The 55833-nt window shown below is 63.4% G+C and carries 55 protein-coding genes and 2 pseudogenes (1 of these 57 only partly in view); 34 read left to right on the top strand and 23 right to left on the bottom strand.

Features of this window, described 5'->3' with window-relative positions:
- From AC1D2G_RS14155 to AC1D2G_RS14135, 5 genes are all read left to right on the top strand, one after another.
- Window positions 1-428, top strand: partial view of a hypothetical protein gene (locus AC1D2G_RS14155; RefSeq protein WP_477414680.1) — the 3' portion only. The gene continues 253 nt to the left of window position 1, outside the view; 428 of the gene's 681 nt are visible here — the last part of the coding sequence; the start codon falls outside the window, past its left edge; it ends in the stop codon at window positions 426-428.
- 230 nt (window positions 429-658) lie between these two features.
- Window positions 659-1303: an alpha/beta hydrolase family protein gene (locus AC1D2G_RS14150; RefSeq protein ID WP_477414678.1), complete on the top strand. Its 645-nt coding sequence runs from the start codon at window positions 659-661 to the stop codon at window positions 1301-1303.
- A 4-nt stretch (window positions 1304-1307) separates the two neighbouring features.
- Window positions 1308-2084: an exodeoxyribonuclease III gene (locus tag AC1D2G_RS14145; protein ID WP_477414676.1), complete on the top strand. Its 777-nt coding sequence runs from the start codon at window positions 1308-1310 to the stop codon at window positions 2082-2084.
- A 121-nt stretch (window positions 2085-2205) separates the two neighbouring features.
- Window positions 2206-3813, top strand: a complete 1608-nt coding sequence (locus AC1D2G_RS14140) for a WD40 repeat domain-containing protein (RefSeq protein WP_477414674.1) — start codon at window positions 2206-2208, stop codon at window positions 3811-3813.
- 42 nt (window positions 3814-3855) lie between these two features.
- Window positions 3856-4407 carry an isochorismatase family protein gene (locus tag AC1D2G_RS14135; protein WP_477414672.1) on the top strand — a complete coding sequence of 184 codons (552 nt, stop codon included), beginning with the start codon at window positions 3856-3858 and terminating at the stop codon, window positions 4405-4407.
- Window positions 4408-4787: 380 nt separating this feature from the next.
- Here AC1D2G_RS14135 and AC1D2G_RS14130 read toward each other — a convergent pair whose 3' ends face one another.
- Complete coding sequence (locus AC1D2G_RS14130) at window positions 4788-4994, bottom strand: hypothetical protein (RefSeq protein WP_095091761.1); 207 nt, start codon at window positions 4992-4994, stop codon at window positions 4788-4790.
- 871 nt (window positions 4995-5865) lie between these two features.
- Between AC1D2G_RS14130 and AC1D2G_RS14125 the strand changes: the two genes are divergently transcribed.
- The gene (locus tag AC1D2G_RS14125; RefSeq protein WP_457152161.1) at window positions 5866-6168 is read left to right on the top strand and encodes a DUF1236 domain-containing protein; all 303 of its coding nucleotides are present in this window, start codon (window positions 5866-5868) and stop codon (window positions 6166-6168) included.
- A 122-nt stretch (window positions 6169-6290) separates the two neighbouring features.
- Here AC1D2G_RS14125 and yghU read toward each other — a convergent pair whose 3' ends face one another.
- Window positions 6291-7157, bottom strand: a complete 867-nt coding sequence (gene yghU, locus AC1D2G_RS14120) for a glutathione-dependent disulfide-bond oxidoreductase (protein WP_477414670.1) — start codon at window positions 7155-7157, stop codon at window positions 6291-6293.
- A 241-nt stretch (window positions 7158-7398) separates the two neighbouring features.
- Between yghU and AC1D2G_RS14115 the strand changes: the two genes are divergently transcribed.
- Window positions 7399-8304 (top strand): S1C family serine protease, encoded by a 906-nt coding sequence (locus tag AC1D2G_RS14115; RefSeq protein WP_477414668.1) that lies wholly within the window; start codon window positions 7399-7401, stop codon window positions 8302-8304.
- Window positions 8305-8342: 38 nt separating this feature from the next.
- Here AC1D2G_RS14115 and AC1D2G_RS14110 read toward each other — a convergent pair whose 3' ends face one another.
- Window positions 8343-8804, bottom strand: a complete 462-nt coding sequence (locus AC1D2G_RS14110; protein ID WP_477414666.1) for a MarR family winged helix-turn-helix transcriptional regulator — start codon at window positions 8802-8804, stop codon at window positions 8343-8345.
- A gap of 65 nt (window positions 8805-8869) precedes the next feature.
- Between AC1D2G_RS14110 and AC1D2G_RS14105 the strand changes: the two genes are divergently transcribed.
- Window positions 8870-9343: a cupin domain-containing protein gene (locus tag AC1D2G_RS14105; protein WP_477414664.1), complete on the top strand. Its 474-nt coding sequence runs from the start codon at window positions 8870-8872 to the stop codon at window positions 9341-9343.
- A 21-nt stretch (window positions 9344-9364) separates the two neighbouring features.
- On the opposite strand, the gene AC1D2G_RS14100 is transcribed toward AC1D2G_RS14105, so the two are convergent.
- The 4 genes and pseudogenes from AC1D2G_RS14100 to AC1D2G_RS14085 form a co-directional block, all read right to left on the bottom strand.
- Window positions 9365-9976, bottom strand: coding sequence for a hypothetical protein (locus AC1D2G_RS14100; protein WP_477414662.1), 612 nt, complete (start codon window positions 9974-9976; stop codon window positions 9365-9367).
- Between the two features lie 91 nt (window positions 9977-10067).
- On the bottom strand, window positions 10068-10412 hold the full coding sequence (locus AC1D2G_RS14095) for a VOC family protein (RefSeq protein WP_477414660.1): 345 nt from the start codon (window positions 10410-10412) through the stop codon (window positions 10068-10070).
- Window positions 10413-10521: 109 nt separating this feature from the next.
- Window positions 10522-10896 (bottom strand): Imm8 family immunity protein, encoded by a 375-nt coding sequence (locus AC1D2G_RS14090; RefSeq protein WP_477414658.1) that lies wholly within the window; start codon window positions 10894-10896, stop codon window positions 10522-10524.
- A pseudogene (locus tag AC1D2G_RS14085) lies at window positions 10893-11064 on the bottom strand (IS1 family transposase); the annotation flags it as partial. The pseudogene AC1D2G_RS14085 and the gene AC1D2G_RS14090, both read right to left, overlap by 4 nt.
- A 127-nt stretch (window positions 11065-11191) precedes the next feature.
- On the opposite strand from AC1D2G_RS14085, the gene AC1D2G_RS14080 reads away from it, so the two are divergent.
- The 4 genes from AC1D2G_RS14080 to AC1D2G_RS14065 all read left to right on the top strand — a co-directional run bounded on the left by AC1D2G_RS14080 (window position 11192) and on the right by AC1D2G_RS14065 (window position 13923).
- Window positions 11192-11791, top strand: coding sequence for a YdeI/OmpD-associated family protein (locus tag AC1D2G_RS14080; RefSeq protein ID WP_477415127.1), 600 nt, complete (start codon window positions 11192-11194; stop codon window positions 11789-11791).
- A 350-nt stretch (window positions 11792-12141) separates the two neighbouring features.
- Window positions 12142-12621: a carboxymuconolactone decarboxylase family protein gene (locus AC1D2G_RS14075; protein WP_457152168.1), complete on the top strand. Its 480-nt coding sequence runs from the start codon at window positions 12142-12144 to the stop codon at window positions 12619-12621.
- A 67-nt stretch (window positions 12622-12688) separates the two neighbouring features.
- A complete protein-coding gene (locus tag AC1D2G_RS14070; protein ID WP_477414656.1) occupies window positions 12689-13441 on the top strand; it encodes an SDR family oxidoreductase in 753 nt (250 codons plus the stop codon).
- Window positions 13442-13503: 62 nt separating this feature from the next.
- Window positions 13504-13923: a cupin domain-containing protein gene (locus tag AC1D2G_RS14065; RefSeq protein WP_477414654.1), complete on the top strand. Its 420-nt coding sequence runs from the start codon at window positions 13504-13506 to the stop codon at window positions 13921-13923.
- 205 nt (window positions 13924-14128) lie between these two features.
- Here the strand turns inward: AC1D2G_RS14065 and AC1D2G_RS14060 are convergent, their stop codons facing one another.
- Together AC1D2G_RS14060 and AC1D2G_RS14055 are read right to left on the bottom strand one after the other, a co-directional pair.
- Window positions 14129-14617: an RrF2 family transcriptional regulator gene (locus AC1D2G_RS14060; protein WP_477399190.1), complete on the bottom strand. Its 489-nt coding sequence runs from the start codon at window positions 14615-14617 to the stop codon at window positions 14129-14131.
- A 140-nt stretch (window positions 14618-14757) separates the two neighbouring features.
- Complete coding sequence (locus tag AC1D2G_RS14055; protein WP_477414652.1) at window positions 14758-15387, bottom strand: glutathione S-transferase family protein; 630 nt, start codon at window positions 15385-15387, stop codon at window positions 14758-14760.
- 161 nt (window positions 15388-15548) lie between these two features.
- Here AC1D2G_RS14055 and AC1D2G_RS14050 point away from each other — a divergent pair, with 161 nt between their 5' ends.
- On the top strand, window positions 15549-16247 hold the full coding sequence (locus AC1D2G_RS14050) for an SDR family NAD(P)-dependent oxidoreductase (protein WP_477414650.1): 699 nt from the start codon (window positions 15549-15551) through the stop codon (window positions 16245-16247).
- Between the two features lie 277 nt (window positions 16248-16524).
- On the opposite strand, the gene AC1D2G_RS14045 is transcribed toward AC1D2G_RS14050, so the two are convergent.
- Complete coding sequence (locus AC1D2G_RS14045) at window positions 16525-16824, bottom strand: hypothetical protein (RefSeq protein WP_477414648.1); 300 nt, start codon at window positions 16822-16824, stop codon at window positions 16525-16527.
- Window positions 16825-17079: 255 nt separating this feature from the next.
- Here AC1D2G_RS14045 and AC1D2G_RS14040 point away from each other — a divergent pair, with 255 nt between their 5' ends.
- Window positions 17080-18702 (top strand): ABC-F family ATP-binding cassette domain-containing protein, encoded by a 1623-nt coding sequence (locus tag AC1D2G_RS14040; RefSeq protein ID WP_477414646.1) that lies wholly within the window; start codon window positions 17080-17082, stop codon window positions 18700-18702.
- A 13-nt stretch (window positions 18703-18715) separates the two neighbouring features.
- Here the strand turns inward: AC1D2G_RS14040 and AC1D2G_RS14035 are convergent, their stop codons facing one another.
- Complete coding sequence (locus AC1D2G_RS14035) at window positions 18716-21256, bottom strand: bifunctional diguanylate cyclase/phosphodiesterase (RefSeq protein WP_477415125.1); 2541 nt, start codon at window positions 21254-21256, stop codon at window positions 18716-18718.
- Here AC1D2G_RS14035 and AC1D2G_RS14030 point away from each other — a divergent pair.
- Window positions 21255-21497, top strand: a complete 243-nt coding sequence (locus AC1D2G_RS14030) for a hypothetical protein (RefSeq protein WP_477414644.1) — start codon at window positions 21255-21257, stop codon at window positions 21495-21497. The two genes, AC1D2G_RS14035 and AC1D2G_RS14030, sit on opposite strands and share 2 nt — an antisense overlap.
- Window positions 21498-21532: 35 nt before the next feature.
- On the opposite strand, the gene AC1D2G_RS14025 is transcribed toward AC1D2G_RS14030, so the two are convergent.
- A complete protein-coding gene (locus AC1D2G_RS14025) occupies window positions 21533-22426 on the bottom strand; it encodes a LysR family transcriptional regulator (RefSeq protein WP_477414642.1) in 894 nt (297 codons plus the stop codon).
- A 103-nt stretch (window positions 22427-22529) separates the two neighbouring features.
- Here AC1D2G_RS14025 and AC1D2G_RS14020 point away from each other — a divergent pair, with 103 nt between their 5' ends.
- Genes AC1D2G_RS14020 through AC1D2G_RS14010 form a run of 3 tightly spaced genes read left to right on the top strand, consistent with a single transcriptional unit; the run spans window position 22530 to window position 24436 of the window.
- Window positions 22530-23288, top strand: coding sequence for an SDR family oxidoreductase (locus tag AC1D2G_RS14020; protein ID WP_477414640.1), 759 nt, complete (start codon window positions 22530-22532; stop codon window positions 23286-23288).
- Between the two features lie 7 nt (window positions 23289-23295).
- Window positions 23296-24192, top strand: coding sequence for an SDR family oxidoreductase (locus AC1D2G_RS14015; protein ID WP_477415123.1), 897 nt, complete (start codon window positions 23296-23298; stop codon window positions 24190-24192).
- Window positions 24193-24223: 31 nt separating this feature from the next.
- On the top strand, window positions 24224-24436 hold the full coding sequence (locus AC1D2G_RS14010) for a tautomerase family protein (RefSeq protein ID WP_127263805.1): 213 nt from the start codon (window positions 24224-24226) through the stop codon (window positions 24434-24436).
- A gap of 113 nt (window positions 24437-24549) precedes the next feature.
- Here the strand turns inward: AC1D2G_RS14010 and AC1D2G_RS14005 are convergent, their stop codons facing one another.
- The 4 genes from AC1D2G_RS14005 to AC1D2G_RS13990 form a co-directional block, all read right to left on the bottom strand.
- On the bottom strand, window positions 24550-25443 hold the full coding sequence (locus tag AC1D2G_RS14005) for a hypothetical protein (protein WP_477414638.1): 894 nt from the start codon (window positions 25441-25443) through the stop codon (window positions 24550-24552).
- Window positions 25444-25624: 181 nt separating this feature from the next.
- Complete coding sequence (locus AC1D2G_RS14000; protein WP_477414636.1) at window positions 25625-27283, bottom strand: acyl-CoA synthetase; 1659 nt, start codon at window positions 27281-27283, stop codon at window positions 25625-25627.
- 193 nt (window positions 27284-27476) lie between these two features.
- The gene (locus AC1D2G_RS13995) at window positions 27477-28619 is read right to left on the bottom strand and encodes an NAD(P)/FAD-dependent oxidoreductase (protein ID WP_477414634.1); all 1143 of its coding nucleotides are present in this window, start codon (window positions 28617-28619) and stop codon (window positions 27477-27479) included.
- 115 nt (window positions 28620-28734) lie between these two features.
- The gene (locus AC1D2G_RS13990; protein ID WP_477414632.1) at window positions 28735-29400 is read right to left on the bottom strand and encodes a peroxiredoxin; all 666 of its coding nucleotides are present in this window, start codon (window positions 29398-29400) and stop codon (window positions 28735-28737) included.
- Window positions 29401-29534: 134 nt separating this feature from the next.
- Here AC1D2G_RS13990 and AC1D2G_RS13985 point away from each other — a divergent pair, with 134 nt between their 5' ends.
- Both AC1D2G_RS13985 and AC1D2G_RS13980 read left to right on the top strand, forming a co-directional pair.
- Window positions 29535-31238, top strand: a complete 1704-nt coding sequence (locus AC1D2G_RS13985; protein ID WP_477414630.1) for a BTAD domain-containing putative transcriptional regulator — start codon at window positions 29535-29537, stop codon at window positions 31236-31238.
- A gap of 105 nt (window positions 31239-31343) precedes the next feature.
- On the top strand, window positions 31344-32915 hold the full coding sequence (locus AC1D2G_RS13980) for a serine hydrolase (RefSeq protein ID WP_477414628.1): 1572 nt from the start codon (window positions 31344-31346) through the stop codon (window positions 32913-32915).
- A 29-nt stretch (window positions 32916-32944) separates the two neighbouring features.
- On the opposite strand, the gene AC1D2G_RS13975 is transcribed toward AC1D2G_RS13980, so the two are convergent.
- Window positions 32945-33880 carry a hypothetical protein gene (locus AC1D2G_RS13975; RefSeq protein ID WP_477415121.1) on the bottom strand — a complete coding sequence of 312 codons (936 nt, stop codon included), beginning with the start codon at window positions 33878-33880 and terminating at the stop codon, window positions 32945-32947.
- 151 nt (window positions 33881-34031) lie between these two features.
- Here AC1D2G_RS13975 and AC1D2G_RS13970 point away from each other — a divergent pair, with 151 nt between their 5' ends.
- The 8 genes from AC1D2G_RS13970 (at window position 34032) to AC1D2G_RS13935 (ending at window position 39472) form a co-directional block, all read left to right on the top strand.
- The gene (locus AC1D2G_RS13970) at window positions 34032-35153 is read left to right on the top strand and encodes a KamA family radical SAM protein (protein ID WP_477414626.1); all 1122 of its coding nucleotides are present in this window, start codon (window positions 34032-34034) and stop codon (window positions 35151-35153) included.
- Window positions 35154-35475: 322 nt separating this feature from the next.
- A complete protein-coding gene (locus AC1D2G_RS13965) occupies window positions 35476-35718 on the top strand; it encodes a DUF680 domain-containing protein (protein ID WP_477414624.1) in 243 nt (80 codons plus the stop codon).
- 113 nt (window positions 35719-35831) lie between these two features.
- Window positions 35832-36803, top strand: a complete 972-nt coding sequence (locus AC1D2G_RS13960) for an MBL fold metallo-hydrolase (protein ID WP_477414622.1) — start codon at window positions 35832-35834, stop codon at window positions 36801-36803.
- Window positions 36804-36978: 175 nt separating this feature from the next.
- Window positions 36979-37458 carry a tetratricopeptide repeat protein gene (locus tag AC1D2G_RS13955; RefSeq protein ID WP_477414620.1) on the top strand — a complete coding sequence of 160 codons (480 nt, stop codon included), beginning with the start codon at window positions 36979-36981 and terminating at the stop codon, window positions 37456-37458.
- Between the two features lie 255 nt (window positions 37459-37713).
- Complete coding sequence (locus AC1D2G_RS13950) at window positions 37714-38232, top strand: DoxX family protein (protein ID WP_477414618.1); 519 nt, start codon at window positions 37714-37716, stop codon at window positions 38230-38232.
- Between the two features lie 305 nt (window positions 38233-38537).
- Window positions 38538-38807, top strand: a complete 270-nt coding sequence (locus AC1D2G_RS13945) for a hypothetical protein (protein WP_477414616.1) — start codon at window positions 38538-38540, stop codon at window positions 38805-38807.
- A gap of 183 nt (window positions 38808-38990) precedes the next feature.
- The gene (locus AC1D2G_RS13940) at window positions 38991-39308 is read left to right on the top strand and encodes a DUF2934 domain-containing protein (RefSeq protein WP_477414614.1); all 318 of its coding nucleotides are present in this window, start codon (window positions 38991-38993) and stop codon (window positions 39306-39308) included.
- A gap of 14 nt (window positions 39309-39322) precedes the next feature.
- Window positions 39323-39472: a hypothetical protein gene (locus AC1D2G_RS13935; protein ID WP_023677295.1), complete on the top strand. Its 150-nt coding sequence runs from the start codon at window positions 39323-39325 to the stop codon at window positions 39470-39472.
- Window positions 39473-39520: 48 nt separating this feature from the next.
- Here AC1D2G_RS13935 and AC1D2G_RS13930 read toward each other — a convergent pair whose 3' ends face one another.
- From AC1D2G_RS13930 to AC1D2G_RS13920, 3 genes are read right to left on the bottom strand one after another with little or no spacing between them, the layout of a single operon-like run.
- Window positions 39521-40183, bottom strand: coding sequence for a 4'-phosphopantetheinyl transferase family protein (locus AC1D2G_RS13930; RefSeq protein WP_477414612.1), 663 nt, complete (start codon window positions 40181-40183; stop codon window positions 39521-39523).
- Window positions 40180-40641: a GNAT family N-acetyltransferase gene (locus tag AC1D2G_RS13925; protein WP_477414610.1), complete on the bottom strand. Its 462-nt coding sequence runs from the start codon at window positions 40639-40641 to the stop codon at window positions 40180-40182. The genes AC1D2G_RS13930 and AC1D2G_RS13925 overlap by 4 nt, the downstream gene beginning before the upstream one ends.
- Window positions 40638-44756: a Pls/PosA family non-ribosomal peptide synthetase gene (locus AC1D2G_RS13920; protein WP_477414608.1), complete on the bottom strand. Its 4119-nt coding sequence runs from the start codon at window positions 44754-44756 to the stop codon at window positions 40638-40640. Before AC1D2G_RS13920 ends, AC1D2G_RS13925 begins: the two co-directional genes overlap by 4 nt.
- Window positions 44757-45447: 691 nt before the next feature.
- On the opposite strand from AC1D2G_RS13920, the gene AC1D2G_RS13915 reads away from it, so the two are divergent.
- Window positions 45448-45873, top strand: a complete 426-nt coding sequence (locus tag AC1D2G_RS13915; RefSeq protein ID WP_477414606.1) for a globin family protein — start codon at window positions 45448-45450, stop codon at window positions 45871-45873.
- Window positions 45874-46016: 143 nt separating this feature from the next.
- Here the strand turns inward: AC1D2G_RS13915 and AC1D2G_RS13910 are convergent, their stop codons facing one another.
- Window positions 46017-47885, bottom strand: coding sequence for a CHASE2 domain-containing protein (locus AC1D2G_RS13910; RefSeq protein ID WP_477414604.1), 1869 nt, complete (start codon window positions 47883-47885; stop codon window positions 46017-46019).
- A gap of 6 nt (window positions 47886-47891) precedes the next feature.
- On the bottom strand, window positions 47892-48422 hold the full coding sequence (locus tag AC1D2G_RS13905; RefSeq protein ID WP_477414602.1) for a FecR domain-containing protein: 531 nt from the start codon (window positions 48420-48422) through the stop codon (window positions 47892-47894).
- 560 nt (window positions 48423-48982) lie between these two features.
- Here AC1D2G_RS13905 and AC1D2G_RS13900 point away from each other — a divergent pair.
- Entirely contained in the window at window positions 48983-49642 is a 660-nt protein-coding gene (locus AC1D2G_RS13900; protein WP_477414600.1) for a L,D-transpeptidase, read from the top strand.
- Between the two features lie 10 nt (window positions 49643-49652).
- Complete coding sequence (locus tag AC1D2G_RS13895; RefSeq protein WP_477414598.1) at window positions 49653-50165, top strand: OmpA family protein; 513 nt, start codon at window positions 49653-49655, stop codon at window positions 50163-50165.
- A gap of 155 nt (window positions 50166-50320) precedes the next feature.
- Here the strand turns inward: AC1D2G_RS13895 and AC1D2G_RS13890 are convergent, their stop codons facing one another.
- Window positions 50321-51067 (bottom strand): bestrophin-like domain, encoded by a 747-nt coding sequence (locus tag AC1D2G_RS13890; RefSeq protein ID WP_477414596.1) that lies wholly within the window; start codon window positions 51065-51067, stop codon window positions 50321-50323.
- A gap of 950 nt (window positions 51068-52017) precedes the next feature.
- Between AC1D2G_RS13890 and AC1D2G_RS13885 the strand changes: the two genes are divergently transcribed.
- The 3 genes and pseudogenes from AC1D2G_RS13885 to AC1D2G_RS13875 all read left to right on the top strand — a co-directional run.
- A complete protein-coding gene (locus AC1D2G_RS13885; protein ID WP_477414594.1) occupies window positions 52018-52905 on the top strand; it encodes a transglutaminase family protein in 888 nt (295 codons plus the stop codon).
- 442 nt (window positions 52906-53347) lie between these two features.
- The gene (locus tag AC1D2G_RS13880) at window positions 53348-55171 is read left to right on the top strand and encodes an SLC13 family permease (protein WP_477414592.1); all 1824 of its coding nucleotides are present in this window, start codon (window positions 53348-53350) and stop codon (window positions 55169-55171) included.
- Between the two features lie 498 nt (window positions 55172-55669).
- Window positions 55670-55833, top strand: a pseudogene (locus AC1D2G_RS13875) (IS110 family transposase); the annotation flags it as partial.

Here is a 55833-nt window from a genome sequence, read left to right as displayed (position 1 = left end):
AGGATCCAAGTTCGGCCCAGTTCAAAACCCAAAGCGCTCGGCGATCGAGCAAATCATTTCTCAGGGTAGGGCTCGATGCCATTGACGGCGATTTCGTCAGAGGTCGTGGGCCGTTCTGGGTGGCAAATGAAGGTGATCTCGGTGGATTCATAACCCAATGCGTCACCGACCTCGACGGCAAGGTCGGTGAATGGATCAGGAGATGGTTCACCTGGCCTTCGGCGCTGGAGGTGATGAACGGCAATAAGCAGTTGTGTGGATCATGGCGCGACACAGCCTATTTCTGCTTGCTGGAGCAGGTTCATGGGCGCGAAGCCGCATGCACATGGATTGGCGGTATTGATGCCGCCGGCTGGCCCGGATTTCTGGCCGCGCAGGTGGAGTATTTGCAGTCGCAGGTTTGCAGTGGAGTCTCCAGGCAATCATAGCGATTGCCCGAACAAAGGATCGCCATGCTGGCGCTTGAACACCCCCCTCTGTCCTGCCGGACATCTCCCCCGCAAGGGGGGAGATTGGATGTCGCCACCGCTTTCCCCAATCGCCAACGTTGGACATTGAGCGGAACGATAAAGCTGCCAATCTCCCCCCTTGCGGGGGAGATGTCCGGCAGGACAGAGGGGGGTGGGACGGAACACGACCTCTCGGGGAAGGCCGCCCTATGACCACCTTCCTCTTCGACGGCCCCGAGACCGCCCCCGTCACCATCCTGCTCGCGCATGGCGCCGGCGCGTCGATGGATTCTCCCTCGATGACGGCCACCGCCAAGTCGCTGGCGGCGACTGGGTTCCAGGTTGCGCGCTTCGAATTCCACTACATGGCAGCCCGCCGCTACGGGCATCGCAAGCCGCCGCCGCGGGCCGAGACGGTGAACCCGGAATATGTCAAGGCGATCGCCGACCTCAGGGCGAAGGGAGTGACCGGCCCGCTCATCATCGGCGGCAAGTCGATGGGCGGGCGCGTCGCCTCGATGGTCGCCGACGAGATGTTTGCCAAGGGCGAGATATCGGGCCTGCTGTGCCTCGGCTATCCCTTTCATCCGCCGGCCAAGCCCGAGCAATTGCGGACCAAACATCTCGCCAACCTGAAGACGCCGACGCTGATCTTCCAGGGCACACGTGACGAGTTCGGGACGCAAGACGAGGTCGCGACTTACGCGCTTTCCGACCAGATCGAAATCGTCTGGCTGGAGGATGGCGACCATGATCTCAAACCGCGCAAGAGCATCTCCGGTTTCTCCACCGCCGATCATTTGAAGACGCTGGCCGAGGCTGTGAAGGCGTGGACGGGCCGGATCGTTTCCTGAGCCGATGAAAATCGCCTCCTTCAACATCAACAACGTCAACAGCCGGCTGGAGAACCTGCTGGCATGGCTGGCGACGGCAAAGCCTGATGTTGTGTGCCTGCAGGAACTGAAGGCGCGCGACACGCAGTTTCCGCGTTCGGCATTGGCCGCGGCGGGCTATGGCGCGGTGTGGAAGGGCGAGCCGACCTGGAACGGCGTCGCCATCCTGGCGCGGGGCTCGGAACCGGTGCCGACCCGCGATGCGCTGCCCGGCGACGATACCGATAAGCAGAGCCGCTACATCGAGGCGGCGGTGGACGGCATCGTCATCGCTTGCCTCTATGCGCCGAACGGCAACCCCCAGCCTGGCCCGAAATTCGCCTACAAGCTCGCCTGGCACGAACGGCTGGAGGCACACGCCGAGCAGTTGTTGGACACCGGCCTACCGGTGGTGCTGGCCGGCGACTACAACATCGTGCCCGAGCCGCGCGACATCTACGCCACCCGCTCCTATGACGACAACGCGCTGGTGCAGCGGGAAAGCCGCGCGTCCTTCGCCCGCCTGATCGAGCAGGGCTGGACGGATGCCGTGCGCAAGAAGCACCCGAAGGAGACGCTCTATACGTTCTGGGATTATCGCCGCAACCGCTGGCCGCGCGACGCGGGACTCAGGCTCGACCATATCCTGCTGTCGAAGACACTGTCGCGGCGCCTGACCGCCGCCGGCATCGACCGCGAGGTGCGCGGGCAAGACGGCGCCAGCGACCATGCGCCGGTCTGGGTGGAGCTCAGGTCAGCTTGATGGGAACCTCGACGCCGCCGCTTTCGCATGCGCCATTTTGCGAACACCTTTTCCACTGGTAATCTCGTGAACTGAACTTTGCGGCGTGGGGCGAAGCCTGCGATGGCGCCGAGGGGGGCCGATGAACAGAGTCGTCGACAGGCTGATTGCAATCATCCTGCTGGTGGTGGCCGTGGCTTGCGTCTGGCGCGGCTGGCCGGTGCTTGGCGATGCCGTCATCTGGCGCGGTGTCTCGCCTTCCGCCGGGGCTTCCGCCTCCATCCGGTTGGCCGCATTGGTGGTGGCGGCACTCGCTTGCCTGATTGGCGCTCTGCTGTTCTGGGCAGGTCGTCTGCCGGGGCGCCCGAACCATCAGGCCGGCGCGCCGCTGTTCGGCCGTGCGGCGGAAGTGCAGGACACCGGCAGGCCCGGCCTGCGCAAGGTGTTTCTCGCCCTGCCATTGGTTGTGCTCGCGGTGCTGGCCGTCGACCGGTTCGGCCCCTGGCATGATCGCGGTGGCGAAATTGCCAGCCAGCCCGGCGAACCCAAGCCCAACGAACCCAAGCAGAATGAACCCAAGCCTGCCGAGCCGAAGGGGCAGGACGTCGCCAGTGCGCCGCCGGTCCAGGAACCGGCAGTTCCACCCGCAGCCACGCCGCCGGCGCCATCTCCGCCCGCCCCACCACCGGAAGCGGTCAACCCGCCCGCGGCCCTAGAGCCGCCGACTCCGCCCGCGCTCGCGCCGCCAACGCCGCCTACGCCCGTTCCGGCACCGCCGGAGGTCGCTGCGATCCCGCCACCGACCGTCGCGCCTCTGCCCCCGCCTCCGCCACCGCTGCCGACCGAGCCCGAGGGTCATCGCGACGCTGTCGTCTGGCTGGCCGTGGCGCCCGACGGGCACACGATCATGAGCGCCAGCACCGACCACACGATCAAGCTCTGGGACATCGCCGGCAAGCATCTGATCCGCAACCTCGGCGTCCACAAGGATATGGTGCGCACCGCGCTGTTCATGCCGGATGGCGTCAGCGCGCTGACCGCCGGCGACGACGGCGAGATGGTGCAGCGGAAACTTTCCGACGGCGCTGTGCTGCATGTCTTTTCGGCGGGCGAGAATGGCGGTGTGAACAAGCTAGCGATCAGCCCGGACGGCAAACGTGCCGTGACCGGCCACGAGACCGGCAACGTCATCGTCTGGGACCTGGAAAAGGGCACCGTGCTGCATGTGATGAGCGGGCACGACTGGTCGGTCAGCGCTGTCGCCGTCTCGCCCGACGGCACTCGAGCCATCTCAGGCAGCATCGATGGCACGCTGAAACTCTGGGACATCGACAGCGGCAAGCAGCTGCGCAGCTGGCATGGGCATGAGCAAGGCACCTATGGCGCCGTGTTCACCGCCGACGGCCATCATCTGATCACCGGCAGCGGCGACTATACGATCAAGCTCTGGGATCTCGACAGCGGCCGCGAAGTGCGCCGCTTCGAGGGCCATGAGGGCACCGTCTACACGTTGGCGCTGTCGGCCGACGGCAAGCGCCTGGTCTCCGGTTCGCTCGACGGCACGGCGCGCCTGTGGGACATGGAAACGGGCAATCAGGTCGCCATGTTCGACAGCCAGACCGGCCCGATCTATTCGGTGGCCTTCGCCGCCGACGGCACGGTGCTGACCGGCGGCTACGACCGTACCATCCGCGACTGGCCGGCCGCAGGCGGCGACGGCGTGGTGCTGTTTGCAGGGGCGCCGGGGTGAATGGAATCTTGATCACCTTGCCCGTCGTGCTATGTAAAATCCATGTCAGCATCCAGCCTCGCGGACACAGCGCCGCTCATCGTGATCGACCTTCAGACCGGCATGTTCGACGGCGTGCACGAGCCGCCGATCCATGAGGCGTCAGCCATTGCCGAGCGTGCCCGGGCGGTGATCGACTGGGCGCGGCGCGGCGGGCGCAAGGTCGCCTTTGTCAGGCATGACGGACCGGCGGGCGATCCGCTGGCGCCGGGTGAACCGGGTTGGCCGGTGTGGCCCGCACTCGGCCAGGCCGTGGACGAGCCGACTTTCGCCAAGTGCGTCGGCAATGCCTTCAGCAATGCAGCCCTTGGCGAATGGGTCGCAGGGCAGGGCGCCGGTGCTGTCGTGCTGCTGGGCGCGCAGACCGATTTTTGCGTGGCTGCGACCATCAAGGGCGCGATGGCCAGAGGGCTCGGCGTCACCGTGGTCTCCGATGCGCACAGCACATTGGACAGCGCCAGTGAGAGCGCCCTCCAGATCATCACCCGCCACAATGATGAATTCGCCGAGGCCGGCGTCAATCTGGTGACGACCAAGGCACTGGTCGGCGGCTGAAGCTGTAAGGAATTTGGCGGCAGGCTGATCGTCACTTCGCGCGACAACTTGTCCAGCACTGCGGATCGGACGAGACCGTCAAGCGCCTGCCGTGGTCGACGCGGACGGGGGGGCGCATTGTTGGGATGGCTCGGGCGCCCGCGTCAACCAGGGCGGCTCGTACCGCCGCATTGACACCATTGCACATCGCCGGCCGGCCGACACTTCCGCGAAAGCGGAATAGGCCGGGACTAAAGTGCAGATTCGGCGTCCTGGTCATCACGGCGCGAAACAGTTTCTCTTTCTTGCCGCATCGGACGATTTTCCTCAACCCAAACTGGCCGGCGGGTCGCTGTCGATTCGAAAAGGCGGCTGGATGTTCCGCCGAGCGCGCAGCCCGATCAGTTTGCCGCGCTGCGATCGGTCGCCTGAATCGATCGGGCGGGAAGGGACGACAGCGCACGTTGATCCGACGGCTGCTCGTTGAGGTAGAGCGCGCCGCCCAGGACCAGAAACACCATTCCCACCGCCATCAATCCCACCATCAGCACGGCAATCGCCGTGACCGGGCCGTTGCCTGTTTTGACGACGGTGGATCGATGCGGCATCGTTCTGTCCTCCCGATATGGATCCGGCGGCGCCGGCGATATCGCGACAAACGACAGCCAAAGCGAGATGTTCCCTTCTCCGAACGTCAATCCGGGCCACATCGGCCGTTTGCGTTTTCGCCTAGGACCAAGGTCTTAGGTGCCGGCCGCAAAGGTCCGAGGGGCCCTGTTCGGTTCCGGCAATGTGCATTGGACGTTCCGGTATTTTAGTCAAACGCGATATAATGACGCGGTCGTTTCGCGTGGTCGGGATCGGGAAAAAACTTAGCCGGCCAAGCGTCTTCGCCGCAATCGCGGCACCAAAAATGGCCCCCGCTGGGCAGCCCTGACACCACAGGCACAGCGCGGCAACGACCGCCACCACCGCCGCCACGGGGGCGCAGTATGCCAAGGCCGGAACCAACCGCCGGCGCTTCGCGTTTTGAGTGTGACCTGTGAGGACTGCCACCTCCGGCCACACCGTCTAAGGCCCGCTTTTCCCAGCAAGGCGGGCCTCTTTCGTGTCGGAGCTTTCGGCGAAAACAAGAAAGGCGGCTGGAACGACACGGTGCGCTCTACGTTGGCTAGGCAATGAAAATATTTGAGTCCGATCCAGCGCCGCTGGCGACGACCTTTGAAGCCCATGCCAGGGGGCGTTCTCCCGTGACCCGTGTAGCTGTTGGCAGTTCTGTGCGCGATTCAGCACCGATCTGCATAATTTATCTACGAACTCCGGAAGCTTTTGTGCCTCTTAGACCGATAGCTGGATCAACAAGCGTTAATATCAGGGCGATTTCGTGATGCTTTCAATTCGGGAATTGAAATGGAACCTCACGGTGGCGGCGGAGTTTTCATCCAGGGCGGAGTTCCGATGAATACAATGGAGGCTATGATGAAACATTATCTTTCGAGTGCTGCGGCCGCGATCGTCCTGATGGGCGGCATTGGCGTGGCGATGGCGGAAAACGTCGTCGTCGTCCAGCCGGAGCAGGAGACTGTCGTCCGCCAATACATCAAGAAGGAGCCGCTCGCGTCGGTAAACCTGCTGGGCGTCGAACTCAAACTTGGCTCGTCGGTGCCCGACACGGTCGAATTGCGTCAGGTGCCCGACGTCAAATATCGCGTCGCCGTGATCAATGACCAGACCGTTCTGGTCGATCCAGAGACACGCCAGATCGTCCAAGTCCTGCACTGAGTGAGGCCCGACGCATAGGCCGACACACCGGGATTGCCCGCGTTGGGTTGTCTTGGGAGGAGCCCGTCACCAGACATTCGCGTCGGTGGCGGGCTTTCCTTTGAGGCATGCTTTGCCGTGGTCTATTCGGCGGCCAGCTTGTCCTGCGTGTTCGTCTCAAAATCGCGGGCGTCGTGGCGCTCATGCAGCTGCATGGCGGGTTCACCGAAGGCGCGGTTGACCATGCGGCCGCGCTTGACCGCGGGGCGGGCGTCGATCGCCTTGGCCCAGCGCTGCACATGCTGGTAGTCGTTCACGGACAGGAACTCGCCGGAATCATTGTACATGCGGCCGAGCGCCAGCCCGCCATACCAGGGCCAAACCGCCATGTCGGCGATGCTGTAGTCCTTGCCACCGAGATATTCGGTTTCGGCCAGCCGACGGTCGAGCACGTCCATCTGGCGCTTCACCTCCATCGAGAAGCGGTCGATGGCATATTCGAACTTCTCCGGCGCATAGGCGTAGAAATGGCCGAAGCCGCCGCCCAGATAAGGTGCCGAACCCATCTGCCAGAACAGCCACGACAGCACCTCGGCGCGGGCCGGCTGTTCGGTCGGCAGGAATTCGCCGAATTTTTCGGCGAGATAGACAAGGATCGAGCCGGATTCGAAGATGCGAACCGGGGTCTTGCCGCCGCGGTCCATCAAGGCGGGAATCTTTGAATTGGGATTGACCTCGACGAAGCCGCTGCCGAACTGGTCGCCATCGTTGATGCGGATCAGCCAGGCATCATATTCGGCGCCCTTGTGGCCGCGCGCGAGAAGTTCCTCCAGCATGACGGTCACCTTGACGCCATTCGGCGTCGCCAGTGAATAGAGCTGTAGCGGGTGCTTGCCGACTGGCAGGTCCTTGTCGTGCGTCGGCCCGGCGATCGGCCGGTTGATGCTGGCAAAGGCGCCGCCATTCGCCTTGCTCCAGGTCCATACTTTCGGCGGGGTGTAGTCGGTCATCTCGGGGCCTCGTGGGGAAGGATGGGCAGGTCGCCCTACAACTAGGGTTTCAGAGGGGGAAGTTCAACTTGCGTTGAACTATTGTTGACGGAAGCTCCGTTTTCCCTTCCCCTGGTGGGGTGATCAGCCGGATCGCGAAGCGAATTCATCATGCCAGTGGCCGCGCGAACCGCTTCTCACCCCTTGCACCATCTCCCTTGCGGCATACCTATAGAGTCATCACCTATCCAGGAATGACAGCATGACCATCAATCCCAATCCGCGCTCGGTCGTTGCCGTGCGGGCCACCATTCCGGAGGATGCCTTTACGGCGGGTGCCCTTGGCACGCTCAGGGAAGGCAGCGGTGTCGTCATCCGCAACGACGGGCTGGTGCTGACCATCGGCTATCTCATCACCGAAGCGGAAGAGGTCTGGCTGACCAGTCATGACGGTCGCGTCATCCCGGCGCATGCGCTTGCCTATGATCAGGAATCGGGCTTCGGGCTGGTGCAGGCGCTGGCGCCGCTCGGGCTGCCGGCGGTGGCGCTGGGCGATGCCGGCAAGGCCAGGATCGGCGACGCAGTCGTGCTGGCCGACGGCGTCGGCCAGTCGGTGCAGGCCAGGATCGTCACCAAGCAGGAATTCGCGGGCTACTGGGAGTATCTGCTCGACGAGGCGATCTTCATCGCGCCCGCGCATCCGTCCTGGGGTGGCGCCGGGTTGTTCGGCGCCGACGGCTCGCTGCTCGGCATCGGTTCGCTGCGCCTGCAGATGAGCCGCAACGGCGAGGTCGCCGACATCAATATGGTCGTGCCGATCGACCTTTTGCCGCCCATTCTCGACGATCTCCTGACGCGCGGCCATGTGGCCAGGCCACCGCGCCCGTGGCTTGGCGCCTTGTCGGCCGAAAGCGACGGCAAGGTGGTGGTGATGAGCGTTACCGAAGGCGGCCCGGCCGCCAAAGCCGGCCTGCGGCAGGGCGACATCATCTCCGACATCCGTGACGGCGCGGTCGATGGGCTGGCCGATTTCTATCGCAAGCTGTGGGAGAGCGGCTCGGCCGGCGCGGAGATTCCGATGCGTGTGCTGCGCGACGGCCGCGAAACCTGGCTGCGCGTCAAATCGGCCGACCGCGGCAGTTTCCTCAAGAAGCCACAGCTGCAGTAGGCATCGGTCGGGCATTTCGTTGCATCCCAGTCGGCCGCTCAGCGCGCCAGCGGGCTGTCCCAGACGACAAACAACAGCGCCTTCAGCTGGGCAAAGCGTTCCGGTCCGAGCTCGGCGCGCCACTCTTCCTCGATGTCGCGCAGGATATCGACCATTTTCCAGAAGGCGGCGTGTCCGCGTTCGGTGGACCGCACCACGCGCGCACTGCCTTCGCCCGGAATGTCGGAGCGCATGAGATAGCCGTAACCTTCGAGACTGCTGAGCAGCTGGTTGATGGCCTGCTTGCTCATGCCTGCGCGCTCGGCGATGGTGCCCGGGCGCGCGCCGTCCGGCCCGGGAAACTGCAGCACCGCCATATGCGGCAGGCGCAATTCGTCGAAGCCGGCGGCGTTGAGCTCCTTGATCAGCCGGCGCTGGATCGCCTGCGCCGGCACGCGCAGCAGCGCGCCGATCAGCAGGTCCTCGGTCTTGGTCTGCAGAACTTCAGCGGATGTGGCCATTGACGATCCGGTAAATTGAGTTTACTGATAGGCGGTAAATGTAATTTACTCGGGGAGCTTATGCAATGCCAGCTTGGGATCTTCAGGTCAATCCAGCCAACGAAACCATCGGTACCAAGGGGCTGTCGGTTCGCTTCCTGGTGTCAGGCGACAGTTCGAACGGCAGCGTCGCCGCCTTCGAACTGATGGTGCCCGGCGCGCAGCGGCTGCCGGCGCCGGCGCACAGCCACGACCACTACGAAGAGACGATCTACGGCGTCGACGGGGTGTTGACCTGGACCGTCGACGGCAAGGCGATCGAGGTCGGGCCAGGGGAGGCGCTGTGCATTCCACGCGGCGCCGTTCACCGGTTTGACAACAATGGCACCAGGGATGCCAAGGCGCTTTGCGTCATCACGCCGGCGGCGATCGGCCCGGACTATTTTCGCGAGGCCTTTGCGGTGCTCAACGCTGCCGCCGGCGGCCCGCCGGACAAGCTCAAAATGATGGAYATCATGCGCCGGCACGGATTGACGCCGGCGGCGCCGCCACCGAACTGAAGCCGGTCAAAGAGACGCCGGTTACCCGTCGCAAGCGCTGAAATCAGCACCCGGGTTCCAGTCCTTGAAGGCGACGGTCCGGCCTTCCACCGAGACAGTCCTGTGCTTCGAGCTGCCGTCAGGCTGCGTCTTGCTGCTGGTGCCCTTGCCGGTCAGCACGTTGTACTCACAGGCGCTGGCGACATTGTCCTGCTGGAAGTCCTCGTAGTCATAGGCAAAACCGGCGACGATGAAGGCACCGTTGCGCCAGGCGATGGTCAGCGTCATGTTGGTCCGCTGACCGCCGATCGGCATCGCCGGCAGATAGAACTTGATCGAGCCGTTCGGCAGCATCGTCAGTTCCGGCTCGGTGTCTGAATTTTCGTAGCCCGGCCGGTCATAACCGTTCCATTCGCCGAGGATCTGCTCGTGCACGATTTCGACGGGCTTGAGGTAATTGTGCTCCTTGTCCCTGAGGAAGAAGTGGATGTCCATCGGGTCGGTCGGCTCGGTCTCGACCACCATGGCAAGGTCGACGGCGCCGTCGCCGTTGAAGTCGCCGGTCACCGCCGTGATGATTTTCCGGGTGTCGATCGGTTCGCCGAGGGCAGCTGTGGGCAGCAGCATCGCCAGGGCGACGAGCAGAGATCTCATGATGTGTTCCCAAGCGTGTGGAACAGGACCATGGCAGGTCTGCGAGATTTCGACAGCGGGGTGGAGGAAAATATTTTGGCCCGGGGGCGCCCTAGTCGAGTTGCGCACTCGCAAACACCACCAGGTTCCCGTCGGGGTCGCGCAGGCGCATGATGTAGAAATCGTCGGCTTCCTCGATCGGGCCGGGTTCGAGGCCTGCAGCCATCAACCGCTGCCGCTCGGGCGTCAGCGGCAGCACGCCGAGCGTCAGCGTGCTGGTGCCGGCCTTGTCCCTGTCCTCGAAGAGCTGCACCTCAGCGCTGTCGCTGAACTGCCATTCGGCCAAGCCCGGCATCGGCCGGCGCAGCGGCGACTTGCCGAAGAGCTTTGCATACCAGGGGATGCTGGCTTCGAGGTCGGCGCAGCTGACATGGGCGAAAATGGTCTGGATTGTCATCGGGAACCTCCATCCGGCGGTTGCACTGAAGCCGGAACGCGGCGATGGGTGGTGCGTTCCATCGTCATCCGCCAGCAGGCTCTGCTGCTGCTGAAAACTGGGTAGTGGGTCAGTTTGAAATCTGAAGGCGATAGCCGAACTCCCAGCGCCCCAGCCTCGCAAGTTGTACGGCTATCGCGTCCCATGTATCGCCCTCGGTAGCTGCGCAGCGATCTATGAGAAACTTCTCCAGTTCAATGTAATCAAATCTGAGCATGAAAATTATGTTCTCCCCAGAGAAAACGTTGCCGTTCTGTGAGCGAAGAAAATAGTTCGGAGAGCAGACGGTCGCCGTAAATGCTTCGGCGCTGGCATCCCCTTCGGGGCCTGCGTAGAAGTCTATGTCAATGGAAAAGTCGGTGGGGTCGCGCGGCTTCCACTCGTCGAGCGCGAATGTGCCAGCCTTGGTCTCTAAAACTCGGTGACCCTTGTACTGTGCTCTCATGAGGACAATTCTCCACGTTTTTTGTGAGGACCGCGAGCAGCAGGCTTTTCCGCTTCCTTCCGCCTCGATAAGTGCAACGATGTCGGCGATCTCCCAAAGCTTGTCGGTAACGCCAGCGGCCATCGCGGGGGCAACACGCAGCGTCTTATGGATGCGTACGAAATTGTAAACTGACCCACTGCCGAAAACTGACAGGGGCCAATATCACTATGCTGACGGATGATGTTTGGCACGATGCTGGAGGCAGAATGACGGTGATCCGAGCGGCAAGCGCAGCGAGCGGGCAGGCCGGCTGATGGCGCCGGTCAAGGTCGATCCCGACAAGGTCAGGGAGTTTCCGGACGCGGCCAGCTTCCACGCCTGGCTCGGCATGCACCACGCTGCGGAAACCGAGGTGTGGATCAAGATCCACAAAGTGGGGTCGGGACTGAAGTCGATCACGCCGAAAGAAGCCATCGACGTGGTGCTGTGCTTCGGCTGGATCGACGCGGTGCGCAAGGGGCTCGACGACAACAGTTTCCTGCAGCGCTACACGCCGCGCGGCAGGAAGAGCATCTGGAGCCTGATCAACATCGACAATGTCGCGCGGCTGGTCGAGGAGGGCCGCATGACCGAGCATGGGCTGAGACAGGTCGAGGCAGCCAAGGCCGACGGCCGCTGGGCGCGCGCCTACGGCAGCGGCAAGGAGATGAAAATCCCCGATGACCTGCAGGCAGCCATAGATGCCGAACCCAAGGCGAAAGAGATGCTGGCAAAGCTCAGCGCACAGAACCGCTTCGCGCTTGCCTTCCGCACCCACAACATGAAGACTGAAGCTGGCCGCAAGAAGAAGATCGAGACCTTCGTCGCGATGCTGAAGCGCGGCGAGACGATCCATCCGCAGGGCAAGAAGTAAGTCCTTTCAGGCGCCGGACTGCCGGCGCTTTGCGTTTAGCCGCACCCGTTTCACACTTTCTTGGAATTGCTCCAGCCACGGTGGGTATTGGCCGCCTCGGGCTTTCGGGTGCCATGCAGTCAAGGCGCTGATGACGGCCGGCTGCGTCAGATCGAGGCCGATTCGCCGCCGCCGAGAAGGACCCTGTCCGCCACTCGCGGGAACGTTCGCAATCCCGATACGATATCCACTCTCACCCCATACTTTTCGACATGAATCTTATGTCCCGCATCCCAGGCGGGAGGCGCTTTACACGATTATGGATATCATATATCCTTAAGGATATTAAATGTCCTCAAAAGGAGAGAGCAGTGACACAGCGCCTGAACGTCGCCCAACAATCGCCTGAGCTATTCAAGAAGTTTCTCGACTTCAGCATGGCCGAGGCGCGCAGCGTGATCGAAGAGAAGATCCGCGATCTGGTCCATATCCGGGCGTCCCAGATCAATGGCTGCGCCTTCTGCCTCGACATGCATGTCAAGGAAGCAAAGATCCACGGCGAGAGCGAGTTGCGGCTCTACCATGTCGCCATCTGGCGGGAATCGAACCTTTTCATTCCTCGTGAACGTGCCGCCCTTGCCTGGACCGAAGCCGTCACGAAGCTCCCCGAAGGCGGTATTCCGGACGAGCTCTATGAGCGTGTGCGTGGGCAGCTTTCGGAAAAGGAGATCTCCGACCTGACCTTCTCGATCATGGCCATCAACGCCTGGAACCGTGCTAACGTCGCCTTCAAGACCGTGCCCGGCTCTGCGGATAAACTCTACCGCCTCGACAAGGCAGGCCTGAACTAACCCCGTCCTTCTGGCAGACCCATCAATCGATGCGGCGCGACGTGGCGGCCGCTAACGGAGAAGTCTTATGAAAATCGTCATCATCGGGGGCACCGGCCTCATCGGTTCCAAGACAGTCGAACGCCTGCGCAAGCAGGGCTGTGAGGTGATCGCCGCCTCCCCGAATACCGGTGTCAACACCATCACCGGCGAAGGTCTGGAGGCAGCGCTCGCGGGCGCCGAGGTCGTGATCGACCTCGCCAACTCACCCTCCTTCGAGGACAAGGCCGCGATGGAATTCTTCGAGACCTCGGGCCACAATCTGCTCGCAGCGGACAAGGCTGCCGGCGTCAAGCACCACATAGCGCTCTCGGTTGTCGGAACCGAACGCCTGCAGGACGTCGGCTATTTCCGCGCCAAGCTCGCCCAGGAAGAGCTGATCAAGGCTTCCGGCATTCCCTACACGATCGTTCATTCCACGCAGTTCATGGAGTTCCTGGCTGGCATCGCCCAATCGGGTACGGTCGGCGACGCCGTGCATCTGTCGCCGGCCTATGTACAACCCATCGCGTCCGATGACGTCGCCGACGTCATGGCCGGTGTCGCGCTCGCCGCGCCGATCAACGGCATGATCGAGATTTCCGGTCCGGAGCGTGTGCGAATGAGCGAACTCGTCGCCCGCTACCTGAAGGCTGCCGGCGATCCTCGCAAGGTCGTGACTGATCCGGATGCGCTCTATTTCGGCGCGAGGCTGAACGACACGTCGCTCGTCTCCGACAACAATCCCCGTCTCGGCCGCATCACCTTCGAGCAGTGGTTTGCCACCTCGGCGCGGAAATGACCCTCACGATGCGCCGCAGCTTCGGGCACGGCGTTCCACTCAACGCAAAAAGGAGTTTCGAAATGATCAAATCAATCCTCGCCGCCCTCATCGTCGCGGCAGCCCTGGCAGGCTCGGCCGCAGCCGAGGACGCAGGCGGGAAAGCCGCCAAAGTCACGCTCGTCTATGAGCATGAACTGCCGAATGTCCCCGGCAAGAGCATCAAGGGCATTCTGGTCGAATATGGTCCCGGCGGTCACTCGGAAGCGCACACCCATCCGACCTCCGCCTTCATCTATGCAACGGTTCTGGAAGGCTCCATCCGCAGCCAGGTCAATGATGGCCCGGTCAAGGTCTACAAGGCCGGCGAGAGCTTTTCGGAGCTGCCGGGTGACCGCCACAGTGTGAGCGAGAACGGCAGCAAGACCAAGCCAGCGAAACTACTGGCAGTCTTCGTGGTTGACACCAACCAGAAGGAACTGACCTATCCGGTCAAGAAGTAGGCGACCAGGCAAGCAGGCAGAAGAGGCCGGGCACCCTTCCTGGTGTCCGGCCGTTCCGGTAGATCATGGCGGCGAGCCCATGTCGGGTGATCACTGCCCAGTGCCGTTCATGCTTCCGGGGTCGGCATTTTCGCGTGGCATCCTCAGGGCGTCCGACGGCCGCCTGTTGTCTGGTAGCCTATCCGCCAGGATCTGGCTTTTCCATTCATCCGGCGCGCTCCAGCACCCATTCAAAGCTGCTCTTCCAGAGTTCGGCTGGAATCTCCTGCGCCAGGGCCTCGGTCAGATCGGAAAGCTTGACGCTGCGCAATTTTGCACGCCATGCCTCGTCGGCTTCCCACATGATGCGCGACACCGCGCAAGGGCTGCTTTCGCAATAGTCCTGCGGACGGCATGGGTTGTTTGCGCGGATGTTGTTGCACACGAACGTCGGCGACTTGCCCTCTACCGCTTCGACAATATCCAGGAAGGTCAGTTCGGCCGGTGTCCGCGCCAATCGATATCCACCTGACGGACCCAGCGTCGTATGCACCAGGCCCGCCTGCGACAGGCTTTGCAGGGCCTTGGATAGATACTCCTTGGGAAGGCCGTGGAACTCGGCAAGTGCTTTTGTCGAGAGATAGCGGCCGGCAGGCAGGCCTGCGAGAATAGCGCAGCAGTGCAGCGCCCATTCGACTTGGCTTTTCAGGATCATCGATGAATTCCGGGGTCGATACTGACCGAGCTTTATTAAGGATACAAAATATCCCTATTCTCCTGCGGTGTAAACAGACGGGTTCCCGGTCCCGCTTGAGTGGGGTTTCAGCATCGTCCGCAGGGCAAGAGGTAAACCGTTCAGGCCCCGGAATGCGGGTCAATGCTGTAGGGATGGACCGGATAGCCGGGACCGATGGCGTCGCGCACGCGGCCAATCCACCCCATGACCGCCGGATAGTCCGCCAGCGAGAAGCCGCAATCCTCGGCGCGATGGCTGTAGGCATAGACAGCGATATCGGCGATCGTGAAGCCGTTTCCGACGAGAAACGGGGTGTCGCCAAGGCTGCGGTTCATGGCGGCGAGGGTGCGGGCTCCGGCTTCGCGCTTGCTTGCAACCACGCCCTGGTTGCGCTCGAGGCGTCCGGTCAAGGTCCAGAAGCGCAACGAGCCGATGACTGGTTCGACATTGTATTGTTCGAAGAACAGCCACTGCATGACCTTGGCGCGCTGATAGCGGTCCGCCGGCAGAAGGGGCGTCCCTTCGGCGAGGTAAGTCAGGATTGCGTTGGATTCCGCGATGACGCTGCCGTCTCCTAGCTGGAGCACGGGGACGGCACCGGCAGGATTGAGCTCAAGGAAGGCGTCGGTGTGGCTCTCGCCCTCGAAGATCGAGACCATGTGACTGTCATAGGGGATCTTGAGCAGCCCGAGCAGAACCCGGACCTTCCAGCCATTCTGCGATGGCAGATAATCATGAAGCGTGAGCATGGCTGGTCCTCGTGATGGATCAACCATCGCATGGCGCGCCGCCAGGCCACCACCTGATTCCTGCACGCCATCGTATGAAGACTGCGATCCCCGCCACCTAATAAATCACTTCCGCTCGTGCCATCTTTCTCGCGAAGCAATCGACATCCCGGGAGCAGCAGATGAACACGCAATCCAGCAAGGTCGCGCTTGTTACCGGCGCCAATCGCGGCATCGGGCTCGAGACCGGGCGCCAGCTGGCGAAGCTCGGCTTTACCGTTCTGCTCGGTGTGCGCGACCTCGGCAAAGGCGAAGCGGCGGCACGAGGGCTCGATGGCCATGTCGAGGCTATCGCGTTCGATGTCGCGGCGCCCGACGCGGCGGCACTGGCGGCGGCGGATGTCGAGCGCCGGTTCGGCCGTCTCGACGTGCTGATCAACAACGCCGCGATCCACTACGACACCGGTTCGCGGGCCTTGCTGCCGGACTGGACGGTGATCCGCGAAGCGTTCGAGACCAATGTCTTTGGTGCCTGGCGGGCCGCGTCCGCCTTCGCGCCGCTGCTCAAGGCCGGTGGCCATGGCAGGCTGGTAAACGTTTCTTCCGAGGGCGGTTCGCTGGCCTCGATGGGGGCGGGGGCGCCGGCCTATTCGACATCGAAGGCGACCCTCAACGCGCTGACCTGCGTGCTGGCGGCTGAACTGCGCGGCGCCGGCGTGCTGGTCAACGCCGTCTGTCCCGGCTGGGTCGCCACCGACATGGGTGGGCCGGGCGGGCGCCCGGTGGCGCAAGGAGCAGCCGGCATCGTCTGGGCTGCGACCTTGCCGGACGATGGTCCGACAGTCGGTTTCTTTCGCGACGGCAAAAGTCTGCCATGGTGAGGATCCCGGACGCGGGCATGATCGGCGGAGCACAGATTCAACCGCTGTTTGGTTTCGGGCGGTTCACTTGTTGAATCGTTGAACCGCTATAAGGTCTTGATTTCACGTAGTTTCGGGCGGAATGCGCGCTTACGAAGAACTGCGCAAGAAAAAAGCCGCCCTCGCTTTTGCGAGTGGCGGCCTTTTCCTGGGAGGAAGTCAGAAAGAAAGAGCGATCAATAAGCCTTGCAGTGCTTGTTGCCGGTGTGCTTGTGGCTGTGCTTCTTGAGATCTGATCTCACTCAGCCTCATCGTCCGGCGTCACCCCAAGCAGCTCCAGAGCGTTGGCCAGCGTCCTGATGCCTTGCGCCTGCTTGCGCTCGGCACAGAAGCGGATGGCTGTCTTCTGCAGCGTCGTTGCTTCGGCGACCTCGGCTGTCTCTGCCTTGGTCTGGATGACTTCGTCGAGTTGATGACTGAGCAGGTCGCAGTGCTCGCTGCGGGTGATGGCGGCTTTTGCTTCCGACGGTCCGATCGCGGTGACGGCAAGCGACATGCCGAGCAGGGCACCCGTCCATCCGTTAGAACCTCGTTGCATTGCCGGTAACATCCGTTGGCGTTGTGCCGCGACCATTCCGGCTGCAGCGGGGATGCTTATGCCAGCCAATCTTTTCGCCAGTTTTTCCGAACTGTTGAATCTTGTTTCTGGATTGTGTCCGGGGACGGTCTTGGTTTCTCCCACAAGAAGGAGGGAAGTGCCCCCGCTGCGGCGCTTGCGCCTCTTCCTCTTGCGCCCGCCATCGCGTATGGCCCCGGGGAAAATCCTTCCAAGTTCCAAGCTCCCGGAAATCGCATGATCAGACTGGAAAGCATCAGCAAGCAGAATGGCCGTCAGCTTGTCTTCATCGAAGCATCGGCGGCGCTGCAGAAGGGCGAGAAGGTCGGCCTCGTCGGCCCCAACGGCGCCGGCAAGACGACGCTGTTTCGCATGATTACCGGGCAGGAACAGCCCGACGAAGGCCAGGTGCAGGTCGATCGCGGGGTCACCATCGGTTATTTCAGCCAGGATGTCGGCGACATGGAAGGCCACAGCGCGGTGGCCGAAGTGATGAATGGCGCCGGGCCGGTGAGCGACGTGGCGGCTGAGATGGCCGCACTCGAGGCCGCCATGGCCGACCCCGACCAGGCCGACCAGATGGACGATATCATCGAAAAGTATGGCGAGGCGCAGCACCGTTTCGAGGAGCTCGACGGCTATGCGCTGGACGGCCGCGCGCGTGAGGTGCTCGATGGCCTGGGTTTCAGCCAGGAGATGATGGACGGCGATGTCGGCAAACTCTCCGGCGGCTGGAAGATGCGCGTGGCGCTGGCCCGCATCCTTCTGATGCGGCCCGACGCCATGCTGCTCGACGAGCCGAGCAACCATCTCGACCTCGAAAGCCTGATCTGGCTGGAATCCTTCCTGAAGAACTATGATGGCGCATTGCTGATGACCTCGCACGACCGCGAGTTCATGAACCGCATCGTCAACAAGGTGGTCGAGATCGACGCCGGTTCATTGACGGCCTATTCCGGCAATTACGAATTCTACCAGCAGCAGCGGGCGATCGCCGACAAGCAGCAGCAGGCGCAGTTCGAGCGCCAGCAGGCGATGCTGGCCAAGGAGATTGCCTTCATCGAGCGCTTCAAGGCGCGCGCCTCGCACGCCGCCCAGGTGCAGAGCCGGGTGAAGAAGCTCGACAAGATCGACCGCGTCGAGCCGCCCAAGCGCCGCCAGACGGTGTCCTTCGACTTCCAGCCGGCGCCGCGCTGTGGCGAGGATGTCGTGACGCTGAAGAGCGTCCACAAGGGGTATGGCAGCCGCAGCATCTATGAGGGGCTCGATTTCCAGGTCCGCCGCCGCGAGCGCTGGTGCATCATGGGCGTCAACGGCGCCGGCAAGTCGACGCTGTTGAAGCTGGTCGCCGGTGCGTCCGAGCCCGACGCCGGCACCGTGGCGCGCGGCCCAAGCGTCAAGATGGGCTATTTCGCCCAACACGCCATGGAATTGCTGGAAGGCGAGCGCACCGTGTTCCAGACGCTGGAGGACGCGTTCCCGCAGGCCGGCCAGGCGCCGCTCAGGGCACTTGCCGGCTGCTTCGGCTTTTCCGGCGACGAGATCGAGAAGAAATGCCGGGTGCTGTCAGGCGGCGAGAAGGCGCGGCTGGTGATGGCGCTGATGCTGTTCGACCCACCCAACCTGCTGGTGCTCGACGAGCCGACCAACCATCTCGACATCGCCACCAAGGAGATGCTGATCACGGCACTCTCCCAGTACGAAGGCACCATGCTGTTCGTGTCGCACGACCGGCATTTCCTGGCGGCGCTTTCCAACCGCGTGCTGGAACTGACGCCCGAAGGCATCCACACCTATGGCGGCGGCTATACCGAATATGTCGAGCGGACGGGGCAGGAAGCGCCGGGGCTGCGGAGCTAAGGGCGCCGAGCCACTACCCCGCGGCCAGCCATTTGCGCGACTGGGCGAAGGTCTTGAAGGCCTTCGCCTCCATCGGGCGGCCAAGAAAATAGCCTTGCAGGATATCGCAGCCAAGCTCTTTCAGGATGCGCGCGTGCTCCATCGTCTCGACGCCCTCAGCAACCACTTCGATGCCGAGCGATTTGCCGATCTCGATGATCGACGACACCAGCTGTCGCTGCGCGGTTGAGCCGGTGATGGGCGTGACCAGTTGGCGGTCGATCTTGAGGCGACGCGGCCGTAGCTTGAGCAGGGAGACGATCGAGGCATAGCCGGTGCCAAAATCGTCGATCTCGATGTCGATGCCGAGCTCCTTGATGTGCTCGATGTTCCAGGTGACCAGATCGTCGTTCTCGTCGAGGAAGATGGACTCCACCAGCTCGAACGACACCGTTCCTTCCTTGATGGCGAGCTCGCGCAGACCCTTGATCAAGTCCTTGTCCTCCAGGCGCCTGGCCGAGACGTTGACCGAGACACGCGGGATGTTGAGATGGCTGCGCGACCAGCGCTCGAAATTCTCCAGCGCATCCTTGAGGACGATGCGGTCGATCAGCGCCACGACATTGAGCTCTTCGGCCACCTTGAGATAGGCGTCGGGGGCCAGGATGCCGCGTCGCGGATGCTTCCAGCGCGACAACGCTTCGACGCCGACGATCTCGAGCGTCCTGGCGTCGAACTGCGGCTGGTAGTAGGCGACGAATTCATCCCGCTCCAGCCCGCCCAGGATCTCGTCGGCGACCTGCTTGGTCCGCACGATCTCGCTCTGCAGTTCCTCGTTGAAGAACTCGTAGCGGTTGCGGCCACGGCCTTTCGCCCGGTAAAGCGCGAGATCGGCGTTGACGAGCAACTGCTTTGCGTCGACGCCGCTGTTGGCGGCAATGCCGATGCTGACCCCGAACCGGCACTGATGGCCCCGGTAATAGACAGGCTGGCGCATCTCCTCGATGATGCGGTCGGCGAGTGCCGAGAGCTCGTCGTCGTCACGCCCATGGCTCACAACAACGAATTCGTCGCCGCCGATGCGCGCAACGAAATCGCCAGAGCCGGCATTGGCCTTGATGACCTTCGAGGCATGCATCAGCATGGCGTCGCCCGCTGCGTGACCGAGCGTGTCATTGATCTGCTTGAAACGGTCTAGGTCAAGATGCAGCAGCGCCATGCGCTCGTGTTGGCCGGTTTCGGCCAGCATCTCGTCGAGATAGCGGCGGTTGGGCAGGCCGGTCAGTGAATCGTGCAGCGCCACATGCTCGATATGCGCCTTGGCGAGCTTCAGCTCGGCGTTCTTCGATTCCGACAGCTGGCGCTCGTGAATGAGGTTCTCATTGAGCAGGACGTCGCTGGTCACATCCCATTCGGCGCCGATCAGCTTGGGCGTGCCGCCGATGTCCTGGAAGAAGCTGGCGCGCGTGCGCACATGACGGACGGCGCCGTCGGGGCGCAGGAGCCGGTATTGCGAGAAGTAGGGGCCTTTTGTCGTCGCGGCCGAATCGAAGTCCTGCTTTGCCCGCTCGATGTCCTCTGGGTGGATCGCCAGCGCCCAGTCGTTGTAGCCGCGTGGCTTGCCGTCGGCCGGCTTGCCATAGATTTCGTTGACGCGGTCGTCCCACAGCAGTTCGTTGGTGGCGAGGTCGTGCTCCCAAACGCCGATGCCCGAGGCGTCCAGCGCCAGCTCCAGGCGACCGGACAGGCGCCTCAACTCGGCGTCATTCCTTTGCCTTTCGCCAAACAGCCGCCCGGCCACCAGGATCGGCAGTACCACCAGCGAGCCGGCAAGTGCCATGAGCGCCCGCAAGGTCCACTGATTTTTCGGTGCCGCTGGCCAGCCGTCCTTGGGGATGGCCGAAATCTGCCAGGAACCCGAAGGCAGCTGCACATCGGCCGCTACGGGATTGCCGGCGACGACAGTGCCGTTGCCGAAGAAACGTTCGCCCCCGCCGCCCAACGCATCCTTGCCGGTGAGCGCGACATCGATGTCGAGATCGGGATCGGCCAGTCCGCTCGCCGCGTAGAGCCGGTCAACATCGACAACTGCCGAGACAATGCCCCAGAAGCGGTCGCCGCCTCCCGCCGTCGGCACGAAGACCGGGATGCGGCCGATGAAGCCGCGCCCGCCTTGCGCCAGCTTGACCGGTCCGGCAAATACCAGCACGCGCTGGTCGCGCGCCCTGAGCGCTGCCAGGCGTTGCTCCTCGTTCTTGCGGTAGTCGAGCCCGATTGCCTTCTCGTTGCCTTCCATCGGGTACATCAGCGAGATGACCAGGTCGGGCGCGCCGGCGATGTTGTGCAATTGCGATTTCTGCTCGAACAGATTGCCTGCGAGCGACGCAAATCTCTGCTGGCCCATGTAGGGCTCTGTAACGATGGCCGAGACGAGCCCCTGAACAAGCTGGAGATTGCCGTTTATGTTGCCTTCGAGCTTGGCGCGGATGACGTTGACCTTGGCCAGCACATCGGCGCGCGCCAGTTGGTCGGAGACCTCCCTGTTCTGCTGGTCGGCAACGACGGCGCAGACCATGAGCACAACAAAGGCTATTGCCGCCGGCAAGTTGGCGGAAGAAAATACGGCCTGTCTCAAGCGGCCGAGACTGTATCGCGTTGTGGCCAATTCGACCCGGGTACCTTTGCTGGACAATAGCTCGTCGGTCGATCCTAGTAGCAAACGCTTAAATTTAACCTTCCAGGCCAGCCTGAAGTTTCAGCATCGTGCCAATGCCGGCATTTCAGCCCGCAGGCTGAACCAATGCATAGCGGGCTGACGCCGTTTGGACTTCTTCACGGTCAATGCCGGCCGCTAAAGGTTCGCCTTAGAGAAGATGCGCGATGCCCAGTCGAGGAAGACGCGAAGCCGCGGCGAGAGCTGCCTGTTTTGCGGGTAAAGCGCTGACAGCGGTGTCGGCGAGGGCGGGTAGTCGGCCAGCACCTCGACGAGCGTCCCATCGGCAAGGTCCTTCTCGAAGCGATAGCGCGGTGCCTGGATGAGGCCAAGTCCAAGCCGTGCCAGATCGGCGGCGGTGTCGGAATTGTTGGCGGCGACGCGGCCCGGCAACCGGATATCGCGGGTCTTGCCGGCGACGGTGAATTCGAAGGGAAGGGTCTCGCCGGTGCGCGACGAGACGAAGCCGACTGCCTGGTGACCGTCCAACGCATCGGGGGAGATCGGCATGCCGTGGCGTTCGAGATAGGCGGGACTAGCGCAGGTGATCTCGCGGATCATCGCCAGGCGCCGCATGATCATGCCGCTGTCGGGGGGCTCGCCGACACGTATCACGCAGTCGACGCCCTCGCGCACGAGATCGACCAGCCGGTCGCTCTGGCCGATCTGCAAGTCGATGCGGGAATAGCGGGCGAGAAACTCGGGCAGGCGCGGCAACAGGAATGTGCGGGTGAGCAGCGTGCTGGCGTCGATGCGCAGCAGCCCGTAGGGCTCGGCATTGCGGAAGGCGGCCTCGGCATCCTCGATCTCGGCGAGGATGGACAGGCAGCGCCGATAATAGGCCTCGCCGTCCTGCGTGGCGTTGACCTGCCGCGTCGTTCGCTCCAGCAGGCGCGCRCCGAGATGCTCTTCGAGCCGCCGGATCGCTTCCGTCGCGGTTGAGCGCGGCAGGCCGAGATCTGCCGCGGCGGCGGTGAAGCTGCGCCGCTCCAGGACGCGAACGAAGAGCCGCATGGTGTCCAGACGATCCATGGTCTTTGTTCGCAGTTTCCGAATAGTCATGTCAATAGGCGACTGATTATCCGGAAGATGGCTTGGCCTATATCCGTGTCACCAACAACGCGGAGACACTTCCATGACAAATCAGCAGACAGATACAGGCACTCAAACCAGAACGGCGATCGTAACCGGCGCCTCCAAGGGCATCGGTGCCGCCATCGCGCGGCGGCTCGCCGGCGACGGTGTCGCCGTCGTCGTCAACTATGCACGCGGACGCGCGGAGGCCGAACAGCTTGTCCGGGCGATCGAAGCCGACGGCGGCAAGGCGATCGCCGTGCAGGCCGATATCGCCGATCCGGCCGGCCTCACCAAGCTGTTCGATGCCGGCGAGATGGCGTTTGGCGGCATCGACATCCTCGTCAACAATGCCGGCATCATGAAGACGTCGCCGATCGCCGAGACCGATGACGCCTCGTTCGACATGCAGGTCGCGATCAATCTCGGCGGTGTATTCCGCGGCATGCGGGAAGGCGCGCGCCGACTTCGCGACGGCGGTCGTATCATCAACTTCTCAAGCAGCGTCGTCGGCCTCTACCAGCCGGGTTACGGCGTCTACGCCGCCACCAAGGCAGGCGTCGAGGCGATGACCCACATCCTGGCCAAGGAGCTTGGCGCGCGCCGTGTCACCGTCAACGCGGTGGCGCCCGGCCCGATCGAGACCGCCCTGTTCACGGACGGCAAGAGCCAGGCGCAAATCGAGGCCATCGGCAAGATGATCCCGCTCGGCCGGCTCGGCGAGCCCGAAGACATCGCCGGGCTGGTGTCGTTCCTGGCCGGGCCGGATAGCGGTTGGGTCAACGGGCAAATCATCCGCGCCAATGGCGGCGTGGTCTGAGGAGACAATCATGCAACAGACAATTTTGATCACAGGCGCTTCCAGCGGCTTCGGCGCGATGACGGCGCGGGCGCTCGCAAGCGCGGGCCACAAGGTCTACGCATCGATGCGCGATCCGTCGGCGCGCGGCGGTGCGGCGGCCGCCGAGATGGAAAAGTTTGCTCGTGATGAGGGCGCGGCGCTTTACCCCATCGCGCTCGACGTGACCTCTGACGCCTCGGCAGAGGCGGCAGTCCGGCTGATCGTTAGCGAGGCCGGCCGGCTCGACGTGCTGATTCACAACGCCGGACACATGGGGTTTGGACCGACCGAGGCTTTCGCGCCCGAACAGCTGGCGCAGCTCTATGACGTCAACGTCGTCGGCACACAGCGCGTCAACAGGGCGGCCTTGCCGCATATGCGCTCTCTTGGCAGGGGCCAGATGATCTGGGTCGGCTCGAGCAGCACGCGCGGCGGCACGCCGCCCTTCCTCGCGGCCTATTTCGCGGCCAAGGCCGGCATGGATGCACTGGCGCAGAGCTATGCGCTGGAACTCGCCCGCTTCGGCATCGAGACGACCATCGTCGTGCCGGGCGCCTTCACCAAGGGCACCGAGCATTTTCATCATGCGGCAGCGCCGGCGGATGCGGAGCGCGCCGCGCTCTACTGGTCCGGCCCCTACACCGGCGTCGATCAGCAGGTGCTGAAGGGGCTGGCCGCACTTGAGCCAGCGGATGCCGATCCGACTGATATCGCGGCGGCCATCGTCGACCTCGTGGCGATGCCGCACGGAAGGCGTCCGCTGCGCGTGCACGTCGACCCCGCTGACGATGGTGCGGCGGTCGTCAATGGCGTCGCCGATCGTGTCCGCGCGCAACTCATGGAACGGATCGGTCTTGCCGACCTGCTCCATCCGACTGCTTGAACCCAACCCTCAAAGACCAAGGAAAACGATCATGCCATTCGCCAACATCAAGATGCCGCAGGCGGCTCTCTCCAAGGCGCAGAAGGAAGACCTCATCCATCGAACCACGGCAATGTTCGTCGACTTTTTCGGCGAAGGCGTCCGACCCTACACAATGGTGCTGGTGGAGGAAGTCGCCGATGGCGGCTATGGCCGTGCCGACGAAGTCTTCGTCGTGCCGGAGGCCTATCGCGCGAAGGAGTAGCGCCCGAACCGACCTTGCGCTGGGYAGCTGCCCGGATCAGGGCTGAAGTTCCCTCCGTCTCGGCCTTGCCTGGACGGAGGGTGCCTTTTCGCAAACAGAGGCCTTCGTCGCGCTTACTTGCCGGCCATGTGATAGGCAAGCTCCTGGGCCTGGGCGAGAAGTGCCGGGAAGACCGGCTCGCCCGGCAGGTGCTGGCCTATGCAGGCACGATAGTCGGCGTCACCTTTCTCCCAGGCGGCATTGGCGGCGTCATACGACTTTTGGTCCTTGAGGTCCGAGGCTTGGTAGGCCTCCTGGAACTTCTGGGCGGCGGCGTCCGCCGAGGCCCACAAGGCGTCGCAGGCGGCGATCTTGGGAACAGGCGGTGCCGCGGGGGCCGAGGCGATCATGACGCTGTTGCCCTTGACGAGCGTGACGATGACCTGCTGGTCGGGGTTCGGTCCTATGTCCTGCGCCCAGCCGCCGAGCCGCGCAAAGGCGATGTCGGCGCCTTCAGGCTTCTTGAGCGGGAAGTCGAGCGTCCCCGTGAACGCGGCGTCGCTGTTGATCGCCTGGGTGTAGAAGGCATCGAGCTTAAGTGCCGCATCGATGCCGGTGGGCAGTCTGAAGCTCGTATCCATCTCGGCGGCTTTGGACTGGAGCCAGCGCTCGAGAAGACCCCGCGTCGTTGCCACCAGGCTCGGGCCGTCGTCGTCATTGGTGTAGCGCAACCCGTCCAGCATGCCGAACCCGATATCTGCATCGCTCAGGCTTTCGAGATTGATCGTGCCGGTTGCCGGAAAACCTGAAACCGCCAAGGGGCCGAGAAGAGCGGAAAGCCGCTTTTGCAGATCGGCCAGCGCTTTCGTCCCGGCGGCATCCAGCGCTTCCACGGGTTCGTTTGCGCTTTCCAGCGCTGCGATAGCGGAAATCGCCTTGTCGCGTGCGGCGATATAGTCGTCCTCCGGCGAGGCGGCGAAAGCCGCTCCGGTCGCGAGTGCGAAAACGATCATCCAGACCAACCGCATGACATAGCCCCCTTATGGCGATCGACAGATTGGGAGCCATCGAGCAGCTTTGCGGCTATTGCGCGGCAGTACCGTCGACGCCAAGCATTGTATGCGTCGGCCGGCCCTCCGCTGGCGCTCCGGGCGTTCGTTGTTCGGAAAGCCAAGCAATTGGCTTTCCGTCCGCTTTGCGGACCACGCCTCACCCCTTCCGCTTCTCCACCTCCGCCTTCCTCAGCAAGAACCGCTGGATCTTGCCGCTCGGCGTCTTCGGCAATTCGGTGACGAAGTCGATTTCGCGCGGATAGGCGTGGGCCGAGAGCCGCTTGCGGACATGCTGCGCCAGTTCCTCGGCCAGTTCCGGGCTGCCGCGAAACGAAGATGCAAGGATGACGAAGGCCTTGACGATCTCGGTGCGCTGCGGGTCGGGCACGCCGACAACCGCTGCCTCGTTGACCGCCGGGTGTTCAATGAGCGCGCTTTCGACGTCGAACGGGCCGATGCGATAGCCCGACGAGGTGATGACGTCGTCGGCGCGGCCGATGAAGCTGATCGACCCGTCCGGCTCGAACTCGACCGTGTCGCCGCTGCGGTAATAGCCGCCCGAAATCGCCGAAGTTTCCGCCTGGTGATAACCGTCGAACCAGCGCAGCGGCGAGTTGGCGATGTCAACGGCGAGGATGCCGGGCTGGTTCGGGCCGAGCTCCTGGCCGGCCTCGTCCAGCACGACGATGCGGTAGCCCGGCATGGCAAAGCCGGCCGAGCCCGGGCGCACCGGGTGCGACAGGCCGTGATGGTTGTTGACCAACATGCCGTTTTCGGTCTGGCCGTAATGGTCGTGGATCGGCACGCCGAGATGGGCGTCGAACCAGCGGATGACTTCCGGGTTGAGCGGCTCGCCGGCGCTGCTCACCACGCGCAGCCGGCCCTTGATGCGGGCGGCGGGAGCCGCGCCTTCGGCCAGCAGCAGGCGGAAGGCGGTCGGCGAACCGGCGAGGCTGGTGACGCCGAGGCGCTCGATGATGTCGTAGGTGCTGTTGGCGGTGAAGGCGCCCTCGTTGAAGGTGGTGGCGATGCCGAGCAGCAAGGGGCCGGTGATGGCGTAGTAGAGGCCGTAAGCCCAGCCGGGATCGGCGATGTTCCAGAAGACGTCGTCGGGCCGCAAACCGATCGCATCGCGCATATAGGCGCCGAAGGCCAGCAGGGCGCGCAGCGGCACCGGCACGCCCTTGGGCAGGCCCGTCGTGCCCGAAGTCGACATCATCATGAACAGGTCGTCGCCCTTGCGCATGACCGGCTCGCAGGACGTCGATGCGGCGGCAAACGCGGCGCGGAAATCGATGTCGCCCGCCGGCAAGGTCTCGCCAGGGGCAAGGATCGTCGCCACGCGGGGGCAATCCTCCACCTCGTCCAGCTTGCCGCGATTGGCTGTGTTGGTGACGACGAGTTTTGCACCGCTGGTCTTCAGTCGGTGCTCGATAGCTTTCGGGCCGAAGGCGGTGAACAGAGGCTGGTAGACCGCGCCGATGCGCCAGGTGCCGAGGATAAGCGCCACAAGTTCGGGAATGCGCGGCAGCATGCCGGCGACGACATCACCGGGGCCGACGCCTGCTTCGTTGAGTATGTTGCCGACGCGCGCCGACATATCGCGAAGATCATCGAAGCTGAATTCCCGCAGCTCGCCATTGGCGGAGATCGCGCGCAGCGCCAGTCGGTTTTGCCCGGCGTGGCGATCGCAGCATTCGACGCAGGCATTGATGCCAGTCGAGGGGTCGCCATGAAGGCGCGCGACTTCATCTTCGATACGAAAGCGCTGAACGGCATCCGCGTAGCGCGGCAAGCCGGCCGAAGCTCCAACCATCGCAGCATGCCTCCGTGGTGGCGTCCTCGTGGACCATCGTCATTGCCGACAGGATAGCCAAGATCACACTCATGGTCGATGAGGTGATCGCCGCGAGGCTTGATGCAAACGGGGCAGGGGCTCGCCTTCCCGCTTCGGGCGCCAGGATCGCGCCGAGGGGTATCCGGCCCCGAGCGCTCTTCATCCTCTGGCCCTAGAGGCCGAACCAGCGCGAGCGGCGGCTCGATCCAAAAGTCTCCTTGTCAGCGCGCAGCGCCACCGAGGGCTCGTAGTAGGTGCCCGTTGGTGCTGGGCCTGAGAAGAAATCGACCTCGACCTTGCCGATGCGGCCGCCGCCGAACTCGATATAGCAGGTGCCGAAGCCGTCATAGAGCGAGCCGCTGCCGCTCTGGCGCAGTTTTGCGATGAGCCCGGTAGCAACGGCGCGCGCCGCACCCTCGGCGAACACGCCGGCCTTGGGCGTGCCGGTGTTGGCGCCGTCGCCGACCGCATAGACATTCTCGTATCTCGTTTCGAGCGTACGCGGATTGACCGGGATCCAGGCGTTCTCGGCCATGCCGCTTTCCAGCACCACTGGCGGCACGCGATGCTTGGGAACACCGAGGAAGAGATCGAACGGCATTTCCGTGCCGTCGTCGAGCACCGCCACATTGCGGGCATTGTCGACGGAGGCGACGCGCCTGCCGGGGACAAACTTGATGTCGCGTTCGGCAAAGGCCGCCAGCAGCGCTCGCGAGGTGTCGGGCGAGGGTGGTACCGGGCTGCCAAGCGGCAGCACCAGGGCGATCTCGCAGGCCTCTCGCACGCCCTGCCTGACCAGATAGTCGTGCAGCATCAGCACACATTCGCTGGGTGCCGGCGGGCACTTGTAGGGCGCCCCGCAGACGCCGACCATCGCCTTGCCTTTTCTGAAGGTCGGCAGCACGTCGCGCAGCCGCTCCGCTCCCGCCACGGTGTAGAACTCGTTGGTTCCCGAAAGCCCTGGCGTGGCGTCGAAATCATATTCGGCACCCAGCGCGACGACGAGGTGGTCGGCGTCGAACACGCCGTCATTGGTGGTCACCCGGCGCCTTTCGGGATCGATCGAGGTTATCGTGCGCTTCAGCATCCTGACGCCGGGCTTGGCGTAGCTTTTGTAGGGCAGGCGCACGGCCTGCGGCGTCTTCAGGCCGAACATCACGTCCAGCTTGGAAAAGCCGAACACGAAGGAATCGCTCTGGTCGATCAGCGTCACGTCGATGCTGTCGCCCATCGCTTCGGAAAGCAGCGTCGTCAGTTCCAGGCCGCCGAAACCAGCTCCCAGCACGACGATGCGCGGTTTGCTTGCAGTGTTCATCTTTGTTCCCACCAATGTTTCCCGGTTGATCGATCATTCCCGTCGTGGCGGCGGGACTTCCCGTGTCCTCGCCGCCCAAATGTTGGCCGTCCAAGTCCAGGTAGGTTGGTCGATATCAGGTCAGGACTGGCTGCGGCACGATGCGGATGTAGGGCTTCGGCTCCTTCCAACCTTGCGGGTAGAGTTGCTTCGCTTCGTTGTTCGACACCGATCCCGCGATGATGACGTCGTCGCCTGGCTTCCAGTTGACCGGCGTCGCCAGCCGGTGCTTGGCCGTCAGCTGCAAGGAGTCCACTACGCGCAGCACCTCGTCGAAGTTGCGGCCCGTCGTCATCGGGTAGGATATCACCAGCTTGATCTTCTTGTCCGGGCCGATGACATAGACGTTGCGCACCGTCTGGTTGTCGGCGGCGGTGCGTCCGTCGGCGCTGTTGCCGGCCGACGCCGGCAACATGTCGTAGAGCTGCGAGATGGCGAGCGTCGGGTCGCCGATCATCGGGAAGTTCGGCGCCATGCCTTGCGTCTCGGCGATGTCCTTGGCCCAGCCAGCGTGCTTCTCGACGGGGTCGACCGAGAGGCCGATGACCTTGACGCCGCGCTTGTCGAACTCGGGCTTGAGGCGCGCCATGTAGCCGAGTTCGGTGGTGCACACCGGCGTATAGTCCTTGGGGTGGGAGAACAGGATGCCCCAGCCCTTGCCCAGCCATTCGTGGAAGCTGATCGTGCCTTCGGTGGTCTCGGCGGTGAAGTCGGGGGCGATGTCTGCGATACGGAGTGACATGGTTGCTTTCCTTTCCGGTTGGAATTCGATTGCGAGGGCAAATTAGGAAATCTATGTTCCGCGAGCGTTCCCCGACGCTCCCCGGTTGGTGACGGCTCTGGCACCCCAGGGCTGGCTTTCCTGATGGTGCCTGTATGCGCGTTTCGATCCATCTGCTCGGCCGCTTCGCCGTCAGCGTCGATGGTCGCCCGATCCCGGCGGCCGACTGGCGGCGCGACCGCGCCTCGGCCCTGGTCAAGCTGCTGGCGCTCAGGTCTGCCCACCGCATCCACCGCGAGCAGGCCATGGAAATTTTCTGGCCCGACGCCGATCCCGAGGCGGCCGGCGCCAATCTGCGCAAGGCCATTCATTTCGCGCGCCGCGCGCTGGGAGCCCACGACCTGATCGAGGTGAGCAACGACATCGTCTCGCTTGCCCCGCATGCCGAGCTCGAGATCGACGCCGAAAGCTTCGAGGCCGCCGCCAGGGCGGCGCTGCGAGGTGGTGACCGGAGCGCCTATGAGCGCGCCGCCGACCTTTATGGTGGCAGGCTTTTGCCGGACGATCTTTTCGTCGAGTGGCTCGACACACCGCGCGCGCAATCGCAGCAGCGCTACAGCGATCTTTTGCGCGCCGGCGGCCTATGGCAGCGCCTGATTGCGCTCGACCCTGCCGACGAGCAGGCCCAGTGCGCGCTGATGCAGGCGGCACTCGATGCCGGCAACCGTGTCGAGGCCATCCGCCAGTTCAACCAGCTGCGCGACAACCTGCACGCCGAACTCGGCGTTGGGCCGAGTGCGGCGACCATCGCCCTTTACGAGAAGGCGCTGGCCCTCTCCGGCGCCGCGACCGTCAACCCGTCGGAGCGCATCCGCACCTCGCTCGCCTGGGGCCTGGTGCATTTGCAAAGCGGCGAGTTCGACAAGGCAAGCGAGATCGCCAGGCACACCCGCGACCTGGCGCTCGGTGCCGACCTGCCGCGTGAAGTCGGCGAGGCGAGCGCGCTGCTCGGCATCGCCTCGATGATGCGGGCGCAGTGGCCGCAACTGTTCCGCACCGAATTCATCGAATGGGTTCGCGCCAAACCGGCCTTCGTGCAGCATGTCTTCGATGGCCACCTTTGCCTATCTGAATTCTGCCTCTGCAGCGCCTCGGGCCATGCCGAAGTCGCAGGCCTTGCCCGCGAACTGCTCACCGTGGCCGAGGAGGCCGGATCGAATGCCGGTCGCGGGCTTGCCTGCCTGCTTCTGGGCGAGGCGGCGCTGTTCTCGGGCGACCTCGACGAGGCCGAGCGCCACCTGACCGAGGCCGAGCGGCTGCTGCTTGAGGCGGACGCGGTGGCCGGCCGCGTGCTCGCCATAGAGCGGCTGGCCGAGATCGCGCTCGAGCGCGGCCAGAAATGGCGCGCCAGCCGGCTCATCCAACGCGGTCTCACCGACGCCGAACGCTCATGGCTGTCCCCGCACCTGATCATGCGCATGCAGGCACTGGCCGTGCGGGCGGCGGCGACACCCAAGATGGTGGCGCAGGAGATCCTCGCCGGCGACCGGCTGTTGACCCACGGCGCCTGCCAGCCCTGTTCGATGGCGCTGCGCACGGCCTCTGCGATCGCGCTTGCCGAGGCGGGCGAATTGGACCAGGTCGACCGCCGCCTGAACGACGCCGAGCGCATTGCCGGCATGTGGCATGGCGGCCCCTGGGCGGCCGCCCTTTGGGAAGCGCGCGGCGTGCAGCGGCGGGCGCAGAACCACGAGATCCGCGCGCTCGCCGCCTTCGACGAGGCGGCCTCGCGCTATCAGGAACTCGGCCGCCCGCGCGACCAGGCCCGCTGCCTTGCCCGCATGGGCTCCGAGGGTTGACGGCAGGACCCGACTACGCGCGCCATGACGGATGGCGCGTGGGCTGGCCTCACCCGCGTGTGCCTGTATGATCGCAAGGTGAATGCACATAGAGGAGGCTCGCTCATGCGGCTGAATCGGAATCTCCGTCATCGGAGGATCTGGCATTGGAGCATCTGGGCCCTCATCGCCGCCATGGTGCTCTGGCCGCAGACGGCGCCGGCCGACGGCATCACGCCGGAGCGGATCACGGCTGCCCTGCCCAAGCTTGAAGCGCTCGCCGAGGCGGCCGTCGCGGACGGTTCCGTACCCGGCCTCGCCATCGCCGTCGTGCACGATGACCAGGTGATCTTCATTAAGGGGTTCGGCCATCGCGAGGCCGGCAAGCCCGAGGCCGTCGACGCCGACACCGTGTTCCAGATCGCATCGCTTTCCAAGCCGGTCTCCGCCACCGTCGTGGCGGCGCTGGTCAGCGACGGGATCGTGTCCTGGGATTCGAAGATCGCCGACCTCGATCCGGCCTTCCGGCTGGCCGATCCCTATCCAACCAGCCAACTCACCGTCCGCGACCTGTTTTCGCACCGCAGCGGACTGCCCGGGACCGCCGGAGACGACCTCGAGGACATTGGCTACGACCGCGCCGAAATCCTGCATCGCCTGCGGTTCGTCCCGCCATCGTCGAGCTTTCGCGCCGGGTATTCCTACAGCAATTTCGGATTGACGGAGGGTGCCGTGGCGGCCGCGATGCCGACAGGCAAGCCCTGGGAGGAGGTCGCCGAGGAGAAGCTCTACCGTCCGCTTGGCATGGCCTCGACCAGTTCGCGCCATTCGGACTTCGTCAAGCACACGAACCGCGCCGCGCTTCATGTCAAGGTCGATGGCGCCTGGGCCGCGAAGATAGAGCGCGATCCGGATGCGCAGGCGCCCGCCGGCGGCGTCAGTTCCACCGCACGTGACCTCTCGCAATGGGTGCGCCTCATCATCGGCAACGCCGTCTACGCCGGCAAGACACTGATTGCCGCCGATGCGCTGGACCAGACGCATGTTCCGCTGATGGCGCGCGGCAACAATCCCGTCTCTGGAGGTGCCTCGTTCTACGGCCTCGGCTGGAATGTCGAATTCGGCCGCCACGGCCTGAGCTGGGGCCACGCCGGCGCCTTCAGCGTCGGCGCGCGCACCCTGGTTACAGTCTTCCCGAAGGAGAAGCTTGGCATCGTCATCATCACCAACGCCTTTCCGACAGGCCTGCCGGAGGGATTGTCCGACAGCTTCGCCGATCTCGTCTTCGACGGCACGGTCGAGAAGGACTGGGTCAAGGCGTGGGACGATATCTATGCAGGCCTGTTCGGCCCGGCGGTGGCGGCAGCCAAGGCCACCTATGCAGCGCCACCTTCCCCGACGAGACCGGCCGGACCGGCCAGCGCCTATGCCGGCCGCTACGCCAACGACTTCATCGGCGACGCAATCGTGTCGAAAGCGGGAGACGACCTCGTGTTGAGGGTAGGCCCGGCTGCAGCCCGGTCCTATTCATTGACCCATTTCGACGGCGACATTTTCCTGACCTTTCCAGATGCCGAGACCCCGGACAGACCAACCGGCGTGAGCTTCGTCGTCGGCCCGGACGGCAAGGCGTCGGCCATGACCATAGGCTTCCTCGACGACAATCATCTCGGCACTCTTCAACGCGTGGGCGACTGACCGTCAAATCGAACAGTGCCGGCGGCAGCTCAAGGCGCCGGGCCGTACTGGAGCAGTTTGAAGCAATCGCCGTTGCCCGACTTCGCCTGCGTCAGGAAGGGTTTGGACCGGTCGATCCATTCCTGATGCGACCTCGCATCGGCTTCGATCGCATCGACCGGTGCAAGGCCAACGAAGCTGCGCCCGTGGCTGAAGAGCCAGCACGCACGGCCGAGAAACCTCCTGCTGCGCTGGCGCAGGAGATCGGCATCGTAGAAGACGTCAAGCACCTCGTGCTTGATCTTGCGCCCCGTTTCAGGATTGGCGATCGCAAGCTCGACCGGCTGGCCGCCGATCGCATCCTGCAGGTCCTTGTAGTCGAGGGCGAGCTGGGTGGTGGCATATTTGATCTCGCTCTCGTCACGCACGATGTCGAACCACAGCGTGGGGTCGAGCTCGTTGACGACGAACGACGATTCGAAATCGCGCGACAGGTTGAGGACGTCGAAGTCCCGGACGTCGATGTCGCGCTCGACCAGCGCGATCTCGCCGACCTGCTTGCCGAGCTCCGCCCCCTGCGCTCCGATCGCGGCGTTGGTTCCACCAAGTTCGGGGCTGACATAGGCCCCGCCTTCATCCAGCAGAGCGTCGAATTGGCCAAGCGATCCGACGATGGGGGCGCCGTGGGCGATGCGTGCCGCCAGCTTGGCCAGAACTTGCTGGAGTTCCGCTTCGCGTTTGCGCTGGTCTTGGTAGTTCTGCTGGAAAAAGAAGATGAACAGCGACACGCCGATGCCGATCAGGATCACGCCCAGCTGCGAAAAGATGTTGCGGTAGTATTCCAGCAGCTTTTCGCGGTGGCGCACGTCGTCGCGCACGCTGTGGGCGACGCGCAGATTGACGATCAGCGACAGGATCAGCAGGCCGGCGCCAACCAGGATGAGGCCGCCGATGAGCAGGTAGCCATGGCCCGTATTGAAGTCCATCTGTTTTCCCTGAAACCCCCGGACTGCGCAGAATAGTGCCATTTTGCTTAAATACCTATGGGCTCGCTTCGACGGGCCTGCGGCATGCAGGTGGTTGACCCGCCTGGCCATCCGGCCGATAGCTCCGCCAGAAATTACCCCGAGATATCAGATGACTTCAGACGCCAACCTCTCCGATGCAATCGAGCGCATCGACACCTCCGACGCCACTTGGCAGACCGACGTTCGCGCCGGCGTGCGCCATGTGCGCGAGCTCGCGTCCCTGCCGCTGTCGCCGGGCGAGCGCGCGGCGGCGCAAGCCGCGGCCGCGAACCACAAGGTGCGCATCCCCAAAACCTATCTCGACCTGATCGACTGGAACGACCCCGCCGATCCGATCCGGGCGCAGGTCATCCCGTCGCCGGACGAACTCGTGGAGCAGGACGGCGAGCTAGACGATCCGATCGCCGACCACGCGTTCAGCCCGGTGCCGCGGCTGACGCATCGCCATGCCGACCGGGTGCTGTTGTTCCCGACCTATCAATGCGCCGTCTATTGCCGGTTCTGCTTTCGCAAGGAATCGCTGACCTCGATCGGCCGCGGCTATACGCGCGAGGCGCTGGAGCCGGCCTTGGCCTACATCGCCGATCACCTCGAAATCCGCGAGGTCATCCTGACCGGCGGCGATCCGCTGTCGCTGCCGGACAAGGCGCTGGCTGAAATCCGCGCCCGGATCGATGCGATCGCGCATGTGCGTCTCTTACGCATCCACACGCGCGTGCCGGTGGCGCTGCCCTCGCGCATCACGTCGGGGCTGGTCACGGCCCTGCAGGGCCGGCTGATGGTCACGGTCGTCACCCATTTCAACCATCCCCGGGAGATCACCGAGGCCACGGAAGCTGCCTGCCGCACCTTGCGGCAAGCCGGCTTCGTGCTGCTCAACCAGAGCGTACTCTTGAAAGGCGTCAACGACACGGTCGAGGTGCTGGAGGAACTCTGCCGCGAGCTGATGTACCGGCTCGGCGTCAAACCCTACTACCTGCACCATGGCGACCTCGCGCGCGGCATGGCCCACCGCCGCACCACCATCGCGCAAGGCCAGGCGCTGGCCGCCGCGCTGCGCGCCCGCCTGTCGGGCATCTGCAACCCTGTCTATGTTCTCGACCTGCCGGAAGGCGGCGGCAAGGTGCCGATCGGGCCGTGTTATGTCGAGACGCAGGACGGCACGGACTGGCGCATTCGCGGGCTGGATGGCGAGGTGAGGGGCTATGCGGAGCTTGTCGGCGGCCCCTAAGCTTGGGCTCCTCGCCCCAACGGAGCGGGGGAAAGGCGGCCGCGAAGCGGGCGAAGCGGAGGCGTCGTAGAGCTCTGCCTTCTCAAGAGCGCATTTGCTTAGGTCAGCGCCATTCCCCTCCAGTTCGGCTTCGCCGAGCCACCTCTCCCCCATGACATGGGGGCGAGGAACCCAAGCCTTGTGGCCACTGAGCACTTGAATTCGATTATTTCATAAAAATCTTGCCGCGCCGGGAATAAAGGCCCGCCCTGCCGGGTCTTCCCTTCAGCGAGGCCATTCGCCCGGCCCCCAACCCGAAGAAACGAAACAAGGACCTACGAAAATGACCAAGCTCGCTCTCAGCGTGGCTGCCATGCTGCTTGCCTCGAGCGCTGCCTTTGCCGGCAGTGACCACGGCGCAAACAACGCCAATTCACCGGTCGCTTCCGTCGACACCAACGCCACCGCGTCGATCCTCTACATCGCACCTACAGACGGCGTCGACACCAAGGTCACGACCGGGCCGCGGCACGCGACGATGCAAACGCATGCGAGCGAACCAGGCCAAGGCATCTGGGGCCGTTGAGTTCGCCAGGGGTCAAGACCCGAATCCCAACGGTTCGGACTCAACCACATCGGGATGGCCTGGGGCTTGGCCCTCCGTAATCCCTTCCGCACCCACCAACAGAGGAGACCACCATGTTCAGCATGACACGACGCACACTGCTTGGATCCGCCGCTGCCGCTGCCGCCTTCGGCCTTGCCGGCAAGCTTGAATTCACCCGGCCGGCCTTTGCCGAAACGCCGGTGGAGCCGACAGTCGGTTTCTACAAATACAAGGTCGGCGACATCGAGATCACCGCCATCTACGATGGCATCTGGCGCAAGCCGCATGACCCGGCCTTCATCAAGGATGTTTCGGTCGACGATACCAAGGCAGCACTCGCCAAGGCGGGGCTGACCACAGACTTCATGCCCATCCCGCTCACCGTCGTCGTGCTCAAGATGAACGGCAAGCTGATCATGATGGATGCCGGGTCTGGTGTCGGCCAGTGGCAGACCAACGCCACCCACCTGCCGGCCAACATGGCTGCAGCCGGCATCGACTACAAGGCGATCGACACCATCATGATTTCGCATTTCCACCCCGACCATGTCTGGGGCCTGATGGAAAAGGGCACCAACGCGCCGGTTTTCCCGAGTGCCGAGCTCATCGTAAACGCCACCGAATACAATTGGTGGACGGATCCCGGCCGGTTGGCCAAACTGCCCGAGGGCCGCAAGCCAGCGGGCAAGCGCATCGCCGAAAACTTCCCGAAATGGAAAAACTGGAAGCTGGTCGAGGACGGCGCCGAGGTGGCGCCCGGCATCCACATCATCGCCGCGCCCGGCCATACGCCCGGCCACTCGGTCTACCTGGCCAACTCCGGCAAGGAGCAGATCATGATCTCGGCCGACACCATGTATGTGCCCGCCCTTCTGGCGCCGCATCCAGAATGGCAGGGTAGCTACGACCAGGACGGGCCGACAGCGATTACTACGCGCCACAAGATCATCGACCGCGTGATTGCCGACAACATCCGCATCTCGGGCTCGCACTTTCCATTCCCGGGCACCGGCGTCTTCGTCAAGGACGGCAACTCCTACGGCTTCACTCCGGTCCAGATCTGAGGCTGTTTGGAAACTCTACTCTGGCGGCCATCTGAAGGCGTTTTCTGCACTTCCGTTGCTCACGGACCGGACGTCCGCTGCGCTACGGTTCTCGAAACCACCATCAGCTGACTCGCCAGAGCGAATTTCGAAACGGTCTTCTCAACGCTAGCACTCAACCCAAGCGAGAAAGACAATGAAACATTCTGTTTTTGGCAAACATGCCCTGTTCGGCCTGCTCGGCGCCGTTGCGGTGCTGACCGTGGTTCCGGTCGCGACCATCATGCCCGCCTATGCCGTCGACGACATCGAGGGCGCTGACGCGCCTGACCTCACCGCCGTCAAGGCCAAGATCGAGGCCAAGGACTATACTGGCGCGCTGGCCCAGCTGCGCGACCTGGCGCAGGACACACAGCAGCCCGACGTCTACAATCTGCTCGGCTTCACGCTGCGCAAGACCGGCGACTACAAGACCGCTCTGACCTACTACACCAAGGCGCTGGAGCTGAAGCCCGACCACAAGGCCGCCCGCGAATATCTGGGCGAGCTCTATGTCGAGACCGGCGACATGGCCAAGGCCAACGAACAGCTGGCGTCGCTGGAGAAACTCTGCCCGGCCGGCTGCGAGGAACTGTCGGACCTGCAGAAAGCCATCGACACCAAGGTGACGAAGTAGGGCCCAGAGGGCTGTTCCTCTCCCCCACGAATGTGGGGAGAGGTGGCTCGGCGAAGCCGAGACGGAGAGGGGCTTGGCGCCGCGCCATCCTCTTAAGGACCATAGTTTGGGCGCTCGTGGCTGGCGCCCATTGCCGGAGCCGGCATCCCCTCCCTTGCGCTGGCTCCGGCCTTTTTCAATCAGACGCTTGGCAGCGCCATTGCGCCTGTCCGACCGGACGCGGCGCCTGCCTGTTAGAAAAATTGGAGCCCGACCATGACACCGACTGAACTTGCCGCGAAGCTGCACCTCCTCGCCACGAAGCTATACGCTGGGGATGTGACCCTCCTTGCCGGCCGCCTGCTGCTTTCCCTGCTCTTCCTGCATGAAGGCCTGACACTGGCCACCCATTTCGACGGCGCCGCCAAGGCGATGGCCGCGCTGGGCGTCAGCCTGCCACTGTTTGTTGCCACGGTTGCGCTGCAACTGGGGGCAGGGCTCTCGGTCGGGCTGGGCCTTTTGACGCGGCTGGGCGCCATCGGTCTCGGCCTGTTCTGCCTGGCAACGGCGACACTCTTCCACACCAACTTCGCCAACCAGAACGAATTGCTGCATTTCGAAAAGGATCTCGCCATTGCTGGTGGCATGTTCGTGCTGGCCATATCAGGCGCCGGCAGGATTTCGCTGGACAGGGTGCTCACTGGTTTCGTGAAGCCTCGGCGTGGCGACAAAGACACGGTCGACGCGCTCATGGCGGCCTATCCCCAACACGGCGAGACCATCCTGCCAATCTGAAAGTGCCATGACATTGTGCTCCCGGGCAGCGTTCGGCGCGCTTTGCGGCTGCATTCAACGCAAAATTCCACGTTTGCGGTGGTTGGTACCACGCGCCGTCCCACGCCGGTGCAAACACCACGCCCCTATGAATTGGCCAACAGCGCACGAAGGACCAACACGACCGTACGCTGAAGCCGCCGCCGCAAATCCGTAGGCATCGCGGTTGGCTGGTTTCGCCCGAGAGCAATCAAGGGAAGGCCTCATGAACGCGGTGCGGGCGGCGCGTGGCGGCCAAATGTCAACTTTCAAAGATGGAGCTTGAAATGAAAAAGATCGTTTTGGCGATTGCCACGGTTTTGCTTGCCTCCGGCACGGCCTTCGCCGGTAGCGACAACTATGGCACGGACTACATCCCTGGCCCCGACGCCTATCCGAGCAGCAGCGTCTACCATTCGATGGGGTCCGATGGCGCCAACGCGCTCGAGCTCGGCGGCACGAAGAGCATCGGCACTACCGACAGCGCGCCGGCCCCGGGAGGAAGTGCGAACTCCGACATGTCAGCCGGCTATGGCCAGGGAATCTGGGGGCACTGACAACAAGGCCGGCCGGGAACGGCCGACATCCAGGCGGTGGGCTCGCCCGCCGTCTGGAATGACGTCGTGGCAAGCGCTGCCCAGCGCCTCGCGCCATCCCAGCAACGGGGCAATGATCACGCAGATTTTTTGGATCATTCGGACAGGTGCGGCGTTCCTCCCTGACGCAACGGAGGAATGATCATGGGCGACGAACGGCACGAGAAGATCCAGCAGCGAGCATACGAGATCTGGGAACGCGAAGGCGGCGGCGATCCCGAGCGGCACTGGCATCAGGCCGCGGCCGAGATCGACCGGGAGGCGGCGCTGCCGCTGACGGCCGGCGATTTGCTGCCCGAAACAAGCGAGATCGCCAGCTCAGACGTCCTGGCCGTCGAGGCGCTGGCAATGCGCACCGGCATATCGGGTGACGAGGCGCAGGAACTGATCGACAGGCTGGGCCACGACCGCGCGGCGGTCGAGCAAGCCGCGCGCAACCTCAGGGGCAAACGGCGGTCCTAAGCAGGGAGAGCCAGATGATCAGGAAACTCAAGGACGGAAAATACCGCCTCTATTCGCGCAAGAAAGACGAAAAGACCGGCAAGCGCCGCAACCTCGGCACGTTTGATACGCGGGAGGCGGCGGAGAAGCATGAACGCGAGGTACAGTATTTCAAGCGGCACTGAGGGGTAGCGGGTCACGATTGTCACCCATTTCCACCGTCCGCACGAGACCTAAACCGCCCCCCGGTCAACAAACGCCAGGACGACCACGCGCGGGGCAACGCAGTAAGCGAGGCTGAGCTTGCGGCCGCCTTTGGTCGTCGCTCGGCCTGCGTTGAGGTCCACTTCTATGTCCTCGTAGCCCAGGACCTGCCGATCGAGCGGATAGACCGCCTTGTAGACCGCTTCCTTGGCGCAAAACAGCACGCGACCGGCAAGATGCGGGTCCGCGGCGTCTGTGCGGTCCGAACGGGTTGCAACGAGCGCGAAAATGTCGTCGGGCAAGGGTTGGGCGGGCTCGACATCGATGCCGAGGCCGCCGATGTCGGCAACAGGCGCAACCGCCGCTACGGCCATTTCGTCGTCATGGGCGAGCGAACCGGTTATCCCGCCGGGCCAGACCGGCGTGCCGGATGGCGCGCGCAGGATGGCGAAGTCGTTGACACCAACATCCGCCAGCAGTCCGTGTGCGATCCAGCGGGCCGCTCCGCTTGCGCGCCGCATGGCCGGCTGGCGCGCGGGGATGGAGCGTGCTTCCTCGGGCAGCAGGTGGGCCTCGTCTCCGTCTTGTATGACCCGGCATCCGATCCGGACACTTTTGGGCGCGATGGCGACCATCGCCTGCAGCAGGGATGTTTGCGCAAGCGCGCTTTCAGGGGAGGGCGGCCGCGTCAACGATCATCCGCCGCGAAGGCGAGGTCGGCGATCATTTCTCCATCCTCGTCGAGCCCTTGTTCCACGAAACCGGCGGCACTGTAGAGCTGTCGTGCGGCTTCATTGTGCGGTTCGTAGCAGATTGAAACGTGCCTGATGTGGCCGAGCTTTCCGATTTCGTCCAGCACTTCACGCAACGCAGCCTTGCCGTAGCCTCTGCCCTGCCAGGTGCGGTCGATCATGAAGCGGTAGATCCGCGCCTCGTCGTCATCCTGCGGCGCCTCGTACATCAGGAAGCCGACGACACGATCCCCAGCCATCACGACGCGGGGCCGCGCGTCGCTGTCAGACATGGCTTCGTCCAGGGACTCTGCATTGCTGGCAACGAAATCGATCTGGTCCGGAGCCAGTTGCAGGGACATGACCAAGGCCTGGTTGGCCTTGGTCAGGGAGGCGAGACGAATTTCTGCGGCTTTCAAGCCGATGCCCTGGAGCCATCGTCCGTGACCGGCTCCACGAACCGATGCAGTTTGGCCGGGTTGCCTCGCCAGATGGAGTTGGGCTCCAGCACTTCGCCCTTCATGACGAAGGAGTCGACATCGACCACCGATCCTTCACCCATCACGACGCCGTAATGGACGAATGCGGAAGGTCCAAGCGTGCAGCCCTTGCCGATGCGGATGTAATCGGACTTGAACGCGCCTTCTTCCAGCGAATGGGCCTGGATGACGCAGCCTTCATTGAGCGTGACGTCATCGCCGATTTCGACCAGCGAACGCTCGGTCAGGTTGCTGCCGCCGTCGTAGACCCGCTTGCCGACCTTGACGCCCAGCATGCGCAGGATCATCGGCCGGAATGGCGTGCCGGCAAACAGGCGCACGATCGGCGAATCCGCAAGCTTCCAGTGGCGTTCATGGCGCCAGAAGGCGACGTCGTAGATCGTCGTCATCTGCGGCTTCAGCCTGCGAAAACCAAGGCTTGCCCGCTCGACAAGGATGTAGAACGGAATGGTGATCGCGGACGTCAAGAGCACGGCGACGAAGAGGGCGACCTCCGCCCATTCGGTATAGTAGTTCAGCGCGCGGTCCCAGATCGCCAGTGTGGCGAACAGCATGACCCATTGCGTTGCCACGAACAGCAGGATCGTCACCATGTTGTGGCGGTTCTTGAGCGGTATGCGCCGGCGGCGGTCGTCCTCGTCGACACCGGCGATGAGTTCCTTGTCGCGGTTCACCATGCGCGGGATTTCAAAGGACGGCGAACCGAGCAGGCCGACATTCTCGCGCAGTGGCCCGTCGATGGGGATCATCACCTTGGTGCCGAGCAGGACGTTGTCGCCCGTGCGTCCATCCGGTGGGTAGTAGATGTTGTTGCCGAGATAGTTGCGCTCGCCTATCCGCGTCTGCTCCAGCCGGAATGCGGAGGCGGACTTGTGCATGTTGATCATGAAAAGGCCGTCCGACACCATGGTCTCGGTGCCGATCTCGCACAGGAGCGGGTTTTCGTGCTGCTGGTTGCTGCCGAAGTTGGAACCGGTCTGCACCACCTTGTTGAGGTTCCAGCCGATGGCGCGCATGTAGTGCACGATTGCCGAACTGTCGCCGAACAGGAGGCCGAGCACGCGGGAGTTGCTCGAGAATTCGGCGACCGTCTGTAGCCAGTAACGGAAGCCGTAAAGCGTGTAGGTGCGGCCGGGCTTCAGGATCAGGCTGAACAGGCGCGGCACCAGCGTCGCCGCGAGAAAGGCCACGGCGATGTAGCCAAAAAGTGTGACCGTGGTGCCGATCGCGACAATGCCGATGGTCTCCTGGTAGTCGTCGCCGACGTTCTCCCAATAGCTGTGGAACAGGAGCGGCAGCGGGGTGACGATGGCAAACAGGCCAATCAGCTGGACCGCTTCGAAGAGGAAGCGCCGGATGTTGGAAGGATCGACATTGCGCACCTTGCAATAGTCCGCCGTGGTCGGCACGGCTGGCGATCCATGCCAGCGTTCGCCGTCGGGGATGCTTTGCCCGCGGTGCAGCGAGGACGAATGGCCGAGCTGGGCGCCGTCGCCGATGCTGGTGTCGATGTCGAGCGTCGAGCCCACCCCGACGAAGGCATCGCGGCCGATGGTCAGCGGGCCGGTGTGGATGTAGCCGGACTGGGCCCTGAAGCCGAGGATCATCGATTCCTTGCGCAGGATGGTGTTGGCGCCGATCGAAATGAGGTCCGTGCAGACGGGCACCGATTTCGATTCGATGACGGCGTTCTTGCCGAGTTTGGTGCCGAGAAGCTGTAGATAGAAACTGTAGAGCGGGCTGCCCCGGAACAGCACGACGGGTGCGGTGCGGATCAATGTCTTGACGACCCAGAAGCGGAAGTAGCGCAGGCCCCAGATGGGAAACGCCTCGGCCTTCCAGCGGCCGATGAGGACCCATTTGGCGATGACGGCGAAGCCCGACATCCCGAAGAATACGGCGGCCGAAAGCGCCACGCAGCGCAAATAGAGCTGCAGCGGATTGTCGAGCGCGTCATACATCCAGTTGAGGCCGTCATTGAACGCCCACAGCGCCACATAGCTGTAGAGTCCGTAGAACAGGAGCTGCGCCGCGCCGCAGGTCCAGTAGGCAAAATTCGACGCCTTGCGGGTGAGAACGCGCTCATTGGTGGCCGTCGTCATCCCTTCCGCCACGCTTAGGTGTTTGGCGAGGCGCGCCACGGTCGGATAGAGATAGATGTCGCGCATCGACGTCGTCGCCCATTCCTTCCTGGTGCGCACGCGCGCGCAGAAATGGGCCATGAGCAGCGAATTGGCGCCGAGATCGTCGAAGAAGTTGTCCTCGACGGACACTTCGTCGAATTTCAGCACCGCGGCCAGTGCGTCGGCCAGGAAACGCTCGTCGTCATTGCCGGGCGGCACCATCGCGCGATCGGCCGAAAGCCGAAGGCTTGTCGGTTTCGGCAACTGGCGAAGGTCGACCTTGTTGGAGACCGTCATCGGGATCGCCGGCAGTTCCTCCAGATAGGAGGGCACCATGTAATCCGGCAGGCGTCGCTTCATCACCTGGGCGAGATCGGCGCGGGAGATCGCCGGCAGGCCGGGTTTTGGTGCGTAATAGGCAACGAGTTCGACGCGGCCGGGCTCGATCTCCCAGGTGGTGACGGCAGCCTGCGCGATCTCCGGCTGGTCCAGCAGCACCGCCTCGATCTCGCCGAGTTCGATGCGATAGCCGCGGATCTTCACCTGGGTGTCGATGCGCCCGTTATACTCGATCTCGCCCTTGTCGTTGATGCGGCCAAGGTCGCCCGTCCGGTAGATGCGCTGCGACGGGTTGTTGGGCAGGCCGACGAAATCGGCGATGAATTTCTGGTGCGTCAGATCCGGCCGGTTGAGATAGCCGACCGCAAGCCCGATGCCGGCGATGCCGATCTCACCCAGTTCACCCGGCTCGGCAAGCTGCGGCAGCGAAGCGTCGAGAATGACGATCGAGTAGGTCGGCAACGGCGCGCCGATCGTCACCGGACTGTCGGGCGTCAGCGCGCCCATGGTTGCGGTGACGGTGGCTTCGGTCGGGCCATAGGTGTTGAGAATCTGCCGCCCCGGCTTCGACCAGCGCACCACCAGATTGTGCGGGCAGGCCTCGCCGCCCACCAGCAGCGTGCGCAGGCTGGGCACGTCGCTCGCCATGGACGACAACAGGGTCGGGCTGCAGGCCATGCAGGTGATGTCATGGAGCCGCAGGAAATCCGCCAGTTCCTCGCCGACGAGAGGCATCTGGCCTGGCGCCGGCACGACCGTCGCGCCGGCGACAAACGGCACCCAGATCTCTTCCGAGGAAAAGTCGAAGGCGATGGTCATGCCCTGATAGACACGATCGCCCGGCCGGTATCCGTAGGATGCGGCGGCGACGCGGATGAAGTTGACGAAGCTCTGGTGCTTGATGACCACGCCCTTGGGTTTGCCGGTGGTGCCCGAGGTGTAGAGGATGTAGCAGGTGTCGTCCGATACAGCGGTCCTCGCATCCGGCTTCAGCGGCGCGCTGGACTGTTTGGAGATCTCGGTGGCGGCGCTGTCGATCAGCAGGTGGGGAACGGGCAGTTGATCGGCTCGCGACGCGTAGGCGGCGATGGTGACGATCAGGCTGACGCTGGCGTCTTCGATGATGAGCGTCATCCGCTCCTGGGGAAACGCGGTGGCCAGCGGCACGAAGGCCGCGCCTGCCTTCATCACCGCCAGCACGGCAACATAGGTCTCCGCCGACCGGTCGAGAATGAGCCCAACCCGGTCACCCCTTCGCACGCCTCGCTTGACCAGCAGGCGGGCGAACTGGTTGGCACGGTTGTCCAGCTCCTGATACGTCCACACACGCCCGTCGGAGATCACCGCCGGCAACGCGGCAAATGTCTCGGCGAGCTCTTCGAAGACGGTATCGAGCCGCTCACCGGGTTGCCCCTGCCGGGCAAAGTCGGCGCCCGTCAGGACCTGGCTGCGCGCGCCCCTTCCGGAGCCGTGAGCGGCCTCCACGAGCGTATCGACGATTGCCAGGCCAGTTTCCGGTTGGCTGTCCGGTCTTGCCGCGTCCAGTTCGGCGATATCGAAACCTTGGTCCATGTCCATTCTTTCCCGTCTTGGCCGAGCAACGGCTACCGCAGCCGTTTCCGGCCGCCGCGGGAGGTTATGCCATGCGATCTTTTCGCCAGTTTTTCCGAACTGTTGAATATTGTTTCTGGATTGTGTCTGGGCGCTCTTCGTACCCTCCGCCTCAGGGCTCCGAACTCAGGTCAACAGGCCTGTCGACGGCCACTCCGGCGGTGTCGGCAGCTTTTGTTCCGGCGGCTTTTCGATAGGAATTTATTCTTGACGTGGTGAGGGCAACTATGCTACACATTTGTCCATGGTGCTGATTTGCGCCAATGACCCGCCGCGCAGGCGGGTTTTTGCGTTTGATGCTTCGTCAACCAACGCGCTGGCGCCTGAAGGAACCCGTTAACTTGGATTTGTTGCGCTGCTGTCCCTTATTGGTCCTTGGGGGGAGGGTGAAGCCTCCGCCGTCGATCTCCACGGCGCCCCCTTCGCGAAGCGGCCGAGAAGCACGAGCGCCAGGTGCAGTATTTCAGCGGCGTTGAGGGGAGGGGCTGCCGAACCTTGCGGCGCCGGGAAGGAGTTCGAAAACAATCGAACGCAACCTGAAGCCAAATTGAGACATAACTGAAACACATAGGCGCGACAGGCGACATGCATGCGAAACACCCCGGGCGCATGGTCGAGGCTCACCCCAGACCAGAACCAGAGGAGCGCGCCGATGACACCCGACCAGATTCGACTTGTCCAGGATAGTTTTCGTGAGGTCGTCCCGATCCGTGCGGCTGCCGCCGCCTTGTTCTATGAACGCCTGTTCGCGATCGACGGGACTCTTCGGGCGCTGTTTCCGGTGAGAGACATGACCAAGCAAGGCGCCAAGCTGATGGCGAGCCTGGGCTTCGTCGTGCATGGACTGGATCGTGCCGAAACCATTCTGCCCACCGTGCGCGAACTCGCCAAGCGTCACGTCACCTACGGTGTTGAAGAGCATCATTACCCGATCGTCGGGCAAGCGCTGATCGAGACGCTGGCGGCCGGCCTCGGCCCCGCTTTTACACCGGCGGTGCGGGAGGCCTGGGAGGCAGCCTACGGCTTGCTCGCGAGTGTCATGATCGCGGCCGCCCGTGAGGTCCAACTCGCGGCGTGAGGGCTGGCGCGCACGATCTGACGACGCCCGGAATTGTCATGCGTGCACGGCGGCGAGAAGCATGAGCGCGAGTTGCAGTATTTCAAGCGGCATTGAGGGGTCCAACTGTTCGCCGGGCAAGCCGCAGGCCTGGCGGCGACGCTCTACTGCGGCGTCCCTGCACTCTGCCAAAGCCAGATTGCGAGCGAGCCGGATCGCCCACGGATCTGTGTTTCCACGGGTCCTTTCAGGGTACCGGATTTGAACAACGCGCAGTCGCTTCCGGCGGCATCGAGCATTTTGTTGCTTACCGCGACTTCGGCATCCTGGTCGGCTGCGATCTCCATCAGGCGGCTGGCAACGTTGACCGTGTCGCCTATGGCCGCGATGTGCTGACGGCCTTCGCCGCCGAGCCGAGAGGCTACGATCGTTCCGTGGTGGGCGCCAATCTTGAAGCCGAGCCGGGATGCGGTCGATGCAGGCAACGACGCCAGCCAATCGTTGGTGCGGCTGGAGAGCCCCACACAGCAGCGGGCGGCATTGGAGGCGTCATTTGCCGCCGGTTCCGGCAGGCCGAACAGGATCATGGCTCCGTCGCCCATGAAACTGGTGACGACGCCGCCGCAATTCGTCACTTCTTCGCCGACCAACGCATGAAAACTGTTCAGGAGTTCGCGTGTGGCGATCGGTCCCAATGTTTCACTCAATCCGGTGAAGCCGGACAGGTCGATGAACAGGATGGCGGCGTCTGTCCGGACGGGCTCCGAGAGGAAGTCGCCATGCTTGGCCAGCCACTCGCCCATGCCTGGGGCTTCGACGCGTTGAAGCAATTGGCTCTGCGTTGCGAAAAATTGCGCCCGGCTCCTGCCCAGCCAAAGCTGCGTGGCACCGAACAGGATGGCCGGCGGAATGGCGGCGGTCATCGGCAACGCGGCGCTCAGCCAGATGTGGTGCAAGAAGGCGGTCATGTTGACCACCAGCCAGATCAGGACCACGCCGGCGACCGCCGCGAGGCCGCCGGCGTTTCGCCGCCATGCCAACAGCCCGACAAGGACCATTGGCAGCACCACCGCAAAGCCGGCATCGGCAAGCCGGACATACTGGTCCCGCACAACTGCGTCGCCGGCCATCAGATGGGCAATCGCCGTCGACATGACTTCGACGCCCGGGAGGATGGGATCGAACGGTGTCGGGTAAACATCGCCGGTGCCGGTTGCAGTGGCTCCGATCACCACGATTCGATCCAGGATAGTGCGGGGATCGAGTTGGCCATCCAGCACGGTCGCCGCGCTGATCGTGCGGATCGTGCCGCGCGGGCCATAGAAGGTCAGAGGCAGGATGTGACCAATGTCGGTCCGGATTGAGCGTCCGCCCAGCGATAGATGATCGGCTGCGATTTCTGGATCCCCTCCTGCTGCCATGGCGGCAACACGCAAGGGGAAAGACGTTTCCAGCCGATCTCCGGCCCGAAACAGCAACGGCACGAAGCGGGGCGTTCCCGTCTTGTCGGTGGCCACGTTGACGACGCCGACAGCTGCGGCATCCGAGAATGCTTTCAGCGGCCACAGAAACCGCTCGGCATTCGGTACGCCGGCGATGGGTCCGTCGCCCTTGGCCACCGTCCATTGTTCGCCTCCGGGATAGACCGCCGCGGCAGCGATGACGCTCGCACTCCCGCTCAGTGAACGCGCGAGCGCCTCATCGTTGTCTTTTTCCCCGGGATCGACCAGCAGCAGGTCGAGCGCAATGGCTTTCGGTCCGAGGCGCGCGATCGTATCGACAAGCCGGGCAAGCGTGGCGCGGCTGAGGGGATAGGCACCCTCGCGCCGCACCGCTTCGTCGTCTATCGCGACGATGGTGATCAGCTCCGGCGGCTTTGCCGTTCCTCGAACGAGCGTTCGAAGATCGGTCATCGTTGCTTCGACGCGATCGAGAAACCACAAATTGCCGCGCCAGTGCGCGAAGCCCAGGCCGGCGCCCCAAAGACCCGCCAGGATGAGCGCGATCAGCGTCGGAAGCGTTCGCCGGCTCACCGCGGCTCACTGGCCGAAACGGGCCAGCAAGGCGGAAACGCGCTTGGCGGGCCAGCGCTTGACGGTCAGCGGTCCTGTTCCGGCCGTGACGTCGACGCCATCGCCCGGCGCCAGCACCACGCCGGCTCTCGACGCGGGCCGGTTCACGGCGACGCGGCCCCTGAGGACGAAGACAGACGTCTTGCCCCCGCCGACGTCGACCGCCCATTTGGTGCCTCGCGCCGCGGCGATCGCCTGCGGGGTGACAACCGCGAAGCCAGCCGGGATCGAGCCGGCTGGAGCATCGAGCAGCAGCGCCTTGCGCCGCAACCTGACCGTATCGACCTTGCCGTTTCGATCGCGGTCCGCCAACGTGAACCGAGCCCCACCTTCGACAATGATGGTAAGGCCTTCCTGACACCTCAGGATCTGTCGGGACGTGCCGCCCTCCGGCGCGAACGCACACCCCGCGCCCTGCGCCAGGGCGGCATCCACCCAGAAGACACCGACAAACAGGCCAGCCACCAGGCTACGGAAAAATCGGTCCCTTGCGCTCATCGACGTCCCCCTTGCTCTTGCAAAAACCTCCGGCAACAAAATCTGGCGCCGCCAGCCTGACGGCACGCGTGCGAACCGGCACTTGCAGCCGTGTTGAGCTAAGACAGCAGAATGCCGACCGGCGATCCTAGCACGACAAACCTGCTCCGACACCAAGCAAGACCCCGGGTGGCGATGCGAATGTCGATCAGGCGGCGACGTTTGCCGCCAACGACACGGTCGAGGTGCTGGAGGGACCGGCAATGACGGAGCGCCCCACGCAAGAAGGGCGGAAAAACCCGGCAAGCGGGAGGGGCCTTTCGACACTCGTGAGGCGGTCGAGAAGCACGAGCGTAGGGTGCAGGCGTGAATTGACGTTCGTCGCGGCGAGCGGCGAGTCAAATTTCACTGACCATTATTTTGTTGAAGTCGGTGCCGATCGGAGAGCGTCTACAGTCTTGGGTTCGGACCAAAAGTGGACAGACCGTTGACGGCGGACTGAAGCAACGCAGCATTTTCCACTTTGAGGCGAAATAATTCTCAACTATGGTCCGCCAAGCTCAAGGCAGTGGGGATTGCCGATGGTTTTATCACGCAGGGGGGTCGTGCTCGGCGGCCTGGCGCTGGTCGGGGTCGGTGCAACCGGCAATATTGTTCAAGCCGCGACGGCAAAATCCTTTTTCGCCGGTACCGCCATTGACAACAATTTTGTCTATCGCAAGACCAACTTCGCCAAGATCGACAAGAGATGGCATCGCCAGATCGTCAAGTATTTCAGCAGCGAGCCGGTCGGCACCGTCGTGGTCGATACCCGCCACCACTTCCTCTACCTCATCATGGAAAACAAGACCGCCATCCGCTACGGCGTCGGCGTCGGCAAGGAGGGCTTCAAATGGTACGGCCGCGCGACGATCGACCGCCGCGCGCTGTGGCCGCAATGGGTCCCGCCCCCCGAAATGCGTAAGCGCAGGCCGGAGCTACCGCCCATGATCGCAGGCGGCGCGTCCAACAATCCGCTCGGGCCGCGCGCGCTCTATCTGTACCGCGACGGCGCTGACATCGGCTACCGCCTGCATGGCACGCTGGAGCCATGGAGCATCGGCACCGACGCTTCCAGCGGCTGCATCCGCATGTTCCCGGAAGACATCATCGACCTCTACCAGCGATGCCCGATCGGCACCGCGGTGGAGGTCCTGCCGCACATCGCCGACCAGGCGCCCGCTTCCACCACTGTCGAATGATTGGCGCCTCATGAGCCGCATGATTGAAAACACGCGCCGGCTGCTCGCCGCCAGCCTGCTGGTGCTGGCCGCATCCTGCTCGACCAGCAACACGCTGGCCCCTCCCACGCCCGACGTCACCAACGCCGAGGTTGCCGGCTTCCAGAACGTGCAGCCGGGCAGCGAGGAGGATTTTATCCTCAATGTCGGCCGCCGCATCTATTTCACGCAAGGTTCGGCCGCGCTCGATTCTGTCGCCAAGGCCACCCTCGACACCCAGATCGCCTGGTTGGCAAAGAATCCGCGCTGGCTGCTCAAGCTGCAGGGTTTCGCCGACGATCCTGGCGCGAGCGAAACAGCGCTGTCGCAGAAGCGCGCCGATGCGGCGATGGACTATCTCGCCGCCGGCGGCATAGACCGCAACCGCATGTGGGCCAAGGGCTACGGCAAGGACAGGCTCGTCCGCGACTGCCCCAACTCCGCCTGCAGGTCGCAGAACCGCCGCGTTGTGTCTAATTTGCGCGATGAGAGGGACGAGTCGTAGGGGCTGCTGTTTTGCTTGTCACCAAATCAGAGTCTTACAACGCGACGACGGCATGGCTGCTTTGCGCCTCATGTCGGCCGAAGAGACTGGCTTGACCGCTGTCACCGGCGCCACACCGGAGCGGGAATCTACCCGTCTCTGCACTCCTACCTGTATCATCCGCCGCCGCCCGCTTTGGATTCCGGCATGACTTGCAGCAACGGCTGCGGCGACACTGCGATCTCTCCCGTGAAGGGCCGATCGTGGGCGAGAATCAAGAGAACGGATGCCGCCACGCCCGTCGCAAAACTTCCAAGAGCGATCGCCGATGCCATTCGGTTATCGCTGTGAACGATCGCGATCGCGAGAAGAGCACAGAAGGCTTGCAGGATCAGGCAGGCCCACTTCGTGGGGTTGACTTGCGCGGAGCTGACGAGAACCCGTTGGCGACGCGCCTCGAAGGCGTCTTCAAGCCACCTCGTCATCTCGCGCTGCGCGATCTCCTGGCCGGGATTGCTTGGCGTCAAAGCCAGCGTCGTCCGCAGCGCCTCGTTAAGCGCAGGCGGGATTATAGTGACGGTCGCCGCGCCCTCGGCCATCAGTGGCCACTCCTGGCTCGTCGTTTGCTCGATATAGCTGTGCACCAGCGTCCGTAAGCGCGCCTCGGGCTCGCCGGGAAAGCTGCTCGCCAGAAGCACGACCGACCGCAATGCACTGGCCTCGCGATTGACTGCCGCATTGGCGTGATCGTTGTCGCTCCAGACCTGAGCCGCGGTGAACGCCACAAACAGGCCAAAGATGATACCGAGCGGCGGCAACATGCCAGGCGAAAGCGCCTTGAATGACCGCGCCGTGGAGCCCACAGACAGAGCGGCGATGCCTTGGTGCAAGATGAACGCGACGATATAGGTGGCCCCGAACACGACGAGAGCCATCCAAGCGAGTGGAAGAGTATGCAACCAGCCACTCATAGCAGCGCCTGCCCTCCTGAGAATTCGTCGTCAGGCGTTTGTAAGGCCGTCGTTCCACTCGTGGCAATGCCACAGTGTTCCATCCTGTCAACAAACTCTATGCACGGGGGCAATCGGCTGCCCACGCCGATCGAAAGACCTGCTTCATAATCGCGTCGGAGGGGTGCTTTCGAGGGGAGGATTCCCAATTGCCCGCCAATCGATCCCGCCTGGACTCCTATTGCAGGTCAGGTTGGTGTTTTGCGCTTGGGGCGGGCTGCTTCACAATCTGCTGCCGTCAGCCTGTGCTTGCCAACCGGCACTTGCAGCCGCGTTGCGCAGAGGGGTGCCGCCCGGCGATGATTGCACGACAACCTGCTCCGACACCAAGCAAGGCCCCGGCCGCGATGCGAATGTCGATCAGGCGCCGACGTTTGCCGCCGATGACACGGGTCGGGGGCTGGAGGGGCGGGCAGCTGACGGACTGGCTCGGCGTAGAAGCCTGCACCACGGCGACCTTGTGCGGCATGCCGCACCCAGTGCAATATTTCAAGAGGCGGTGAGGGGTTGAGTTGTTCGTAATTACCTTAGTCTGGCGGCCGCGATGGCGATACTACACGTTAGACTATTGCAACCACCCTGAAAGACCCGTTGTACATTCAGCGGAGACGTTCATTCTCAGTGCGACAAATGACAGCTTAGCGCCGATCTCGGTCATTGAGGGCGCGCATGCCGTTTCCTGAAAGCCGACGTTCCGAGCGGCCAGGCAGGCGGTCGCGGTTGCGCCAGAGAACGAACCGGACAAAGGGCCCTTATCCTTTGCGGTGTAGTTGCTTCCGATCGGTCGCCTTGGCTGTGCCGCGAAATACCTGTACGCAGAAATCAGAACCGAATAGACCATTCGGAAGCTGGACGGACGCGAAATGGCGCGAATCAAGATTGTCCATACGACCGAGTACACCTACCGCAATCCGGTCGGCCTTTTGCGTCACCGGCTGATGGTGCGGCCCGACGACAGTCACGACTTGAGACTGCATCACGCCGATCTCAAGATGGAGCCGGAGCCAGCCTCCATCTACTGGAAGCACGACACATTCGACAATTCCATCTGTTTCGTCGAATGGCCCGAAACGCTCAGGACCAAGCGCCTAAGCATCATCTCGACGCTGGATCTGACGCATCATCCCGAAGGCCCGCTACTCCCGCAGTACAGCCTTGAGACCGCGGCTGAAAAGTTCCCGCTCTCTTACACCCAAAGCGAAACTGCTGATCTTGGGCGTCTGACCGGACTGCAAATGCCGGACACGGACCGCAAGGTTGAGGCCTGGGCGCGTCGCGCGGTCGCCGAGGCCGGCAGCACGAACACGTTGAAGGTATTGGAGGCGATGACTCGCGCCATCCAGCAGCAGTTCCGCTACGGCGCCCGCCGCGAGGAAGGCACGCAGACAGCCGTGCAGACAATCGAGCTCGGCACCGGTACCTGCCGCGACTTCGCTGTCCTGATGATGGAAGCGCTGCGAAGCTTCGGCTTGGCCACCCGCTTCGTCACCGGGTACCTCTACGATGACACCTCCGGCACGACCCGCGGAGGCGGTAGTACGCACGCCTGGTGCGGTGTCTATCTTCCGGGCGCCGGCTGGGTCGAGTACGACCCGACCAACGGGCTGGTCGCAGGCGCCAACCTGATCCGCGTGGGGGTGACCCGCGAAGCTTCGCAGGCCCTTCCAATCTCGGGAGGCTTTGTCGGCAGCGCGGGAGATCCGACTGGCCTGCATGTTGACGTATCAGTCTCCGCAGTTCCAATACGGTAAGGCATCTGTGATTGTAGGTAGTCTTCTCTTGGTGCGGTGTATACGCAGCGTGGCTCGGTGTCATATTTGACTTCAGCCAAAACAGATGAGGGAAGACTGGCCAGGCGAGGGGCCCGAAAGATCACAATTCTCATGATCGCAGGTCCCTGCAAGGGCGGGGCTGGGCATCTTCGCGCCACCGTTGGATGCGGCCGGCAACAGCGTCATGGGGCAGGTCATGGCTTCCAGTCCAAGCCCGAAGCGTGAGGAACGCCGCGAGCGCCTCAAATGGGCCAGCTTATGGAAGACTTCTGCGACCCTGCTGGTGGGGATCCTGACTCTCGGATAGCTTTCCACCGAAGGAATGCCTTCCATTCCGCGGCCTACCGCCAGAACGAGTCACGATGCCTTCAATTGAGGTAGTCGCCTGCGCAGGTTGGTTGCCGTTGAACAGGGACGCAAGATGAATGCAGAACTCGCGCTTGTCCTCGCCCTACTGGTCTCCGCGATTGTCATGTTCGCGGTCAATAGGCCAAGGCTGGACGCCGTCGCGCTTATCATGCTGGTGGCGCTACCTTTTACCGGCGTGCTGTCGATCGGAGAGGCGCTGGCGGGCTTCAGCGATCCGAATATCGTCCTCATCGCGGCTCTCTTTATCATCGGCGACGGATTGGTGCGGACAGGTGTCGCCCAGCGGCTCGGCGACTGGCTCATTGCAAGAGCGGGATCAAGCGAAGTCCGGCTGACCGTGCTCCTCATGCTGGTCGTCTGCTCGCTGGGCGCCACAATGAGTTCGACGGCGGTAACCGCGATTTTCATTCCCGTCGTACTGCGTATTTCGCAAAGCACCGGCATAGGCCCGGGACGGCTGATGATGCCACTCAGCTTCGCTGCCCTCATCAGCGGCATGATGACACTCGTGGCCACCGCGCCCAACCTTGTCGTCAACAGTGAGCTCGAGCGGCACGGTGTGCCAGGGTTTGGCTTCTTCAGCTTCACACCGTTTGGCCTTCCGGTTCTTGGTCTTGCGATCGTATACATGATCTTTGCCCGACGCTGGCTGCCTGTCGAAAACGAGCAGAAGACGCCCCAACAGGCGACCTTCGGGACGTGGGTGGAGGAATACAAGCTTGCTCATCGAGAGCGACGAGTGAAAATTTCCGACCGTTCTCCCTTGGTCGGACAGAATTTGGAGCTGTTGGACTTGCGAAGCACGTCTGGTGCCAACATTCTGGCGATCGAGCGCAGTCATAAGTTCCGAAAGGAAATTCTCAGGCCTACCGTCAAGACAGAGTTGCAGGCTGGCGACATTCTCCTGATCGACCTAACGGCTCCCGGCAGTAAATTCAAGGAGCTCCAGGCGCGGATGGTCCTGGAGGATTTGCCATTGAGCGGCGGCTATTTTGCGGATCGATCGCAAGAGCTCGGCATGGCTGAGGCCATCGTGCCGCCGACGTCGGAACTCATCGGCAAGACGGTGGTGGAGTCCAAGCTGCGGACGCACTTCGGGGTAACGGCTGTCGGCCTGAACCGCGGCGACGGCCCGCATACGGACAATCTCCTGGCCGAGAGGCTCAATACCGGTGATATGTTGCTGGTGATCGGACCCTGGAAGGAAATCGAGCGGTATCGGACCGACACGAAAGATCTCCTCGTCATCAAACTGCCCGTCGAGATCGAGGAACGGCTTCCAGTCCCAGGAAAGTCATTGCACGCGGTGATTTGTCTCCTTTTCGTCATCGGCCTGATGGTCAGTGGCATCGTGCCGAATGTGCAAGCGGCCCTCATCGGCTGCCTTCTCATGGGTATGCTCGGCTGCGTCGACTTCGCGAGCGCCTATCGATCAATCGACTGGAAAACGATCATCCTGATCGTCGGCATGTTGCCGTTTTCTGTCGCTTTGGAGCGAACTGGCGGCGTCGACCTGGCGGCGGAAGGCCTGAAGAATCTCACCGCCGGGGCCGGAAACAGCATTGTCCTTGCAATGCTCTTCGCCATCACGGCTGCTCTGGGTATGTTCATCTCAAACACGGCAACCGCGGTGCTGATGGCTCCAGTCGCCCTTGCTGTGGCCCATGAATTGGGTGTGTCCCCCTATCCATTCGCCATGACCGTCGCGCTGGCGGCTTCGACAGCCTTCATGACGCCTGTTTCCTCGCCCGTGAACACGCTGGTGGTTGCGCCGGGGCGCTACTCGTTTGGGGACTTTGTCCGCATCGGCGTTCCCTTCTCCGTCATCGTCCTGATCGTGAGCGTGATCCTGGTTCCGTTGCTCTTGCCCTTTTGAGGTCACGCCAGGCACGATCCGCGTGAACGCGGTCCGGAAGCTGGCGGTCATCATGCATGCCATGCTGAAATCGAGTGAACTGTTCAGTCGGACGACCTACAGCATAAGTTTTTACCGTCGATTGCGCCGAGACGTCCCTGCCGGGACGTGAGCTGGCCATTCCGAGAACAGGCGTTGCACCGTCAAGCCATCTTGACGCGTGCGCTTCGTACAGTGGAAGGGCCGTTCCGTGGAGACTCATCATGCAGCGACATCATATCGACTGCGAAGACGACCATGCTCCCGGCATACGACACTTCGTGCGGCAAAAAGGGCTTGCATTATCGGCTGCGATTAGACGACGCCGGACGGCACCCGAAACCCTTCAGCATGTCGGTCGTAGAGATCAGCTTCGCCGCGTTCTGAAAGCAGATGATGTGGATGGCTCCCGCTCCCGGCATCTGAGTGCCAAAGTGTGGATGCTGTCAAAGCGACCACGAGCCAAGGGAGCCACCCGTCATGGATATTATCACGATCGGCCTGGATTTGGCCAAAAGCGTTTTTCAGGTTCACTGTATTGATGCGGTGGGCGATGTTGTCGTCCGCAAGCCGCTGCGCCGCCGGCAGGTACTGCCCTTCTTCGCGAAGCTGTCGCCCTGTCTGATCGGCATGGACGGCATGGA

The organism is Mesorhizobium sp. P2_C7 (assembly GCF_056404515.1).
Note: the sequence above shows the minus strand (reverse complement) of the source record. Positions and strands in the feature narration are given on the sequence as shown.

Coding starts and splice junctions, on each gene's coding strand:
- AC1D2G_RS13960 (WP_477414622.1), top strand. CDS start 35,832: ATGTTCAGCATGACACGACGCACACTGCTTGGATCCGCCGCTGCCGCT.
- AC1D2G_RS13965 (WP_477414624.1), top strand. CDS start 35,476: ATGACCAAGCTCGCTCTCAGCGTGGCTGCCATGCTGCTTGCCTCGAGC.
- AC1D2G_RS13880 (WP_477414592.1), top strand. CDS start 53,348: ATGAATGCAGAACTCGCGCTTGTCCTCGCCCTACTGGTCTCCGCGATT.
- AC1D2G_RS14040 (WP_477414646.1), top strand. CDS start 17,080: ATGATCAGACTGGAAAGCATCAGCAAGCAGAATGGCCGTCAGCTTGTC.
- AC1D2G_RS14045 (WP_477414648.1), bottom strand. CDS start 16,824: ATGCAACGAGGTTCTAACGGATGGACGGGTGCCCTGCTCGGCATGTCG.
- AC1D2G_RS13985 (WP_477414630.1), top strand. CDS start 29,535: ATGCGCGTTTCGATCCATCTGCTCGGCCGCTTCGCCGTCAGCGTCGAT.
- AC1D2G_RS13970 (WP_477414626.1), top strand. CDS start 34,032: ATGACTTCAGACGCCAACCTCTCCGATGCAATCGAGCGCATCGACACC.
- AC1D2G_RS14145 (WP_477414676.1), top strand. CDS start 1,308: ATGAAAATCGCCTCCTTCAACATCAACAACGTCAACAGCCGGCTGGAG.
- AC1D2G_RS14035 (WP_477415125.1), bottom strand. CDS start 21,256: ATGGTCTGCGCCGTCGTTGCCGACCAGCAGAACAGGGAGGTCTCCGAC.
- AC1D2G_RS13955 (WP_477414620.1), top strand. CDS start 36,979: ATGAAACATTCTGTTTTTGGCAAACATGCCCTGTTCGGCCTGCTCGGC.
- AC1D2G_RS13950 (WP_477414618.1), top strand. CDS start 37,714: ATGACACCGACTGAACTTGCCGCGAAGCTGCACCTCCTCGCCACGAAG.
- AC1D2G_RS13935 (WP_023677295.1), top strand. CDS start 39,323: ATGATCAGGAAACTCAAGGACGGAAAATACCGCCTCTATTCGCGCAAG.
- AC1D2G_RS13975 (WP_477415121.1), bottom strand. CDS start 33,880: ATGGACTTCAATACGGGCCATGGCTACCTGCTCATCGGCGGCCTCATC.
- AC1D2G_RS14005 (WP_477414638.1), bottom strand. CDS start 25,443: ATGCGGTTGGTCTGGATGATCGTTTTCGCACTCGCGACCGGAGCGGCT.
- AC1D2G_RS14070 (WP_477414656.1), top strand. CDS start 12,689: ATGAAAATCGTCATCATCGGGGGCACCGGCCTCATCGGTTCCAAGACA.
- AC1D2G_RS14100 (WP_477414662.1), bottom strand. CDS start 9,976: ATGAGATCTCTGCTCGTCGCCCTGGCGATGCTGCTGCCCACAGCTGCC.
- AC1D2G_RS13895 (WP_477414598.1), top strand. CDS start 49,653: ATGAGCCGCATGATTGAAAACACGCGCCGGCTGCTCGCCGCCAGCCTG.
- AC1D2G_RS14030 (WP_477414644.1), top strand. CDS start 21,255: ATGAGCACAACAAAGGCTATTGCCGCCGGCAAGTTGGCGGAAGAAAAT.
- AC1D2G_RS14140 (WP_477414674.1), top strand. CDS start 2,206: ATGAACAGAGTCGTCGACAGGCTGATTGCAATCATCCTGCTGGTGGTG.
- AC1D2G_RS13990 (WP_477414632.1), bottom strand. CDS start 29,400: ATGTCACTCCGTATCGCAGACATCGCCCCCGACTTCACCGCCGAGACC.
- AC1D2G_RS14055 (WP_477414652.1), bottom strand. CDS start 15,387: ATGCTCACGCTTCATGATTATCTGCCATCGCAGAATGGCTGGAAGGTC.
- yghU (WP_477414670.1), bottom strand. CDS start 7,157: ATGACCGACTACACCCCGCCGAAAGTATGGACCTGGAGCAAGGCGAAT.
- AC1D2G_RS13945 (WP_477414616.1), top strand. CDS start 38,538: ATGAAAAAGATCGTTTTGGCGATTGCCACGGTTTTGCTTGCCTCCGGC.
- AC1D2G_RS14020 (WP_477414640.1), top strand. CDS start 22,530: ATGACAAATCAGCAGACAGATACAGGCACTCAAACCAGAACGGCGATC.
- AC1D2G_RS13995 (WP_477414634.1), bottom strand. CDS start 28,619: ATGAACACTGCAAGCAAACCGCGCATCGTCGTGCTGGGAGCTGGTTTC.
- AC1D2G_RS14065 (WP_477414654.1), top strand. CDS start 13,504: ATGATCAAATCAATCCTCGCCGCCCTCATCGTCGCGGCAGCCCTGGCA.
- AC1D2G_RS14010 (WP_127263805.1), top strand. CDS start 24,224: ATGCCATTCGCCAACATCAAGATGCCGCAGGCGGCTCTCTCCAAGGCG.
- AC1D2G_RS13940 (WP_477414614.1), top strand. CDS start 38,991: ATGGGCGACGAACGGCACGAGAAGATCCAGCAGCGAGCATACGAGATC.
- AC1D2G_RS13900 (WP_477414600.1), top strand. CDS start 48,983: ATGGTTTTATCACGCAGGGGGGTCGTGCTCGGCGGCCTGGCGCTGGTC.
- AC1D2G_RS13920 (WP_477414608.1), bottom strand. CDS start 44,756: ATGGACCAAGGTTTCGATATCGCCGAACTGGACGCGGCAAGACCGGAC.
- AC1D2G_RS14115 (WP_477414668.1), top strand. CDS start 7,399: ATGACCATCAATCCCAATCCGCGCTCGGTCGTTGCCGTGCGGGCCACC.
- AC1D2G_RS14060 (WP_477399190.1), bottom strand. CDS start 14,617: ATGATCCTGAAAAGCCAAGTCGAATGGGCGCTGCACTGCTGCGCTATT.
- AC1D2G_RS14125 (WP_457152161.1), top strand. CDS start 5,866: ATGAAACATTATCTTTCGAGTGCTGCGGCCGCGATCGTCCTGATGGGC.
- AC1D2G_RS14130 (WP_095091761.1), bottom strand. CDS start 4,994: ATGCCGCATCGATCCACCGTCGTCAAAACAGGCAACGGCCCGGTCACG.
- AC1D2G_RS14150 (WP_477414678.1), top strand. CDS start 659: ATGACCACCTTCCTCTTCGACGGCCCCGAGACCGCCCCCGTCACCATC.
- AC1D2G_RS14050 (WP_477414650.1), top strand. CDS start 15,549: ATGAACACGCAATCCAGCAAGGTCGCGCTTGTTACCGGCGCCAATCGC.
- AC1D2G_RS14000 (WP_477414636.1), bottom strand. CDS start 27,283: ATGGTTGGAGCTTCGGCCGGCTTGCCGCGCTACGCGGATGCCGTTCAG.
- AC1D2G_RS14090 (WP_477414658.1), bottom strand. CDS start 10,896: ATGAGAGCACAGTACAAGGGTCACCGAGTTTTAGAGACCAAGGCTGGC.
- AC1D2G_RS14110 (WP_477414666.1), bottom strand. CDS start 8,804: ATGGCCACATCCGCTGAAGTTCTGCAGACCAAGACCGAGGACCTGCTG.
- AC1D2G_RS13915 (WP_477414606.1), top strand. CDS start 45,448: ATGACACCCGACCAGATTCGACTTGTCCAGGATAGTTTTCGTGAGGTC.
- AC1D2G_RS13885 (WP_477414594.1), top strand. CDS start 52,018: ATGGCGCGAATCAAGATTGTCCATACGACCGAGTACACCTACCGCAAT.
- AC1D2G_RS13905 (WP_477414602.1), bottom strand. CDS start 48,422: ATGAGCGCAAGGGACCGATTTTTCCGTAGCCTGGTGGCTGGCCTGTTT.
- AC1D2G_RS14095 (WP_477414660.1), bottom strand. CDS start 10,412: ATGACAATCCAGACCATTTTCGCCCATGTCAGCTGCGCCGACCTCGAA.
- AC1D2G_RS13980 (WP_477414628.1), top strand. CDS start 31,344: ATGCGGCTGAATCGGAATCTCCGTCATCGGAGGATCTGGCATTGGAGC.
- AC1D2G_RS14135 (WP_477414672.1), top strand. CDS start 3,856: ATGTCAGCATCCAGCCTCGCGGACACAGCGCCGCTCATCGTGATCGAC.
- AC1D2G_RS14080 (WP_477415127.1), top strand. CDS start 11,192: ATGGCGCCGGTCAAGGTCGATCCCGACAAGGTCAGGGAGTTTCCGGAC.